The following is a 57,079-nucleotide window of genomic DNA, read 5'->3' as shown; positions in this document are numbered from 1 at the left end:
TAGGACGTCGCGATGAGCAAGAAAACGACAGCCGGGCAGGCCGCCGGCGCGACGACGAAGAAGCGGATCTCCCTGAAGGAGCCGGGCGAGCGCGGTCTCGTGCTGCGGCTCCTGAAGCGGATCATCCAGGAGAACGGCCGGCAGTTCCTGCGCCAGTACGTGATGGCGATCGTCTGCCTCGTGCTGGTCGCGGCCTCGACGGCGTTTCTCGCCTGGATCATGCGCAGCGTGATCGACGACATCTTCGTCAACCAGAACCGCGCCGCCATCGTCACGCTTCCGATCGTCGTCTTCCTGGCCTTCGCCACGCGCGGCCTTGCCACCTACGGCCAGGGCGTGATCCTCGCCCGCATCGGCAACCACATCGTCGCGCGCTACCAGCGACGGCTGTTCGCCCATCTGATGGCCCTGTCGGTGGACTTCTTCGGCGAGAACCGCTCGGCGCATCTGGCGGCCCGGATCAACCAGAATGTCGCCGGCATCCGCGACACGCTGAACCTGACGGTCACCTCGATCGCCCGCGATCTCCTGACGCTGATCTTCCTGGTCTTCGTGATGATCTACCAGGACCCGCTCCTGTCGATGATCGCGCTGATCGCCGGGCCGCCGATCGCGCTGATGATCGGCATCCTGGCCCGCAAGCTGCGGGTGGTCACCCGCCAGTCGATCGACCTCAATGCGCGGGTGCTCGGCTCGATCCAGGAGGCGGCGCAGGGCATTACCGTGGTGAAGGCCTTCACCATGGAAAAGCCGCTACGCGCACGCATCGAGACGCTGATCCTCGGTGCCGAGGAACGCTCCAACCGCATCGCCGTCATCACCGAGCGCACCACGCCGGTCACCGAGATCGTCGCCGGCCTCGCGATCGCCGGGGTGATCGCCTATTCGGGCTACCGCGCCATCGTCTACGGCTATTCGCCGGGCGCCATGTTCGCCTTCATCACGGCGCTGCTGCTCGCCTATGATCCGGCCCGCCGTCTCGCCAAGCTGCAGGTGCAACTCGAGCGGGCGCTCGTCAACGCCCAGATGATCTACGAGATCCTCGATCTTGAGCCGGGCCAGGCCGACAAGCCGGGCGCGCCGGCGCTGAAGGTCGACCGGGCCGAGATCGTCTTCGAGAATGTCGGCTTCGGCTATCATCCGGGCGAACCCGTCCTGAAGGGCATGAGCTTCACCGCCCGGCCCGGCCGCACCACCGCCCTGATCGGCGCGTCCGGCGGCGGCAAGTCCACCGTGATCTCGCTGCTGCAACGCTTCTACGACGTCTCCGAGGGTGCCATCCGCATCGACGGCCAGGACATCCGCGACGTGGCGACCGCCTCGCTGCGCGCCCAGATCGCCTACGTTCCGCAGACGCCGTATCTCTTCGAGGGCACGATCCGCGAGAACATCCGCCTCGGCCGGCCCGATGCGACCGATGAGGAGATCGCCGAGGCTGCGCGGCAGGCACAGGCCGAGGAGTTCATCCTCGCCCAGCCCCAGGGCTACGACACGCCGCTCGGCGAAAACGGCATCTCGCTGTCGGGCGGCCAGCGCCAGCGGCTGTCGATCGCCCGGGCGCTGGTGCGCAACGCGCCGATCCTGCTTCTCGACGAGGCCACATCGGCCCTCGACACGCGCTCCGAGACCCTGGTGCAGGCGGCGCTGGACGAGGCGATGAAGAACCGCACCGTCCTCGTCGTCGCGCATCGCCTGTCGACCATCGTCGGCGCCGACCAGATTCTCGTCGTCGATGGCGGCGAGATCGTCGAGCGCGGCAGCCACGAGGAACTTGTCGGACGCCGCGACGGCCTCTATGCCCGGTTCCACGGCCTGCAGTCGAGCGATCGCCGCAGCGGCACGGCAACGCGGCCCGAGGAAATCGCCGCATCCGTGCGGAGCTGACGCGCCAGGCCGCGCAACGAGGGAGAGACGCGATGGCACCGATGAAGCTGGTCGTCCTGGGCGCCGCCGGTCGCATGGGCCGAACGCTGGTCACCGTGATCGCCGAGACCGAAGGCGCCGTCCTGTCCGGCGCGGTCGAACGCGAGGGCTCGGAGGCGATCGGCCAGGATGCGGGCCTCCTCGCCGGCATCGGAACGTCGGGCGTCCTCATCACCGACGATATCGACGCGGCGCTCGCCGGCGCCGACGGCATCATCGACTTCACCGCGCCGGCGGCCTCCGTCGCCATGGCCGAGCGCGCCGCCAACGGCTCGCTGGTCCATGTCGTCGGCACCACCGGCTGCTCGCCCGATCAGGACGCGGCGATCGCAGCCAGCGCCGAGCGCACCCCGATCGTCAAGTCCGGCAATATGAGCCTGGGCGTCAATCTTCTCGCCGGCCTCGTCGAGAAGGCCGCCCGGGCGCTCGGCCCCGACGCCTTCGACATCGAGATCCTGGAAATGCACCACAAGCACAAGGTGGATGCGCCGTCCGGCACCGCCCTGCTTCTCGGCGAGGCCGCCGCGAAGGGTCGCGGCATTTCGCTTGCCGACAACAGCGTGCGGGTGCGCGACGGCCATACCGGACCGCGCCCCGAGGGCACGATCGGCTTCGCCACGCTGCGCGGCGGCTCGGTCACCGGCGAGCATTCGGTGATCCTGGCCGGCGAAGGCGAGCGCATCGAGATCTCGCATCTGGCGACCGACCGGGCGATCTTTGCCCGCGGCGCCGTCCGCGCCGCCCTCTGGGCGAAGGACCGGGCGCCCGGCCTCTACACCATGGCCGACGTCCTCGGCCTCTGACGGCTGGCGCCCCGCCCGCCCCGATGCTTCATCCGACCCACATGAAAGGTCCGCCGCGATGTCCAGAACCCTCGTCCTCGTCCGCCACGGCCAGAGCGACTGGAACCTCAAGAACCTCTTCACCGGCTGGAAGGACCCCGACCTCACCGAGAAGGGTGTCGAGGAAGCCAAGGATGCCGGGCGCCGCCTGAAGGCCGCCGGCCTGACCTTCCACATCGCCTTCACCAGCGAGCTCTCCCGCGCCCAGCGCACGCTGACGCTGGCGCTCGACGAACTCGGCCAGCCGGACCTTCAGACGATCCGCAACGTCGCCCTCAACGAGCGCGACTACGGCGACCTGTCCGGCCTCAACAAGGACGACGCCCGCGCCAAATGGGGCGAGGAGCAGGTGCATATCTGGCGCCGCTCCTACGACGTGCCGCCGCCGGGCGGCGAGAGCCTGAAGGACACCGGCGCCCGCGTCTGGCCCTATTACATCCACGACATCCTGCCGAAGGTGATGAACGACGGCACGGTGCTGGTCGCCGCCCACGGCAATTCGCTGCGCGCCATGGTGATGGCGCTGGACGGGCTGACCGGCGAGGAGATCGTCGGCCAGGAGATCGCCACCGGCGTGCCGATCGTCTACCGGCTCAACGCCGATACCAGCGTCGCCGAAAAGACCATCCTCGAAGGCTGACGGCGCTCCGGTTTCGCACAAACCCGCGCCGCCTTGGCGCGGGTTTGAGTGCGCCGGCGGAAGCTGCTAGGCCGCAGCGGGCGCCGGAAACCAGCGAGAGAATGCCATCATGACCGACCGTATCGTCCTGCGCAGCGGCGAAGCCCTTGTCGCCGGCGGCCCTCCGGGCACAGCCGCCGAACCGGAAGTCGTCATCGGCGAGCTCGACGGGCCGGTCGGCACCGCGCTCGCCACCCTCACCGGCGACCAGGTGAAGGGCCATAGCCGCGTCTTCGCCCTGCTCAACACCGACATCATGGTCCGCCCGGTCACGCTCTGCGTGTCGAAGGTCACCGTCGACGATCCCAAATACACCAACATCCTGATGGGCACGGTGCAGTTCGCCATCGCCAATGGCGTGCTCGACGCCGTGCGCGAGGGCATCCTGCCGAAGGACCGGGTCAACGACCTCGGCATCATCTGCTCGGTCTGGCTCGCCCCGACCATCGTCGACGTGCCGGATCTCGACCACAAGGTGCTGTTCGACATCCATCGCAAGGGCATGACCCAGGCGATCCGCAAGGCGATGGCGAACGAGCCCTCGATCGACTGGCTCCTGGAGAACCAGGACAAGATCGTCCACAAATACTACCAGATGGGCCTCGACGGTAAGATCTGAGGCCGTCACGGCGACCGCCGCTCAGGGGGCGGCGGCGTCCCGGTTGGCGGCGAACCAGAGGCAGAGATCGGTGAGCATGCAGGCCTCGCAGCGGGGCCTGCGCGCCACGCAGACCGCCTTGCCGAACTGGATCAGCCAGAAATGCCCGTCGCCCTGCGCCCAGTCCGGGGCGCGGGCGGCGAGCTGGTCGGCGGTGGCGTCGGCCCCACGCGCCGCTGTCAGGCCGATGCGGTTGGCAACCCGGTGGACATGAGTGTCGACGGCGATGACGTCCTCTCCGAAGGTGAAGCTGAGAACGATGTCGGCACATTTGCGCCCGACGCCCGGCAGCGCCATCAGCCCGGCCCGATCCTGCGGGACGACCCCGCCATGGGTCTCGAGCAGCGTCTGGCAGAGCCGCGTCAGATTGCGCGCCTTCATGTTGTAGAGGCCGCAGGGTTTGATCGCCCGGGCAATCGCCTCCTCACCCAGCATCAGCATCGCCGGCGGGGTCGTGGCCAGCGCAAATAGCGCCTCGGCCGCCGCGGCCGTGTTGCGGTCGAGGCTCTGGGCCGAGAGGACGCAGGAGACCAGCGAGCGGAACGGGTCGGGCTGATCCTTCGGCCCCTTGGCCGTCGCCGTGCGCCCCGGCATCTCGGCGGCAAGGCGTCGGAACACCGTCTCCACCGACGCCTCCGGCAAAACCGCCATGTCGCTCATCCGTCCGGGCACCGGCCTCGTCCTCCCCTGATCGGGAAGTTCAGATAGGGCCGTGTGCGATCCTGCGAATGCGACCGCTTGCCCCGGCACGGGTCATCGCCAGGACAGCGCACCTCATCCGTTGTCGCGGGCCAGAAGTCCGCTTTCCCAGCCGAGCATCGCCCGCTTGCGGGTGATGCCCCAGTGATAGCCGGTGAGCGCGCCGGACTTGCCGACCACTCGGTGGCAGGGCACCACGAAGGAGATCGGGTTGCGCCCGACCGCCGCGCCGACGGCCCGGGCCGCCTTCGGCGCGCCGATGCGCCCGGCGACGCTGGCATAGGTGGTCGCCTGTCCCACCGGGATCGTCAGCAAAGTCTCCCAGACCCGGATCTCGAAATCCGTGCCAATCAACACCACCCGCAACGGCCGCTCGCTCTGCCAGTGGCCGGGCTCGAAAATGCGCCGGGCGAGCGGGGCGGTCCGGTCGGGCGCCGGCCGGAAGCTCGCCTTCGGCCAGCGCCGGCGCATGTCGTCCAGCGCCGCCGCCTCGCCGCCATCGCCGGGTTCCGCAAAGCCGATGCCGGCGAGGCCCCGTTCGGTGGCCACGACCAGCGCCAGGCCGAAGGGCGTCGCGTGAAAGCCGTAGTCGAAGGCGATGCCCGCGCCCTTGGCCTTGTAAGCGCCCGGCGACTGGGCCTCGTGCTTGACGAAGAGATCGTGCAGCCGCGATGGCCCGGAGAGCCCAACCTCGAAGGCGGCATCCAGCAGCGACGCCCCGCCGTCGAGCAGGCGGCGGGCATGATCCATGGTGACGGCCTGCAGGAACGCCTTCGGCGTCAGCCCGGCCCAGCGGCGGAACACGGCGGTCAACGCCTCTTCCGAGCGGCCGAGCGCGGCGGCAATCTCGCCGAGGCTCGGCTGCTCGCTGTAATGGGTCGAGATGAACTCGATGGCGCGGCGGACCGTCTCGTAATCGCCGAGGCTCTCCTGGCTGGCGGATGGCGTGATCACGGCGGGGTCGGTTCGAACCGTGTCGGGTGCGATCGACAACATGGCAATTCTCCCTTGCTGGCCGATCATCGCCTCCGCGGGCGGCGTCCGCCACCCGTTTTCCGACAATCGGCCAGAGCGAGACGCCAGCCGGTCAGCGGCCCTTGGCGGTCAGCAGCGCGCGGTTGAATTCGCGGGCAAAGCTCTCACGGTCGTCGGGATTGAGAAACTCGCCGATCTCGGTGGAGGCGGCCTTGGAATCGACGCTCATCCGGGTGATGCCGATCTCGTCATGCCGGTCCACCTTGAACCGTGCCCAGAACGGGTTGTGATGGGTCTCGCGGACCTCGCCGCGCGGCGAGATCTTGCGGATGGCCAGGTCGGTCCGGGACACGGTGACCAGTTCGCGTGCCCTGGCCGAGCGGTAGCTGGCGCGAAAGGCCCACCAGATCAGCAGCACGTCGACGCCGAAGAAGCCGAAGACCGGCCAGGCGCCCTTGGCGACGAAGGCGATGCCGGTGACGAGGCTGACCCCGCCGACAAAGGCCATGAGGATGTTGAAGCCGCGCCGGCCAAGCGAGCGGTAGGGCGTCAGCAAGGCCTCGAAGATCGGCCGTTCCGACGCGGCGTCGGCCTGACCTGTGCCATCGCGATTGTCAGTCACGGCGTCGTCTCGCTATAGGGCAACGATGAGCGACAAGATTGGACCATCCGGCCAAGGGGTCAAGCGCAGCAAAAGCGACGCATCGCCTCGCGCGACCAGTGCCAAGCGTCCGGCCAAGGCGGCGACGCGGCGCCCGGCCCGGCCGCGCCGCGTGAAGATCCCCTATTCGGACGAGGAGATCACCGAGATCTTCCGGCGCTTCTCGGTGCAGCGGCCCGAGCCCGTGTCGGAACTCGCCTACACCAATCCGTTCACCCTGCTCGTCGCCGTCGTCCTGTCGGCGCAGGCGACCGATGCCGGCGTCAACAAGGCGACGCGCGAACTGTTTCGCGTCGCCGACGATGCTGCCGCCATGGCGGCGCTGGGCGAGGATGCGATCCGCGAGCATATCCGCACCATCGGGCTCTATCGCAACAAAGCCAAGAACGTCGCCGCCCTCGCCGAGACGCTGGTGGCGCAGCATGGCGGCGAAGTGCCCGGCGAGCGCGCCGCGCTGGAGGCCCTGCCCGGGGTCGGCCGCAAGACCGCCAGCGTCGTTCTCAACGTTGCCTTCGGCGAGGAGACGCTGGCCGTCGACACCCACATCTTCCGGATCGGCAACCGGCTGAAGCTGGCGCCCGGCGCAACGCCCGAGGCGGTGGAGCAGGGCCTCTTGCGGATCATTCCGCAGCCCTATCGCCGCCATGCCCATCACTGGCTGATCCTGCACGGCCGCTATGTCTGCAAGGCCCGCAAGCCGGACTGCGAGGCCTGCGTCATCGCCGATCTCTGCAAGGCCGAGATCAAGACGAACGACGTTCCGGCGCCGCTGCATCCGATCCCCTGACGCGGCGCGCGGTCCGGTCCGCCTGGACCGGCAGGCCGCCGGTCTTTGCCGCGATGCGCTGGTGCAGATGCACCATCAGCGCCGCCGCAAAGAGCGGCGTCAGCAGATTGACGATCGGGATCGCCAGGAAGCCAGCGATCAGGAGGCCCGCCATGAACACCGTGCCGCCATGGCGCGAGCGGATCGCCTTGGCCTCGTCCTCCGACCGGTAGCGCATGGCCGCGAACTCGAAATATTCGCGGCCGAGCAGATAGCCGTTGACCAGGAAGAAGGCGGCGATGTTGACGCCGGGCACGAGCAGCAGCACCAGCGCCAGCAGATTGCCCAAAATGACGACGCCGAAGAACTTCACCGACAGGACGAGCCCCGGCAGGAAGGCCATTGCCGTGCCGGTCGGGGCATCCGGGTAGCTCTCGCGCTCGACCACCACCGCCACGTCGTCGAGGAACAGGCTGGCGATGACCGCGCTGATCGGGCCGATCAGGAAGGCCAGGAGCACCGCCAGAAGCAGGCCGGCGGCCCAGCCGGCCAGCGTGCCGGCCTGATCGAGCCAGCTCAGATCGTCCGGGAAGAGGTTGGACAGGAACGGGACGGCGAATATCTCGGCGATGGCGCCGATGCCGAACCAGAGCGCCACGAGCACCACGGCCGTCAGCCCCAGGGTCTTCCAGAGGGCGGCCCGGAAGGGCGGCGAGAAGATGTCGGCGAGCGCAAGCCGGGCGGCGGTGAAGATCATCGGGCGTCCTTTCCGTCCAGCCGAGATAGGCATGCCGCCGCGCCCCCGCAACGCGGGCCGTGCTTGCCCCGCTGGCCATTTCGGCCGCCGCGGGTTAACCAGACGGCACGCTTCAACGACAGGATGGACCATGGCAGAATACGACGTTCTGACGATCGGCAATGCGATCGTCGACATCATCGCGCGGGCCGACGACGCCTTTCTGGAACGCGAAGGCGTGCAGAAGGCCGGCATGACGCTGATCGACGCCGAACGCGCCGAGCATCTCTACGACGCCATGGGTCCGGGCACCGAGACCTCGGGCGGCAGCGCCGGCAACACCATCGCCGGGCTGGTCAGCCTCGGCGGCACGGGTGCCTATATCGGCAAGGTCGCCAACGACCAGCTCGGCCGGATCTTCACCCACGACATCCGCGCGCTTGGCGTCAAGTTCGACACCACGCCGCTGGACACCACGCCGCCGACGGCGCGCTGCATGGTGCTGGTCACGCCGGACGGCGAGCGTTCGATGAGCACCTTCCTCGGCGCCTGCACCGAGCTCGGACCGCAGGACATCGACGCTTCGCTCGTGGCCGCTGCCAAGGTCACCTATTTCGAAGGCTATCTGTGGGATCCGCCCCGCGCCAAGGAAGCCATCGTCGCCGCCGCGAAGATCGCCCATGAGAACGGCCGCGAGGTCGCCATGACCCTGTCGGATTCCTTCTGCGTGCATCGCTACCGCGCCGAGTTCCTCGACCTGATCCGCTCGGGCACGGTCGACATCGTCTTTGCCAACGAGGCCGAGGCCAAGGCGCTCTACGAGACCGAGGACATGGACGCGGCGATCGACGCGCTGGCCAAGGACGTCAAGCGCTTCACCGCGGTTACCCGCAGCGAGAAGGGCTGCATCGTGGCCGAAGGCGAGCAGCGGATCACGGTGCCTGCGACGGCGGTCGACAAGGTGGTCGACGCGACCGGTGCGGGCGACCTCTTCGCCGCCGGTTTCCTGCGCGGCTATACGATGGGCCTCGACCACGAGAAATCGGCCCGGCTCGGTGTCGCGTCGGCCGGCCACATCATCGGCCAGATCGGCCCGCGCCCGCAGCTGCCGCTGACCGAGCTGGACACCGTGAAGGCCGTCCTGAACGGCTGACGGGATCTGCGACCGGCCGCCTGGCGAGGGGCGGCCGGTCGCGGCAAGGACAATGACGACGAACGACCACAAGGGGGGAACCGGCATGCTCAGATGGGGAATTCTGTCCACCGCCAAGATTGGGCGGGAACATGTGATGCCCGCGATCGCCAAGGCGACCAACGGCCGGCTGGCGGCGATCGCCAGCCGTGACGGGGAGCGGGCGCGCGAAGTCGCCGAGATGTTCAGCATCCCGCGCGCCTATGGCAGCTACAACGAGCTCCTGGCCTCCGACGAGGTCGACGTGATCTACGTCCCGCTGCCGACGTCCCAGCACGCCGAATGGACGCTGAAGGCGATCGAGGCCGGCAAGCACGTCCTGTGCGAAAAGCCGATGGGCATGACCGCCGCGGAGATCGCGACGATCGCCGATGCGGCGAAGGCGGCCGGCGTCACGGTGTCCGAGGCCTTCATGGTCACCTATCACCCGCAATGGGCCAAGGTGCAGCAGCTCATTGCCGACGGCGCCATCGGCCGGCTGATGCATATCGAGGCGGCCTTCAGCTACTACAATGTCGACGCCGCCAACATGCGCAACCGGCCCGAACTGGGCGGCGGCGCGCTGCGCGACATCGGCGTCTATCCCATGGTCACCAGCCGCTTCGCGACCGGCATGGAGCCGGTGCGGGTGCGCGCCAAGGTGGTCACCGATGCCGAATTCGGCACCGATTCCTTCGTCACCGGCACGGTGGATTTCGGCGACTTCGAGATGAGCCTGTATCTGGGCACCCGCATGGCCAACCGGCAGGGCATCGTCTTCCACGGCCAGGACGGCTTCATCGAGATCGCCGCGCCGTTCAACGCCAGCCTCTATGACGGCGACAAGGTGTTCCTGCACGACCGCACGCACCGCCACACCGAGACCTTCCGCTTCCCCGGCATCGACCAGTACCGGCTGCAGGTGGAGAGCTTCGCCGACGCGATCGCCGGCAAGGACACCGAACTGTTCTCGCTGGAATCCAGCCGCCGCAACCAGGCGGCGATCGACGCCCTGTTCGAGGCCGGCCGGACCGGCGACTGGGTCGAGGTTTCCGGCTGACGGCCACGAAAACGGCATAAGCCTGCGGCAGTCTTCGCATGACGATCCGGGCCGGCGTCTCGCCGCGCCCGGGCGCCTTCCCGCAAGCCTCGGCCCAACTGCGCCCGATAGGCTCGCGGACGCGACGACGGGGGACGACGAGGCTGATGACGGCAACGGGCAAGACGCGGACACGCACGGCGGCGGGCGCGCTTCTGGTCGCGGCGATGATGGCATGCACGGCCGTCGCGGCCGAGCCGACCGCCAAGCAGATCTTCGGCAGCCAGCATGCGGCGGCGGCCCTGCCCTCGGCCAGCCACGGCTTCTACTCCAAGGGCTGCCTTGCCGGCGCGGCGCAACTGCCCGCCGACGGCCCGGCATGGCAGGCGATGCGCCTGTCGCGCGATCGCCGCTACGGCCACCCCAACACCATTTCCTTCCTCGAGCGCCTCTCCCGTGAGGCGGCGGCGCGCGGCGTCTGGCCCGGCCTTCTCGTCGGCGACATCTCGCAGGCCCGCGGCGGCCCGATGCCGTCCGGCCATGCCTCGCACCAGATCGGCCTCGACGCCGACATCTGGCTGCAGCCGATGCCGGCCGCCCGGCTGACGCCGGAGGCCCGCGAGGATTTTCCGTTCCGCTCGGTGCTGAAGCCCGGCACCTTCCAGGTCGACGACCGGGTCTGGACCTCGAACTATCGCGACCTTATCCGCATGGCCGCCGAGGACCCCAAGGTGCAGCGCATCTTCGTCCATCCGGGCATCAAGAAGAAGCTGTGCGAGACCACAGGGCGCGAACGCGCCTGGCTGAACAAGGTCCGCCCTTACTACGGCCATCACGAACATTTTCACGTGCGGCTGTTCTGCCAGCCCGGCTCGCCCGGCTGCACGGCCCAGCGCTCCACCGGCAGCGGCGACGGCTGCGGCGATCTCGACTGGTGGTTCGACGTGGCGCTGCAGCCGCCCAAGCCCGGCGGCAAGCCGGCCAAGCCAAAGCCGCCGATGATGCTGGCCGACATGCCTGACGCCTGCCGTCAGGTCGCCAACGCGCCGGCCCGCTTCGACGGCGGCGGCGGCGTGGTGGCCGCCAGCATGGCCGCCCCGGCCGGGGCGCTGGGCTATGCGCCCGAAGTGCGGGTTCCGATCCCGACCAACCGCCCGATCCGCTGAACCGCATCGGTCCGTCCTGCGGGCCGCTGCCGGCCCCGCGGGTGGGGGCGGAGCCGGCGCGCGCGGCGGATCGGCGTTTTGCCTTCGTCACGGCAATGGCCTATGTGGCAGTCATACGAATCGATTGAAGCGGGCATTCCCATGGCAGGCAAGCGCGACGAAAACGACGCGTTGAAGTTTCCGGTCCTGATCGGCGATATCGGCGGCACCAATGCGCGCTTTTCCCTGCTGGTCGACGCCTTCGCCGATCCCAAGCCGTTCCCGGTGATCCAGACCGCGGATTTCGAGACGATCGACGATGCGATCCAGGCGACGGTTCTGGACAAGACTTCCATCCAGCCGAAATCGGCGGTCCTGGCGGTCGCCGGCCCGGTGGACGGCGACGAGATCGACCTGACCAACTGCCCCTGGGTGGTGCGGCCGCGCAAGATGCTGGCCGAGCTGGGGATCGAGGAGGTCATCGTCCTGAACGACTTCGAGGCGCAGGCGCTGGCGATCTCCGCGCTGGGCGACGCCTCGCGCTCGCAGATCGGCGGCGGCACCGTCCATGAAGGCGCCAGCCGCGCCGTGCTCGGCCCCGGCACCGGCCTCGGCGTCGCCGGGCTGGTGCGCGCCCGCAGCATGTGGATCCCGGTCGCCGGCGAAGGTGGTCATATCGATCTCGGCCCGCGTACGCCCCGCGACTACGCGATCTGGCCGCATCTGAAGACCATCGAGGGACGGGTGTCGGGCGAGCAGGTCCTGTGCGGCCGCGGCCTCGTCAATCTCTACGAGGCGATCTGCGCCGCCGACGGCGTCGACCCGGTCCACAGCTCGCCCGCCGAGATCACCGAGGCGGCCGTCAACCGCAAGGATGCGCCGTCGAGCGAAGCCGTCGACCTCTTCGCCACCTATCTCGGCCGTGTCGCCGGCGACATCGCGCTTCTCTTCATGGCCCGCGGCGGCGTCTACATCGCCGGCGGCATCTTCCAGCGCATCATCCCGATCCTGAAGGCCGACCAGGTCCGCGCCGCCTTCGAGGACAAGGCGCCGCACAGCGCGCTGATGCGCGAGATCCCGCTCTTCGTGGTGACCGAGCCGCTGGCCGCGCTGGCCGGCCTCGCCGCCTTTGCCCGCACGCCGCGCTTCTTCGGGCTGGAGACCACCGGACGCCGCTGGGTCGCCTGACCAGGGCCCCGCCCCGGGGCCTTGCCGGCGACGATCCGTCCATTGCCATTGCGCATGCCGCCGCTCGGCGCTACGTCGCAGCGCGGTCGTACCCGTTCCCAGGCGAAGGAAACCCCATGGCGCTCAAAGTCGCGGTCCAGATGGACCATGTCTCCTCGATCTCGATCAAGGGCGATTCCACCTTCGCCCTCTGCCTGGAAGCGCAGAACCGCGGCCACAGCCTGTTCCACTACACGCCCGACCGGCTGTCGCTGCGCGACGGCCGCGCCACGGCCCGCGGCGAGGTGCTGGAACTGCGCGAGGAAGAGGGCAACCATTTCAGCCTCGGGCCCCAGGAAAAGGTCGATCTGGCCGAGATGGACGTCGTCCTCCTGCGCCAGGACCCGCCCTTCGACATGGCCTACATCACCTCGACCCACATTCTCGACCGCATCCACCCGAAGACGCTGGTCGTCAACGACCCGACCTCGGTGCGCAACGCGCCGGAAAAGATCTTCGTCACCGAATTCGCCGATCTGATGCCGGAGACGCTGATCACCAAGGACCCGGAAGAGGTCATGGCCTTTCGCGCCGAATTCGGCGACATCGTCATGAAGCCGCTCTACGGCAATGGCGGCGCCGGCGTCTTCCACATCACCCCGGACGACCGCAACCTGACCTCCTTCCTGGAGACCTTCGGCCTGCTTTTCCGCGAGCCGTTCATCGTGCAGCGCTACCTGAAGGACGTGCGCAAGGGCGACAAGCGGATCATCCTGGTCGACGGCGAGTTCGCCGGTGCGATCAACCGCGTGCCCGCCGAGACCGACACCCGCTCCAACATGCATGTCGGCGGCCAGGCGACCCCGACCGAGCTGACACCCCGCGAACGCGAGATCTGCGAGCGCATCGGACCGGCGCTGCGCGAGCGCGGCCTGATCTTCGTCGGCATCGACGTGATCGGCGATCTCCTGACCGAAATCAACGTCACCTCCCCGACCGGCATCCGCGAGGTGAAGCGCTTCGGCGGCGCCGATATCGCCGCGGTCCTGTGGGACGCGATCGAGGCGAAGCGCTGACCCTCCTGCCGTTGCGGAAGATGAACGCCGGATAACAGGTGCGTTCGGGAACCGTTCGGACTGACTGTGGCTTACTGCAGCAAGAGAACCGGAGAGGTTCCGGCTCAGTCCGAGGGAACGCCATGAACAAGATGCTCTTTGCAGCGCTCGCGGTCGCGAGCGCCATCACGCTGCCGGCGAGCGCACAGGCGCAGTCGCGTGCGATCGCCACCACCGACGTCAATCTGCGCGCCGGCCCGTCGACCTCCTATCCTGCCGTCAACGTCGTCGGCGCCGGCGACCGGGTCCGCGTCTTCGGCTGCCTCGACACCCGCGCCTGGTGCGATGTCGGCTATGACGGCCAGCGCGGCTGGATGTCGTCCAACTATCTCGCCGACGCCCGCGAGCGCCGCTATACCGGCCCGCGCTATGTCGACCGGATGGACGCGCCGGTCATCTCCTTCTCCATCGGCCGCTACTGGGATGACCATTATCGCAGCCGCAATTTCTATCGCGACCGGGACCGCTACGACGATCGCCGGGGCCGCGACCGCCGCGACTTCGATCGCCGCGACGACCGGCGCGATGCCCGTCGCGATGCCCGCCGGGACTTCCGCGAAGACCGGCGTGACGACCGGCGCGAATTCCGCGAGGACCGGCGGGACGATCGTCGCAACTATCGCGAGGAGCGCCGCGACGAACGGCCGGTGCCCCTCTACCGGGTGGACTGAGGCCTCCCCACATTGAACGATGATCGAGGCGCGGGCGCCCCCCCGCGCCTCGATGCTTTTGCGGCCATTGAACCCTGGCCGCCGTGCCGCCGAGGACCGCCTTGCCACCGATCGATCCCGCCACCAGCGCCCCTGTCCTGCCGGAGAACGGCGTCGCCATCTGGCTGACCTTCCTGGCCGATATCGGCGACAGCGAGCGCGCGGCCTATCGCAAGCTCCTCGACCCGCACGAGGTCGAGCGCCACGACCGCTACAAGGTGGCGGGCGCCCGCGACGAGTTCCTGGTCGGGCGGGCGCTGGTCCGCACCACCCTGTCGCGCTACCGCGACACCGCGCCCGCCGACTGGCGCTTCGAGACCAACCGCCATGGCCGGCCCTCGATCGTCGGCGAGGCGGCGGGCGGCCTCGTGTTCAACCTTTCCCATACGCGCGGCCTCGTCGCCCTGGCCGTCTCCAGGGGCTGCGAGATCGGCGTCGACGTGGAGGCAGTCGGCCGGGAAAGCGCCACCTTCGATCTGGCAGGGCGCTATTTCTCGCCGTCTGAAGCCGAGTGGGTGCGCGCGGCGACCGGTCCGGCTCTGGCCGAGCGGTTCTTTGCGGTCTGGACCCTGAAGGAAGCCTATATCAAGGCCCGCGGCATGGGGCTGGCCCTGCCGCTGGACGGCTTCTCCTTCGCCCTCGACGACGCCACCGAGCGGCCGACCATCGCCTTCGATGAAGGCTGCCCCGACGATCCGGCCCGCTGGGCCTTCCTGCGCCGGCGCGTGTCGAACGACCATCGCCTGGCCTTCGCGGCCTCGCCGCCGGACCGGATTGACACCGTGCGATTCCTGCGCACCGTTCCGCTGTCGGGCTCCGTTACCGATATCGATGCCACGGACGTCGCGTCGTGAAGCTCTTCGCCGTCGCCGACCTGCATCTCGGCCACCCGGCCAATCGCGAGGCGATCCACGAGATTGCCGCGCATCCGGACGACTGGCTGATCCTCGCCGGCGACGTCGGCGAGACCGAGCGCCATCTGGATCTGGCCCTCGACGTCCTGCAGCCGAAATACCGGCAGGTGGTCTGGGTACCGGGCAATCACGAACTCTGGGCCGTGGCCAGCGAAGGCGTGCCGCTGCGCGGCGAGGCGCGCTACCGCCACTTCGTCGAGCGCTGCCGGGCCCGCGGCGTGCTGACGCCCGAGGACGCCTATCCGGTCGTCGCCATCGACGGGCAGGACGTGCGCATCGTGCCGATGTTCCTGCTCTACGACTATTCCTTCCGGCCCTCCGATGTCGCCCATGAGGACGCCGTCGCCTGGGCCCGCGAGGGCGGGCCGGTCTGCTCCGACGAGCAGTTCCTGCCGGCCGATCCCCATGCCAGTCGCAGCGCCTGGTGCGCGGCGCGCGTGTCGGCGACCGCGGCCCGCCTCGACGGGCTCGACGACGGCGTGCCCAACATCCTCGTCAATCACTGGCCGCTGCGCCGCGATCTGGCCCGCCTGCCGCGCATTCCGCGCTTCTCGATCTGGTGCGGCACCACCCGCACCGAGGACTGGCACACCCGCTACAACGCTCGGGCCGTGATCTCCGGCCATCTGCACATGCCCTCGTCCAGGACCATCGACGGCGTCGCCTTCGAGGAGGTCTCCTTCGGCTATCCCAAGCAATGGCGCGGTCGCCGCGAACCGGCCGACGCGCTGCGCCGCATCCGGATGTAGCCGGCTCACGAAAGCCTCGCGGCGCCCGAGATGATGCGCTTGGCGCGGATCGGCCTTTGCGGGGAACAATCTTCGCCTCCCGCTGCCGGGCGGAGCATGCTGTGCGTCGTCGGCCCCGCAGCCCGACCCTATCTGTCGTCGCAACAGCCTGCATTTCCACGGAGACATCCATGTCGCAGATCACCATGGCGGGCCGCGCCCCCGGCAGCGGCGCCGTGAGCCCGGCCGCCTGGGTCGCGCTCGGCCTCGCCCTCATCGGCGCGCTGGGTCTCGCCTTCGGCCAGAGCCCGCGCATCGCCGCGCTCTTCGTCGTCGGCGGCGCCTTCGGCCTCGTCCTCTACCATGCCGCCTTCGGCTTCACCTCGGCCTGGCGCAACTTCATCCGCGACGGTCGCGGCCGGGGCCTGCGCGCCCAGATGGTGATGCTCGCCATCGCCGTCGCGCTGTTCTTCCCGGCGCTGGCCGCAGGCAGCCTGTTCGGCCAGGAAGTCTCGGGATTCGTCTCGCCGGTCGGCACCTCGGTGCTGGTCGGGGCGTTCATCTTCGGCATCGGCATGCAGCTGGGAGGCGGCTGCGCCTCCGGCACGCTCTACACCGCCGGCGGCGGCAATGCCCGCATGCTGATCACGCTGGCCTTCTTCATCATCGGCTCGCTGCTGGCGACGATCCATTTCGACTGGTGGATGGCGCTGCCGGCCTTCGAGCCGGTCTCGGTCGTCGACAGTGTCGGCGCGCCGCTGGGCATCGTCCTGTCCTTCGCCCTCTTCGCGGCCATCGCGGCCGTGACGATCCTCGTTGAAAAGCGCCGCCATGGCGGGCTGGAGCAGGCCGACGCACCGAAGCGCCACGGTCTGGCACGCTTTGCCCGCGGGCCGTGGCCGCTGGTCGCCGGCGCCATCGCGCTGGCGCTGCTCAACTTCGTCACGCTGGCGCTGGCCGGGCGCCCCTGGGGCATCACCTCGGCCTTCGCCCTGTGGGGCGCCAAGCTGTCGGAACTCGGCGGCGTCGATCCCTCCGCCTGGTCCTACTGGCAGAAGCCGGGCAATGCGACGGCGCTGTCCTCCAGCATCTTCGCCGACATCACCTCGGTGATGAATTTCGGCATCATCCTCGGTGCCCTCCTCGCCGCGGCCCTCGCCGGCCGGCTGGCGCCGAACTTCGCCATTCCGCTGCGCTCCATCCTGGCCGCGGCGATCGGCGGACTGCTGCTGGGCTATGGCGCGCGAATCGCCTTCGGCTGCAATATCGGCGCCTATTTCGGCGGCATCGCCTCGGGCAGCCTGCATGGCTGGCTGTGGCTGGTCGCCGCCTATGCCGGCTCGGTTCTCGGCGTACGCCTGCGGCCGTTCTTCTTCGTCGGCGAACGGCCGCACGTCACCAAGGACACCTGACTGCACCCATCATCCACAGACCTTTCGAAAGGCCGTCGCGACACCCTCGCGACGGCCTTTTTGCGTGGTTGTCGCAAGACAGGGGATTAGGAATCCTGCCCTTTCCGGAAACGGCGCTCGGGCCCTGAGCAGACTCGGCTTGACTCTCCAGGGCCGCTCTGGAATCCATAGGAACATATCAGGAACAAACCTCTTGGTGAGGCGGAGCGATCGCGAATCCCTTGTGATCGAAGGAGAATCCTATGGCCTCAACCGATCCCGCCGCGCTGACCGCCTCCCGGCGCGCGGCCCCGCCCGCGCCCGTTCGCCTGTATGGCACGGACCGGGATTTTGCTAGGAATCGTGCCCTGTCGGAGCTACGCGAGCGCATCGCGCAGATCGAGGGCGAGCCGGTCTGCCGGATGGAAAACACCGCTGCGGACACCCGCCACCAGGGCGATGCGGCAGCCGTGCGGCGCGCGATGCCGAAGCTCCTGTCGCTCGGCGACGCAGCGGCCGATGCGGCGCTCGGCGGCGGCTTTCCGGCGGCGGGACTGGCCGAAATCCATCTCGACGAGACCCGCGACGGCGGCTCGCTCGCCGGCTTCGCGCTGGCGCTGGCGATCCGCTTCGGCGCCCGCCCGGACCGGCCGCTCCTGTGGATCGGCGACATGATGGCGTTTTCCGAGGCCGGGCTTCCCTATCTGCCGGGGCTTGCGAGCTTCGGCCTCGACCCCGCCGCGCTCTGCCTCGTCAAGACCCGCAAGCTCGACGAGGCGGCCTGGGCCGGCGAGGAGGCCGCCACCTCGCGGGCGCTGGCCATGGCGATCCTGGAAGTGCGCGGCAATCCCGCCCGGCTCGGCCTCGACGGCACCCGGAGGCTGCATCTGCGCGCCCGCGACGCCGGCCTGCCTCTGCTGTTGCTGCGCCAGAGCGCCTGTCCCGAGGCCACCGCCGCGCCGCTGCGACTGCGGATCCGGCCGGGGCCGGCGAGCCACGTCGCCGACCTGGCCGATCGCGACAAGCTCATCGGCCACCCGGTCTTCGACGTCACGGTGGAGAAATCCCGCGACGGTCGCCCGCAGCATGTAGTCCTGGAGTGGAATTCCCATGAGCGACGTTTCGGCCCCCCGGCCCGTTCCGAACCGCTATCTCGCCCTGTCGTTTCCACGGCTGTCGACGGACCGGATCCGGCGCGAGCGGATGGGACGGTCGTGGCGCTCCGACGCGCCTCGTAAGGGAGCGGCCGACGACGGCGATGGCGAAAGCGGCCGCCCGGCGCCGCTGGCGCTCTACGAGACCGTCGGCAACGCCAACCGCATCGTGGCGACCTGCGAGGCAGCCGAGGCCATGGGGCTTGCGGCGGGCAGCGGCCTGGCCGAGGCGAAGGCGCGGTTTCCGGACATGGAGGTCATGCTTGCCGACCCGGCGGCCGACCGGCGGCTTCTGGAGGCGGTCGCCGACTGGTGCGACCGCTACACGCCGCTCGTCGCCCTCGACGCGCCGCACGGTCTCGTCCTCGACATTTCCGGCTGCGCCCATCTCTTCGGCGGCGAGAAGGCGCTGATGGACGATCTCCTGGTGCGGCTGTTCCATCAGGGCCTCGCCGCGCTTGCAGCGATCGCCAGCCATGCCGGCACGGCCCTGGCGCTGGTCGGCGGCGGCAAGGGGCGCGGCGGCGCCATCGTCGCCGAGAATGACGAGCTGGCCGCCGTTTCGCCGCTGCCCGTCGCCGCGCTGCGGCTGGAGCCGCCGGTCGCGGCGATGTTTCGCCGTCTCGGCCTGAAGACCATCGACGCGCTGCTGGCGCTGCCCCGCGCCGGGCTGGCGCGGCGCTTCGGCGAAGATCTCCTCGCCCGCCTCGACACCGCGCTCGGCCGCGCCTCCCGGCCGATCAGCCCGCGCCGGCCGGTACCGGACCTGACCGCCGAGCGGCGATTGTTCGAGCCGATCAGCCTGACCGACGACGTCGAGCGCATCCTCCTGTTGCTGGCGGCGCGGATGAAGGGCGATCTGGAGCGGCGCGGCGTCGGGGCGCGGCAGCTCGAACTGTCGCTGTTTCGCGTCGACGGCGCGGTCAACCGGCTGGTGGTCGGCGCCTCGCGGCCGGTGCGCGAGCCCGCCGCCATCCAGCGCCTGTTCCGCGAGCGCATGAAGGGGCTCGGCGAGGAGTTCGACGCCGGCTTCGGCTACGATCTCGTCAAGCTCGCCATCTACGCCACCGAGCCGATGCCAGACCTGCAGACCGACCTGTCCGGCGAGACCGTCGGCAGCGACGCCTTCGGCAGCCTCGTCGACAGGCTCGGGGCGCGGCTCGGCGAGGCCAGCGTCCTGCGGCTCGACGCCGTCGCCAGCCACTGGCCCGAGCGGGCCGAGCGCTGGCGGCCGATGGTGGCGGGCTCGGCCGCGCTGGCAAGGCCGGCACCGGTCGCCGCGCCGCAGACGGCGCCGCGGCCGCTGCGGCTGCTCGCCATGCCGGAAGCGATCGAGGCGAGCTTCGAGGTGCCGGACGGCGCGCCGCTGAAATTTCGCTGGCGCCGGGCGCTGCACGTGGTGCGCCGCGCCGAGGGGCCGGAGCGCATCGCCGGCGAATGGTGGCGCCAGCCCGACGCGGCGGCCCGCGACTATTACCGCGTCGAGGACGAGGCCGGCCGCCGCTTCTGGCTGTTTCGTGAGGGCTGCGCCGATCCGGCCGTCGACCCCGAACTGCAGGTGCCGGACGGGCGCCCGGCCTGGTTCCTGCACGGCATCTTCGCATGAGGATCGAGCCTTATCGCGAGCCCCGGGCCTTTCCCGAGATCGGCGTCGCCAGCTGCTTTTCCTTCCTTGCCGGCGCGTCGCAGCCGGAGGAGCTGGTGGTCACCGCCCATCGGCTGGGGCTCGCCGGCCTCGGCATTGCCGACCGCAACACCGTGGCCGGCGTCGTGCGCGCCCATCAGGCCGCCCGCGAGGCGGAACTGCCCTATGCACCCGGCGCCCGGCTGGTGTTTTCCGACGCGACGCCCGACATCTTCGCCTATCCGCGCGACCGCGCCGGCTGGGGCAGGCTCTGCCGGCTTCTGAGCCGCGGCAATCTGCGGGCGACCAAGGGCAGCTGCATCCTAACCCTTGCCGACCTTCTGGAATGGGGCGAGGGGCTGAACCTCGCGATGATCGCGCCGCAGGCGCTCGGCTGCGGCCAGGACGGCGACGCCGCGGCAATGGAGGCCGGCCTCGCCGACCCGCTGCACCGGCTGCGCGAGGCCTTCGGCGGCGCCGTCCGCCTGGCCGTCGCGCCGGCCCATGACGGGCTCGACCAACGCCGCATGGCGCGGGCGGCGCACCTGGCCGCGCGGTGCCGCACGCCGATGCTGGCCACCAACGACGCCTTCCACCACGCGCCCGGCCGGCGGCGGCTGCAGGACGTGATGACCGCGATCCGCGAGCATGTACCGCTGGCCGAGGCCGGCTTCCTTCTGGCGCGCAATGCCGAGCGGCATCTGAAGGCGCCGCACGAGATGGAGCGGCTGTTCCGCCATTATCCCGAGGCGATCGCCGAGACCGGCCGGTTCTTCGCCGAGCTGCAATTCGACCTGAAGAGCCTCGCCTACGAATATCCCGACGAGGCGCTGAAGCTGTCGCGCTCGCCGGCCGAGGAGTTGCGCCATCTCGCCCATGAGGGCGCCCGCTGGCGCTATCCGGAGGGTGTGCCGGCCAGCGTGACGACGCGGATCGACTACGAGCTGAAGATCATCGGCGAGTTGCAGTACGAGCCGTATTTTCTCACCGTCCACCACATCGTCAAGGGCGCCCGCGAGAAGGGCATCCTGTGCCAGGGCCGCGGCTCGGCGGCCAATTCCGTCGTCTGCTTCTGCATCGGCGTCACCGAGGTCTCGCCGGAGCGGGCCGGCCTGCTGTTCGAGCGCTTCATCTCCTCGGACCGGCGCGAGCCGCCGGACATCGACATCGACTTCGAGCACGAGCGCCGCGAGGAGGTGATCCAATACATCTACGAGCATTACGGCCGCGACAACGCCGCCATCGCCGCCACCGTCATCACCTACCGGGCGCGTTCGGCCGCCCGCGAGGTCGGCAAGGCGTTCGGCCTGTCGGAAGATGCGGTCTCGGCCCTGTCCGGCTCGGTCTGGGGCTATTCCTCCGCCGATCTCGGCGAGCGCGAAGCCGCGGCCGCGGGCCTGTCGGCCAAGGACGCCACCACCGCCAACGTCCTGTCCTTCTCCGCCGAGCTCGCCGGCTTTCCGCGGCATCTGTCCCAGCATGTCGGCGGCTTCGTCATCACCAAGGGCCGCATCGACGAGGTGGTCCCGATCCTCAACACCGGCATGGAGGGGCGCACCATCGTCGAGTGGGACAAGGACGATCTCGACGAGCTCGGCATCCTGAAGATCGACATCCTGGCGCTGGGCATGCTGTCCTGCCTGCGCCGGGCCTTCGATCTCCTGCAGCAGCATTACGACCTGCCGCTGACGCTGGCCGATCTGTCGAAGGCCCAGGACGACCAGCCCACCTATGCGATGATCCAGCGCGCCGACACGCTCGGCGTCTTCCAGATCGAGAGCCGGGCGCAGATGACCATGCTGCCCAAGCTGCGGCCCGACTGTTTCTACGATCTGGTCATCGAGGTGGCGATCGTGCGGCCCGGGCCGATCCAGGGCGACATGGTCCACCCCTATCTGCGCCGCAAGATGGGGCTGGAGCCGGTCACCTTCCCCAAGGAGGAACTGCGCGAGGTGCTCGGCCGCACCCTCGGCGTGCCGCTGTTCCAGGAACAGGCGATGAAGATCGCCATCGTCGCGGCCGGCTTCACGCCCAACGAGGCCGACCGGCTGCGCCGCGCCATGGCGACCTTCCGGCGGGTCGGCACCATCCACACCTTCCAGAAGAAGATGGTCGAGGGCATGGTGGCGCGCGGCTACGAACGCGACTTCGCCGAGCGCTGCTTCAAGCAGATCGAGGGCTTCGGCGAATACGGCTTTCCCGAAAGCCACGCCGCCTCCTTCGCGCTGCTGGTCTATGCCTCCTGCTGGCTGAAATGCCATTATCCGGACGTCTTCGCCGCCGCCCTCCTGAACGCCCAGCCGATGGGCTTCTACGCCCCGGCGCAGATCGTGCGCGACGCCCGCGAGCACGGCGTCGAGATGCGGCCGGTCGACATCAATCGCTCCGACTGGGACCAGACGCTGGAGGCGGCCGACTTCGACCCCGGGCGGATGAAGGCGCGCAATGCCGGCATGCGCGACCATATCCGCACGCGCCACGCGGTCCGTCTCGGCTTCCGGCAGGTGAAGGGCCTCGGCGAGGCCGACATGCGCACGCTGGTGGCGGCGCGGGGCGCGGGCTACGATTCCGTGCGCGACCTGTGGCTGCGCTCGGGGCTGAAGCGCGCGACCATCGAGCGGCTGGCCGATGCCGACGCCTTCGCCTCGCTGGGCTACAGCCGCCGCGACGCGCTGTGGGCCTGCCGGGCGCTCGACGCCAAGGGCTCGTCGGAGCGGCTGCCGCTGTTCGAGCAGGCGGCGACCCGCGACCTGCAGGCCGAGCCCGATGCGACGCTGCCGCCGATGCCGGTCGGCGAGGAGGTGATCAACGATTATCGCTTCCTGTCGCTGTCCTTGAAGGCGCATCCGGTGAGCTTCGTGCGCCGCGACCTCGAGGCCCTGCGGGTCATCCCCGACGAACGGCTGGAGCGCCTGCGCTCGGGTAGCTGGGTCACGGTCGCCGGCCTCGTCCTGATCCGCCAGCGGCCCGGCTCGGCCAAGGGCGTCATCTTCATGACCATCGAGGACGAGACCGGCACCGCCAATATCATCGTCTGGCCGAAGGTTTTCGAAAGCCACCGCGCCCTCGTCCTGGGGGCCCGTTTCGTCAAGGTGACCGGCCGGATGCAGTCCGACCACGGCGTCATCCATGTCGTCGCCCAGACCATCGAGGACCTGACGCCGCTCCTGATGTGCGTTGCCGATGGCGGCGCGACGACGGACTACGCCCTGGCCCCTGCCGACCACGTGAAGAGCCCGCTGCGGCGCCCCTCCAGCCGTCCGCCCGGCCTTTCGCACGACGCGGCGAAGGCCGGCGACGTGGACGCGGCGGAGCTCGCCGTCTCGCTCGGCGCCGCCCTTGCCCGCGCCGACGAGGTGCGCCGACCGATCGACGAGAAGCGGCTGGCCCACCGGCACCTGCGCATGGTGGCGGCGAGCGACGGCCCGATCCAGCGCAGCATGGCCGAACGCCAGAGCCGGGAGGTGCTGCCCAAGGGCCGCAATTTCCAATGATCCGGCTCGCTGAGAGCGATGTGGGCGCGGTCGTCACTTTCGTTCTGGCCGAAGCCTGGACGGCGCCTATCTGCCGATAAGGGCGCCACGAGGGGCGTCCGGAAATCCGGCGACCGCGCCATATCGAAAGGATGACGATGCCGGCATCGCGGCCGCTCACGACCGGGACCTCCAGCCGTCGCAGATTGCCCGCCGCCTTGCGGCCGGGCCGGGTCGCGCGTCTCGCCGCCCCGGCCGGACTGGCACTCCTGGCCGGCTGCGCCGGACCGCAATCGGTCTTCGAGGGCGCCGGCGCCGAGGCCACCGACGTCGCCTTCCTGTTCTGGGTCATGCTGGTCGGATCGGTCGCGATCTGGCTGTTCGTCATCGGGCTCGGCATCTACGCCACCAAGACCCGGCCCCGTGCCCACAGCGAACGCACCGGCCTCTACCTGATCATCTGGGGCGGCGGTGTCTTTCCGGTCGTCGTCCTCGCCGGCCTCCTGATCTGGGGGCTCGCCATGATGCCGGAGCTGCGCCGCCCCGCAAACGGGCCGACCATCGCGGTTTCGGGCGAGCGCTTCTGGTGGCGCATCTCCTATGATGTCGAGGGCGAGCCGGGCGCGGTGCGCAGCCTGCCCGCCGGCGGCGTCGAAAGCGCCAACGAGCTCTGGCTGCCGCTTGGCCGACGCACGGAGATCCTGCTCGGCAGTCCCGACGTGATCCATTCCTTCTGGGTTCCCGCCATTGCCGGCAAGACCGACGCCATTCCCGGCCGGGTCAACCGGCTGGTGCTCGAGCCGACCCGCGAAGGCATCTATAACGGCGTCTGCGCCGAATTCTGCGGCGACGCCCATACCCAGATGGGGCTGCGCGTCGTGGTGGTGCCGCAGGCCGAGTACGACGCGCGCGTCGCGGCCCTGGCCCAGCCGGCAGCCGTCACCGACGATCCCGGCGCGGCGCTGTTCCTCAAGAATGGCTGCGGCGCCTGCCATACGGTCCGCGGCACCGAGGCCGACGGCCGCGTCGGCCCGGACCTGACCCACATCGCCTCGCGCCAGACCATCGCCGCCGGCCTGCTGCCGACGAATGTCGCCAATATCGCCCGCTTCATCCACTCCACCGATCACGTCAAGCCGGGCGTCGAGATGCCGTCCTTCGGCGTCCTGCCGGACGCCGAGATCGACGCGATCGCCCAATGGCTCGGACGCCTCGAATGAGCGAGATACCCTTCGACAACCCGGCGATCACCGGCGCGAGCGATCGCGACCAGGAGGACCCGGCCGTCCGCCGCGAGCAGGAGGACCGGCTGCGCACGGTCTGGGCCGCCCCCAAGGGCTGGCGCTACTGGTCGGCGGTCAACAACACCGAAGTCGGCATCTGGTACACCGCGACCTCCTTCGCCTTCATGCTGTTTGCCGGCGTTCTCGGCCTGATGATCCGCAGCCAGCTGGCGGTGCCAGACAACGACTTTTTGACCGCGTCCTTCTACAACCAGGTCTACACGCTGCACGGCACCGTGATGATGTTCCTGTTCGCGGTACCGATCTTCGAGGCCGTGGCGATCATCCTGTTGCCGCAGATGCTGGGGGCGCGCGACCTGCCGTTCCCGCGCCTGTCGGCCTTCGGCTACTGGTGCTTCCTGATCGGCGGCGTCTTCGTCTGCGGCTCGATCTTCTTCGATTCGGCCCCCGAGGGCGGCTGGTTCATGTATCCGCCGATGACGACGCAGGAGCGGTTCTCGCCCGGCTACGGCCCGGACATCTGGCTCTTGGGCCTGTCCTTCATCGAGGTCGCCTCGATCGCCGCGGCGGTGGAGCTGATCGTCGGCACGCTCAAATGCCGGCCGCCCGGCATGCGGCTCAACCTGATGCCGCTCTATGGCTGGTACGTGCTGGTCGTCGCCGGGATGATCCTCTTCGCCTTCCCGCCGCTGATTGCCGGCGACATCCTGTTCGAGCTGGAACGGCTGTTCAACTGGCCGTTCTTCGACCCGACGCGGGGCGGCGACCCGATGCTGTGGCAGCATCTGTTCTGGATCTTCGGCCATCCGGAGGTCTACATCGTCTTCCTGCCGGCCATCGCGCTGCTGGCGATGATCGTGCCGACCTTCGCCCAGCGCCCGATCCTCGGCTATTCCTGGATCGTGCTGGCGGCCGTCGGCACCGGCTTCTTGTCCTTCGGCCTGTGGGTCCACCACATGTACGCCACGGGCTTGCCGTCGATCTCGCTCGGCTTCTTCTCGGCGGCCTCGGAAGCCGTGGCGATCCCCACCGGCGTGCAGATCTTCGTCTTCCTGGCGACGCTTCTGACCGGCCGGGTGATCTATTCGGTGCCGATGCTGTTCGTTTCCGGCTTCCTGGCGATCTTCGTCATCGGCGGGCTGACCGGCGTGATGATCGCGCTGGCGCCCTTCGACTGGCAGGCCCACGACACCTATTTCATCGTCGCCCACCTCCATTACGTCTTGATCGGCGGCATGCTGTTTCCGCTGATGGCCGGCGTCTATTATTACTGGCCGCTGATCGGTGGGCGGAAAATGTCCGACCGCTTCGGCAAGATCGCCTTCTGGCTGATGTTCGTCGGCTTCAACGTCGCCTTCATGCCGATGCACTGGTCCGGCCTGATGGGCATGCCGCGGCGGGTCTGGACCTATCCGGAAGCGCTGGGGCTCGGGATCCCCAACCTGATCTCGACCATCGGCGCCTTCGTCTTCGCCGCCGGTTTCCTGGTGGTCGTGGCCGACGTCCTGCGGCCGCGCGGCAAGGAGCCCTATGCCAAGCGCAATCCCTGGAACGCCGGCACGCTGGAATGGCTCGGCGAGATGCCCGGCGAAGCCTGGGGCGTGCGCTCGATCCCGCTGGTGCGCACCCGCTATCCGATCTGGGACCAGCCGAACTTCATCGACGACGTCGATAAGGGCCGGTTCTATCTGCCCGACGCCGTCGAGATGAAGCGCGAGACCATCGTCACCAGCGTCCTCGACGGCCGGCCGATCCAGTGCCTGCGGGTGCCGGGGCCGACCTTCATGACCTTCTGGGCGGCGGTCTTCCTCGGCGCGGTCTTCATCCTCGCCACCTTCCACTACTGGTACGCCACCATCGCCGCGATGGTGCTGGCGACGGCGGCGATCATCCTCTGGCTGTGGCGCGGCACCGCCGTCGTCCCGGAGAAGATGGAGAAGGACGTCGGACGCGGCCTGTCGCTGCCGCTCTATACGTCGGGCCCGCATTCGGTCGGCTGGTGGGCGATGTTCATCACCATGATCGGCGACGGCACCGCCTTTGCCGGGCTCGCCTTCGGCTATTACTTCTTCTTCACCATCCATGCCGACTTCCCGCCGCCGGTCTCGGAAGGGCCGGGATTGCTCTGGCCGCTGGTGTCGCTGGGGCTGTTCGCGGCGGCCTGGATCGGCGCGCAAGCGGCGCTCGTCGCCAACAGCCGCGCGCATGTCGGCCTGTCGCGGCTCCTGATGGGCGGTGCGGCGGCGATCAGCCTGGCGGCCGCGGCGGCCCTGGTCTGGGCGCCCTACGCCACCAACATGGACCCGACAGTCCATGTCCATCCGGCGATCGTCTGGACCCTGGTCATCTGGACCGCCGCCCATGGTGCGGTCGGCGCGCTGATGCTGGCCTACTGCCTTGCCCGTTCGCTGGCCGGCAGGCTGACGCCGGTCTTCGACATCGATATCCACAATGTCGCGCTCTACTGGCATTTCATGGCCGCAACCGCGTTGGCAACCGTGGTGACGATCTCGCTCTTCCCGCTCTTGGTCTAGGAGGCGAACATGTCGGTCGACAAACGCACCTATGACGATCTGTGGACGCTGATCGCGGCACCGCTGGTCTGGGCGCTGCACTTCCTGTTCAGCTACACGGTGGCGGCCTATGCCTGCGCGCCCCAGAGCTGGCTGTTCAAGGATCTGGCGACGGCGCGGATCGCCATCGGCGTCGTCACCCTCCTGTCGCTGCTGGCCATCGCTTATGGTTTTCGCCGCGCCTGGCGGGACTGGTCGGCCGGGGGCGGCGGCCATCGCCACGATCGCGACACGCCGGAGGATCGCGAGCGGTTTCTGGAATTCTCGACGCTGCTGCTCGCCGCCCTGTCCTTCGTCGGCGTCATCTTCGACGTCCTGCCCGTCATCATGATCGCGGACTGCCGGTAATGCGCAAGCGGATCGATTTCATCCTGACCTGGAAGCGGATCGGCGCCGCCGCGGCCGCCGTCGTCGTTGCCGCCTTCGCCCTCGGCTGGTCCGGCATGGTGCCGATCTCCGCCTCCTCCGGGCATTTCCCGCCCTTCGGCTGGTTCCTCCACTGGGTCATGGGCAACGCCGCCGAGAAGCAGTCGCTGGCGGTCAGCATTCCCGACGATCTCGACCTGTCCGACCCGGCGCTGGTCAAGCGCGGCGCCGGGCATTTCGCCACCGGCTGCGCCGTCTGCCATGGCAGCCCGACCGAGGCCCAGTCGCCGGTCGTCCTGTCGATGACGCCGCACCCGCCACGCCTCGAGGGACGTGTGCCGGAATGGTCGGACCGCGAGCTGTTCTGGATCGTCCAGCACGGCATCAAATATACCGGCATGCCGGCCTGGCCGACGCAGGCCCGCGCCGACGAGGTCTGGGCGCAGGTGGCCTTCCTGCGCGCCCTGCCCGGCATGTCGCCGGCCGCCTATGACGATCTGGCGCTGGCGAGCGGCGCCGATGGCCGGCTCGACGGCGGCAATGGCGCGCAGAACGCCGTCCTGTCCAACGGCGCCGAACTCGCCTTCGAGGACGCGCTGGCCGATTGCGCCCGCTGCCACGGCCGCGACGGCTATGGCCGCGGACCTGACGGTGCCTTTCCGGTTCTGGCCGGACAGCCGGCCGATTATCTTCTGGCCAGCCTGCAAGCCTATTCCAACGGCGACCGCGCCAGCGGGTTCATGCAGCCGCCGGCCCGGCGCTACGATGCCGAGATGCTGGCGCGGCTCGCCGAGCATTTCGCCGCCGTCGAAGGACCCGGCAGCCCGGCGGCGACCGGTGGGGTCGGAACAGACGCAGCCGCCGCGACGCCACCTGCCGAAGCGCCGAAGACCGAGACCGAACGCGCCGTGCCGGAGGAAGCGGCATCGGGCCCGCCGAATACGCGAGAGGGGCTCCTGGGGCTGGGCCGACGGCTTGCCGAAGACGGCCTGCCGGAGCGCAAGCTGCCGGCCTGCGAAAGCTGCCACGGCGCCGATGGCGCCAATCGCGAGCCGGCTCGCAACGCCGTCTATCCGCGGCTGGCCGGCCAGCCCGAATGGTATCTGAAGACCCAGTTGCATCTGTGGAAGGAGGGGGAGCGCGGCGGCACCGCCTATGCCCATGTCATGACCAACATCGCCAAGCACCTCACCGAGGAGCAGATCGAGGCCGCCGCGGCCTGGTACGGCCAGACCGCGCCCGGCGACGGCCAGCATCAGGAAATCCGCCCATGAACGGCGCGACGCCCGCGGATTGGGAGGGGCGGATGGCGCCGGGCCTCGACGTGATCGAGGCCATCGCCATCAAGGCCTATGACGAGCTGCCGGCCGAGTTCCGGGCCCTGTCGGGCGAGATCCGCTTCCTCATCGCCGAGTTTCCCGACGACGACGTCGTCAAGGAGATGGCGCTCGACAGCCCCTTCGACATTCTCGGCCTGTTCGAGGGCCGCGGCATCGGCGATCTTGGCAGCCCGGTCACCGGCGAACTGCCGAACCGGATCCTGCTCTATCGCCGGCCGATCCTCGATTACTGGGCCGAGCACGAGGGGACGCTCGGCAGCCTCGTCTCACATGTCCTGATCCACGAGATCGGCCATCATTTCGGCCTGTCGGACGAGGACATGGAGGCACTGGAGGATTCGGTCGCCTGACGCCGGCGCCGCTTGCGCCAGCCCAGAAACGCCAGCACGCCCAGCGCGCCGGTGACGATCGAGACGGTCATCGGCATGGCCAGCGCCAGCAGCGCGAAGACCGTCAGGCAGGCGGCGCCGAACAGGCCGAGGACGGCACAGCCGATGCCGTAGCCGACAGCCGATTCCAGATGGCGTTTCGTTGCGTCCGGCATGGCGGTCCCGCGATCCGGGCGTACACGCCGAACCGCTTCCTTGCAGAATGTCGGTTATTGCTCGCCGAGCTTCATCGCCGGGTCGTAGTCGCGGCCCTCGACGATCTTGGTCACCGCCTGGCCGCAGCGCATCGCGCCAGCCGCCGCGTCGAAGGCGTAGGTCGGCGAGCCGTGCAATTCCCAGCCCTTGGAAAGGGCCAGCGAGACCTTGTGGCAGAAGCTGGAATCGTCCGGCCCGGAGAGGAAGCGGTAGAGTTTCATGCCGTCGTCCCGCGTTCGGCGATCTTGTCGCGCATCTGGAGAAGTGCCTGCGCTTGGGTCAGATGCAGCCGCTCGACCATGCGGCCATCGATCTGCAGGACGCCCTTGTCCCGGTTTTCCGGCTCTGCGAAGGCGGCGACGATCCGCTCGGCCCAGGCGACCGCCTCCGGATCGGGCGAGAAGGCCTGATTGGCCGCCGCGATCTGGCTCGGATGGATCAGCGTCTTGCCGTCGAAGCCCATGCGCCGGCCGGCCGCGCATTCGGCGGCAAAGCCCTCCGCATTGCGGAAATCGGCATAGACGCCGTCGAGAACGGCAAGGTCGTAGGCTTTCGCCGCGACGACGATCTGCATCATCCAGGGCATCAGTTCGGCCCGGTCCGGTCCCGGTTCGATACCCGTCGACAGGGCGATGTCGTTGGGTCCGACGATGAGCGCGCCGAGCCGGTTCCGGCTGCCCTCGCGGGCGATCGTGCCGACATCGAGAATGCCGAGCGGCGTCTCGATCATCGCCCAGAGCTTCAGCCTGTCCGGCGCGTCGGTTTCGGCCAGCGCGACGGCGGCCTCCTCCAGCATCGCAATGCTCTCGACCTTGGGCAGCAGGATCGCATCGACCCCGGCGCCGCGCGCCATCAGCAGGTCTTCGGTGCCCCATTGCGTGTCGAGCGTGTTGATCCGCACGATCCGCTCGCCCTTGAAGGAGGTGTCCTGCAGATGCGTGCGCAGGCGCTCGCGCGCCGCGTCCTTCTCGTGCGGGGCGGCGGAATCCTCAAGGTCGTAGATCAGGCCGTCGGCGGCGAGACCGTCGGATTTCTCCAGCGCGCGGGCATTGGCGCCGGGAACGAAGAGCAACGAGCGGCGGGGGCGAAATGGCGTGGTCATGGCCGATGTCATGGCCGATTCAGCCGCGCGAGGCAATCGCCCGGCCGGCAGCGCACGACGCCTCGGTTTGCGCCTCGGCGGTGCCATGCTATCTCCCCGGGCGAGGAACATCCGCCGACACCATCGGCGAGCCAAGGGGATGGAGCCATGCAGAAATTCGACCGCCTGACCGGGATCGCGGCGCCACTGCCGATCATCAACATCGACACCGACATGATCATCCCCAAGGACTATCTGAAGACGATCAAGCGCACCGGCCTCGGCGCCGGCCTGTTCGCCGAGTCGCGCTTCAACCGGGACGGCTCGGAGAACCCGGACTTCGTCCTCAACAAGCCGGCTTACCGCAATGCAGAGATCCTCGTGGCGGGCGACAATTTCGGCTGCGGTTCGTCGCGCGAGCATGCGCCCTGGGCGCTGCTCGACTTCGGCATCCGCTGCGTGATCTCCACGTCCTTCGCCGACATCTTCTACAACAACTGCTTCAAGAACGGCATTCTGCCCATCAAGGTGACGCCCGAGCAGCTCGAACTCTTGATGGACGACGCCGAGCGCGGCGCCAATGCCCGCCTGACCATCGATCTGGAAGCCCAGACCATCTCCGGCCCCGACGGCGGCGAGATCACCTTCGAGATCGACCCGTTCCGCAAGCACTGCCTGCTCAACGGTCTCGACGACATCGGCCTGACCATGGAGAAGGCCGAGACCATCGGCTCCTACGAACAGGATCTGGCCGAGCGCCGTCCCTGGGCCTGAGCCTGAGCCTGATCCCCAGCCGTCGATGAGGCGCTCGACGGCCAGCGGTCGATAGACGGCGGATCAATCGGCCAGTTGCCGCGCGCTCCGGCCGCTTCAGTTAGGCGGAGCATCGCCGCTGCGACCGCCGTTTGGGTCGCCCCTCGGGGGTCGCAGCGCAGAACCGGAAGGATCGGTCGGCATGCTCACCTGGATGTCCGAGAACAGCGGCGCGCTCAACGTCGTCCTGAACGCCGCCATGCTCGGCGTCTGGGGTGTCTATCTGCAGATCATGGTGACCAGCTACCGGCGCCAGCGCCGGTCTTCCATCCTGATCACCCGCGGCGCCGGCCACGGCATCCGCTCGCGCTGCCTGATCACAAACATGGGCGCCGAACAGGTCTATGTGACGAGCCTGCTGGCCACGGTCACCGCGGGCGACGAGACGCGCGAATACACCCTCACCGATCTGCGAGACCTGCCGGAAGACCTGGGCGAGGATCCGCACTCCGCCATGCGCCAGGGCAGCCTCGGCACCGGGCGCTACATGGATCTGGGGCATTTCGACGAGTTGCTGAAGGAGATCACCAGCACCGATCCGGATTTCACCCGCAACGCCACGATCGACACCTTCGTGCTGACCGTGGTGGCGCTCTACGGCACCGAGCGGATGCCGGTCGGTGCGACGCGCAGTTTCGCCATCAAGAAGGACGGCGACGGCAACCGGCAGATCGTGCCGCATTCGGTGGAGACGCGGCAGATGCGCGGCCGCCGCGATCGCAAGACGCTGCGCAACAAGCTGATGAAGCACATGTAGGCTTCGCCGCCACGGCGCTTTTCAACATCCTGAACGAGAAACGGCCGCCCTCTCGCGAGGCCGGCCGTCTTCATGTCGTCGCCCATCTGTTCGACCGACGGGGTCAGGTCAGGCCCGGCGCGGTGCCCGGCGGGGCTCTTCGCCGCGGCCGAGGAACTTCTTGGCCACCCAGCCGACGATGACTGCCTTGAGAATGCTCTTGATCATCCTGCGCTCCTGTCGAAGTTATCTTGCGCAAACAACGCAGATGTCCCCGAGCGGTTGCGTCCCAGTCACGCGAGGATGATCGTTCTTGCCGTTGCTGGCCCCGTTCAGGCGGCCTTGGCGAGCGTCTCGCGGAAGCGCGCGGCCACCGCGTCGCCCATCTCCTCGGTGCCGACCTGGCGGCAGCCCTCGCCCATGATGTCGCTGGTGCGCACGCCCGATTCCAGGACGTCGGCGACCGCGCCCTCCAGTGCATCGGCCTCGGCGACCATCTGGAAGGAATAGCGCAGGCACATGGCGAAGGAGGCGATCATCGCCAGAGGGTTGGCGACGCCCTTGCCGGCGATGTCCGGCGCCGAGCCGTGCACCGGCTCGTAGAGCGCCCGGCGCGTGCCGGTCTTCTCGTCGGCCGCACCCAGCGAGGCCGAGGGCAGCATGCCGAGCGAGCCGGTCAGCATCGCCGCGATGTCGGATAGCATGTCGCCGAACAGATTGTCGGTGACGATAACGTCGAACTGCTTGGGCGCGCGCACCAGCTGCATGCCGCCGGCATCGGCCAGCATGTGCTCCAGCTCCAGATCGGCATATTCGTCGCGATGGATGCGCGTGACGACCTCGTTCCAGTAGAGGCCCGACTTCATGACGTTGCGCTTTTCCATCGACGTCACCTTGCCGCGACGGGTGCGGGCGAGGTCGAAGGCGGCCCGGGCGATGCGCTCGATCTCGTAGGTATCGTAGACCTGCGTGTCGATGGCGCGCTTCTGGCCGTTGCCCAGATCGATGATCTCCTTGGGCTCGCCGAAATAGACGCCGCCGGTCAGCTCGCGCAGGATCAGGATGTCGAGACCTTCGATCACCTCGCGCTTCAGCGAGGACGAGCCGGCCAGCGCCGGGTAGCAGATCGCCGGGCGCAGATTGGCGAAGAGCTCCATGTCCTTGCGCAGTCGCAGAAGCCCGGCCTCGGGGCGCTTGTCGTAATCGACGCCATCCCATTTCGGCCCACCGACGGCCCCGAACAGCACCGCGTCGCTGGCCATGGCAAGCTCCATGGTCGCGTCGGAAATCGGCGCGCCTTCCGCGTCATAGGCGCAGCCGCCGACAAGCGCGGTCTCGGTCTCGAAGCCGGCGCCGACCATCTCGTTCATCAGGGCGGTGAGCTTCTCCACCTGTGCCGTCGTCTCGGGGCCGATCCCGTCGCCGGGCAAAAGCAGGAGCTTGCGGGTCGTCATCTTGGCGTATCCTCCATGGTGCCAGTCATCGTGCCGGCTTTACACCAAAGGACGCCGCTGGACACCCTGCCGATCCGGCGCCCGGTCCTCAGATTGTGGCCGAGCCGGCAGGGGCGCCCCGACAAATGCCGCCAAATGGCCTTGTTCCGTCAAGGCGCCGTTAACCGCGCGGGACCATAAGCGGGCGATACGAAGGAAGCGTCGGCGCATGTCTGGCAGCCGGCCCGCAAGGGTCCGGCCCGGCAACGCCATGGAGAGTTGCGTGCCGTTCTTCATCCCGACCCCGATCGCCGACAATCTGATGTGGAGCCTCGCGATCCTCGTGGCGACATTCGGCCTGCGCTGGGCCGGGGAATGGTTCGCCACCCGCAACACGGATCCGATCGAGGCCCGCCAGCGCCGCTTCACCATCCGCGCCATCACCAATGCCGTCGTTGCCGTGGCGCTGCTCGGTATCTGGCTGAGCGAGATCCAGAACCTCCTGTTCTCGCTGGCCGCCGTCATGGTGGCGCTGGTCGTAGCGACCAAGGAGCTGATCATGTGCATCGCCGGTTCGGTGCTGCGCTTCGGCGGTCATCTCTTCAAGGTCGGCGACCGCATCGACATCAACGGCATCCATGGCGAGGTAATCGATCACGGCCTGTTCTCCACGACGATCATGGAGCTGCCGCCCCATCATCTCGGCCATTCGGGTACCGGCCGCGTGGTGATGCTGCCGAACGCGATCCTTTTGACCGGGCCGGTGCGCGTCGGCGCCCAGCCCCGGCACTTCTTCCCGCACCGCTTCACCCTGACGCTGGAAGGCCCGGTGCCGGTGCGCGAGACCAAGGCGCGGATCGAGGCCGCCGCCGAAGCTGCGCTCGCCGACGATCTCGACCGGGCAACGCGCTTCCACCGGCTGGCGGCCGGCAAGGCTGGCGCCGAGATCGCCGGGCCGGGCTACGAGGTGACGGTCGGCACCTCCGACATCGGCAAGTTGCAGTTCCACGTCATGCTCTATTGCCTCGTCCAGGATGCGGGCGCCCTGCAGCAGGCGATCACGCTGGAGGCGCTCGAGGGCCTCGGCGCCGCCCGCACGGTCAAGCCCGGCGAGCAGCGGGCCTGGGACGAGATCGCCCGGCAGCTCAGGGAAGCGGCGCGACCGCGCGAGGCCGCCGCCTGAGCGGCGACGAAGCCCTGCCACGCAGGGGCCGGAGCGGGATCCGCGGGCTTGATATCGGGGCGCGTCGGGTGGGCCGAACCCGGCCCGCGCAATTGACAAGCCCCGTGCATCCGCGCATATCGCGCCTCATGTCCGTACGCTGCACCGTCAAACCGTCGACTCTGTGACGCCGCCTGCCCCGCTGGTCTCCCCCGGGGCAGAGACGCGAGCGTGCGAAGAGTGAGCGGGGAGAGCGAAGGATTGCATCCCATGGGTTACAAGGTCGCCGTCGTCGGCGCTACCGGCAATGTCGGGCGCGAAATGCTGGAAATCCTGGCCGAGCGCGGATTTCCCGCCGACGAGGTCGTGGCGCTGGCCTCGCGCCGCAGCCAGGGAACCGAGGTCTCGTTCGGCGACAAGACGCTGAAGATCGTCGCGCTGGACCAGTATGATTTCAACGGCACCGACATCTGCCTGATGTCGGCGGGCGGCGACATCTCCAAGGAATGGTCGCCGAAGATCGCCGCCACCGGCTGCGTCGTCATCGATAATTCCTCGGCCTATCGCTACGATCCGGACGTGCCGCTGGTCGTGCCGGAAGTGAACGCCGATGCCGTCGAGGGCTTCCGCAAGAAGAACATCATCGCCAATCCGAATTGCTCGACGGCGCAGCTCGTCGTGGCGCTGAAGCCCCTGCACGACGTCGCGACGATCAAGCGGATCGTGGTGTCGACCTACCAGTCGGTGTCCGGCGCCGGCAAGGAGGGCATGGACGAGCTGTTCAAGCAGAGCCGCGCGGTCTTCGTCGCCGACGAGATCGAGCGCAAGAAGTTCACCAAGCGCATAGCCTTCAACGTCATCCCCCATATCGACGTCTTCATGGAAGACGGTTCCACCAAGGAAGAGTGGAAGGTGATGGCCGAGACCAAGAAGATGCTCGACCCGAAGATCAAGGTCACCTGCACCGCCGTTCGCGTGCCGGTCTTCATCGGCCATGCCGAAGCGGTGAACATCGAGTTCGAGAAGCCGATCACCGCCGACGAGGCGCGCGACATCCTGCGCGAGGCACCGGGTTGCCTCGTCATCGACAAGCATGAGGACGGTGGCTACATCACCCCCTACGAGTCGGCCGGCGAGGACGCGACCTACATCTCGCGCATCCGCGAGGACCAGACACTCGACAACGGCCTGAACATCTGGGTCGTCGCCGACAATCTGCGCAAGGGTGCGGCCCTGAACACGGTTCAGATCGCCGAATTGCTGGTCAATCGCGGTCTCCTGAAGCAGCGCGACGCCGCCTGAGGCCCCGTTCCGCGATCGCCCGGTCCACCGGGCGATCGCTGACGCGCGGCCCTCGTGCCGCGCCCGTTTCGCCCCCCTTCTCTACCGGTCTGCGGCCGGCCCCGGCACCCGTGTCGGCAACGCCGCCGCATCTGTGGCCGTGCCGCAACGTTCCAGCCACACTCCAGACATCTGTGCTGTCTAACGGCCATCGGACCGGGACATTTCGTGCGGGCTTCGCCCCGCCTCACACATCTGGACTTTCGCTGATGAAGAAGCTCGCTTTCGTTCTCGCCCTCACCGTGGCCTTCGCCGGCTGCACGACCGACCCCTATACCGGCGAGCAGAAGCTCTCCAACACCGTGGGCGGTGCCGGCATCGGCGCCGGCGTCGGCGCGCTCGGCGGCTATCTGGTCGGCCGCGCCGCCGGCGTAGATTCCGGCCGCGCCGCACTGATCGGTGCCGGCATCGGCACGCTCGGCGGCGGCGCCGTCGGCGCCTATATGGACAACCAGGAAGCCAAGCTGCGCGACCAACTGCGCGGCACCGGCGTTTCGGTCACCCGCGTCGGCGACCGCATCATCCTGAACATGCCGTCCAACATCACCTTCCCGACCGACCAGTCGTCGATCCTGCCGGCCTTCTACCCGACCCTGAACTCGGTCGCGCTGGTCCTGAAGGAATACGACAAGTCGATCGTCAACGTGTACGGCCACACCGACAGCCAGGGCTCCGACGGCTACAATTTCACCCTGTCGCAGCAGCGCGCCTCCTCGGTCAGCCAGCTTCTGGCGTCGCAGGGCGTCGATCCGCGCCGCCTGAACACCCAGGGCTTCGGCGAGAGCCAGCCGGTCGCCTCCAACGACACCGAGTCCGGCCGCGCCCAGAACCGCCGCGTCGAGATCGCGATCTCGCCGCTCACCGCGGGCTGAATGCCGCGCGCCCATCCGGCGCGACCCATCATCGACGAACATGCAAGGCCGTCCGGGATATCCCGGGCGGCCTTTCCGTCTCTTCGGCGCCTGCGGTGGACCGATGTCAGGCCGCCCGGAATTGCCGCGAACATGGCGTACAAAGCGTTGCGGGAGATCAATCTCCGGTCGCCTTAACCCCATGCGGGATCAGGCTTTCTCGCTCCGGTTGCGGCCGCTGTTCAGCATAAATTAAGAGCCGGCCCCTAACACTTCGCCGGTGTGCCTGAAACCAGCCCGCTGCGGGCGGTAGGATGGATCGATTTGTTCAGGGCCCTGGCCTCCTATCTGATCGACATGGATCGCAAGCCCCGCCGGCTGGAGCTGCAACTTCAGGAGCGGGTCCGCGTCGAGCAGCTGGACTTTGCCCTCCGCCTCGCACCCTTCACCGTCATCACCAGTATCAGCGTCGTCCAGGTCGTCTCCTACCTGTTCTGGCGGTCCGAGCTGGCCGGCTATCTTGTGCTCCTGCAGTGCCTTGCGATCCCCGCGACGGTCATCGCACTGGAGCGCTGCTGGCGCTGGCGCAGCTCGGCCAAGCCGCAGCGGGTCGACAGCAGCTATGTCGAATGGTTCGCCCGGCTGGCGCTGTTCGCCGGCACGCTTCTGGGATCCATTCCGCTGGTGCTGTTCGCGCAGGCCGGCGCCGACGGGCGGCTGCTCATCGCATCGACCTGCGCCGGCCTGATCGCCACCGGCATCGGCCTCGCCGTCGTGCCGCGTGCGGCGATCAGCTTCACCGGTCCGATCGTGGCGGGGAGCTTCGTGGCGCTGGCGACCACCGGTGAAGCCTTCTACATCTTCGTGGCCGTGCTCCTGGCCATTTATTCGGGCTTCATCTTCGCCACGATCGTGCATCTCAGTCGGCTCGTGACCATGCGGGCCGCCTCGCAGGTCGAGCTCGAACGCCAGCAGGAACTGACCAATCTCCTCCTCAACGATTTCGAGGAGAATGCCAGCGACTGGCTGTGGGAGACCGACGGCGATCTGCGGCTGCGCCATGTCTCGGCCCGCTTCGGCGAGGTCGCCAATACCCGCATCGAGGATCTGCAGGACCGCCCGCTCGGCGAATTGCTGCCGCCGCCGGTCCGCACCGGCGAGGCCCATGCGGCGGCCATGCTGTGGTCGTCGATCGGCGCGCGCCTGCCCTTCCACAAGATCGTCCTGCCGGTGGATGTCTCGGGCAGCGACCGCTGGTGGGCGCTGAGCGGCAAGCCGATCATCGACACCGCCGGCCGGTTCTCGGGCTATCGCGGCGTCGGCTCCGACGTGACGCAGAAGAAGACCACCGACGACCGCCTCGCCTATCTGGCCAGCCACGATGCCCTGACGGAGCTGCCCAACCGCTCGCTCTTCCAGGAAAAGCTCGCCGAGGCGCGCAACGGCGATCCGGACCAAGTCCGCTTTGCCGTGCTGCGGCTCGACCTCGATGCGTTCAAGAGCGTCAACGACACCTTCGGCCACGGCATCGGCGACGCGCTGCTGCGCAATGTCGCCGGACGCCTCCTGAGCTTCGCCGACCCGGCCCGGACCATCGCGCGGCTGGCCGGCGACGAATTCGCCATCGTCGCCAACGGCCACGACCGCGAGGCGGCGGCCGAGCTTGCCGGTCACCTCGTGGACCGGATCAGCGCGCCCTACCGGATCGGCGACCTGAGGATCTCCGTCGGCGTCAGCATCGGCATCGCCACCGCCCCGGAGAACGGCTCGGAAGAGGTGATGCGCCGCGCCGACGTCGCGCTCTACCGCATGAAGCAGGAGGGCGGTCGCAGCTTCCGCTTCTACGAAGCGCAGATGGACGAGCAGATCGAGGAATGCCGCGCCCTGACCGGGGAGCTGCGCGGCGCCCTTGAGCGGCGCGAATTCATCCTCCACTTCCAGCCGCTGGTCTCGGCGCGGGCCGCGACCATCGAGGGCTTCGAAGTGCTTCTTCGCTGGCAGCACCCGACCCGCGGGCTGGTGCCGCCGGACGAATTCATTCCGCTGGCCGAGCAGAGCGGCGCGATCATCCCGCTGGGCCAGTGGGTGATCCGCGAAGCCTGCCGCATCGCCGCCGCCTGGCCGTCGAAGCTGACGGTCGCCGTCAACCTGTCGCCCATCCAGTTCCGCCACAGCGATGTCGTCGCCATCGTCCGCGACGCGCTGCAGGAGAGCGGGCTCGCCGCCGAACGGCTGGAGCTGGAGATCACCGAATCGGTGTTCCTGGAGGCCACGCAGGAAATCCTCGACATCCTGCGGACCCTGCGCGGCATGGGCGTCAGCCTGTCGCTCGACGATTTCGGCACCGGCTATTCGAGCCTCAGCTATCTGCGCCGCGCGCCCTTCACCAAGATCAAGATCGACCGCAATTTCGTCCGTGACCTGCCCGACGCCAAGACCGACGTCGCCATCGTCCGGGCGGTGGTGCAACTGGGCACCAGCCTCGGCATGACGGTGACGGCCGAAGGGGTCGAGACCCTCGCCCAGCAGACCTGCCTCGCCGAACAGGGCTGCCACCAGTTCCAGGGCTATCTCTACAGCCGCCCGGTCCCGGCCGAAGAGGCCGAGGCCCTGATCCGCAAGCCGCGGCTGAACCTCGTAAACCCGCACGCGGCATGAGCGCCGCGCGCCTGCGCCTCTCGGTCGCCGTTCAGATGCTGTTCTGGGCCGCCCGCGTCGGCAGGCCGGCGACATCCGGCGTCTCGCCCAGATGCGGCGATTCCTTCGGCCAATAGGGCAGGAAGCCGCTGATGATGTCGCGCGGAATGTCCAGCGGCCGGTATTGCTCGGTATCGACGAACATCAGCGATTGCTCGCCGCGTCCGAGCAGACCCTGGCTTTCGCTGTGGATCTCATGGGCGAGCGTGACGAACTTGCGGTTGTGGCGGGCGATCCTGATGCGCACCGTCACCGGATCGAACTCGCTCGCCTCGCGGCGGAAGTCGTGGTTGAACGACTTGGTCAGCACGTAATAGCTCGTCGTCTTCAGGTCGAAATCCGGCATGCAGATGTTGAAGAACAGCTCGCGCGCCTTGCCGACCCAGCGCACGTAATTGGCGAAATAGACGTTGCCGACCGAATTGGTGTCGTCATAGGTCGGCATCAGCTTCATCACGAAGGTCTGGCCGTCGAAGCCGTGGGACAGGCTCGTATTTGTCGACGGGCTCGGCACGTTCTCGTTGCGCGGGACGAGCTCGACCCGCGTCGGGATCGGCCCGGACGGCATCGGCGCGAGCCCGGTGGCCACTTCCGGCGGCGCGCCGAAGAGCAATTGCCCCAGCATCGGGAAGGCGCCGATCAGCGCCAGCAGCGGCGCCCCGGCGACGAAGGCCGGGATCGGGGCCACATGGCCGATCAGGAAGATCAGCATGGCGGCCAGCCCGATCAGATAGCACAGCACCGGATCGTAACGCCGTGTCGCGCCCAGCACCTCGCCGACGAGGCAGGCCGCGCCGCCCACCAGCAGCGTGGCGAAGGGCAGCATCAGGGCGATCTGGGAGAGCTGCGCCGACAGGGCAAGACCGGCGACGCCGGCAGCGGCCGCCAGAAGCCACAGCGGCGACGACACCAGCCCGGCCGGAACGAAGGCAAGCAGCGGGCTGAGGCTGCGCTCCGTCAGCGCTCCCAGATGCCAGCGCGTTGCCACATAGAAACTGTCGATGGTGGTCAAGGCCGCGACCACCGACCAGACCAGATAGGCGAGGATCGCCAGACCCGAGCCGCTACCGGCCAGCGCCAGCGCCACGGCGGGCTGCGCCTGGGCGACGCCATCGGCCGAGGTGAAGGTGATCAGCCCCGCGGCCCCGGCGAGAACCGCGTTGAGGCACAACAGCCCGAGGAACAGGAGCGATCCCGCACCATAGGCGACGCGGACCGAGCCGCCCTCACGGTGGATTTCCAGAACCCGCTGCCATTGCTGCACGTCCATCCAGGGCCCGAGCAGGAAGCCGACAAGGGTCGGGATGACGAGGCCGTAGAAGGTGGCATCGAGCGAGGCCAGCGGCACGTCGGGCAGGTTGGCGTTCACCGGCAGGCCGGTCAGGGCGACGCCGGCCGCGGTTATGCCGACCAGGAGCATCGCCACATGCAGGAGCTTCAGCCGGACGAGCGGCAGGGCGTGGCCGATGGCGCAGCCCATCAGGACGAGCAGCCCCACCATGATCGCCGCATCGCCGCCGAAGAGCGGCTGCCACACATAGGCGACGAAGCCGAAGATGGTCAGCGCCACGGCGCCGAGCTGGCACAGGAGGAAAATACCGCCATAGGCGCTCTGGACCTGCCGGAAGATGGCGGCGGGGTCCCTGTTCGGAGCGCCGAGGACCCAGCCGAACAGGAACAGTCCGGTGATGTTGGCGGTGGCGAAGGCGGCAAAGGCCAGCCAGCCATGGGTCAGGGTGACGTGGATCGCGTAGAAGAAGCCGAGGCCCCACAGCCAGGACATCGCGATGGTCGGCGCCCAGAGAACGGATCTGAGAATCGAAAACTGGGTCATTGCGCACCATGTTCCTGAGAATCGCGGCTGGCGCGACGGCGCCCGGATGTTAACCTTCGATTAACAAAACCCACACTGCAATCAAAGACTACGGACACAAGTCCACGAGGGGCGACGGCGCTACGGCATGTCGCATCCCCAAGCGAAGACGACGCCGTCACAGTCGGCGAAACGACAGATCCATGGCATTTTGTCGCGGGATCGCAGGAAGAAGGATGATGGAGCCGAATGCCAGACGCACATCCCGGCGCCGTCCGCTGGAGCTATTCCGTCAGTGAGCTGCGCGCCGACGCGGCCGTTCACGCCGTCGGCGTCCTCGCGGCGCTGAGCGGCAGCCTCGTCTTCCTGATCGCCATGGTCGGCGAGGTGTCGGCGGGGGTCTTTGCAGCGGTGACGATCTATCTCGCCACGCTGCTGTTCTCGATCGGCATTTCGGCCGCCTACAATGTCTGGCCGGTGTCGCGGATCAAGTGGATGCTGCGCCGGCTCGACCATTCGGCGATCTACCTGCTGATCGCCGGCACCTACACGCCCTTCCTGGTGCGCAGCCAGACCTGGTGGCTGCTCACCGGCGTGTGGAGCATCGCGGCGGTGGGCATCACGCTGAAGATCGCCCGGCCGGGACAGTTCGACCGGCTGTCGATCCTCCTCTATCTCGCCATGGGCTGGAGCGGGATCGTCGCCTACGACCACCTGTCGACGCAGCTGCCGCCTCAGGTGCTCTGGCTGATCGTCGCCGGCGGGCTGGTCTATTCGATCGGCGTCATCTTCCATCTGATGGAACGGCTGCGATTCCAGAACGCCATCTGGCACGCCTTTGTCGTGGCCGCCGCGGCGATCCATTTCGTCGCCGTGTGGGATTCCACCCTGATCACCGTCTAGCCGGCCCCGGTCCGCACAGTCGTCCCGGTCGCGCCCTGCTAGCGCCCCGGCAGGGCCGCGATCTCGGCGGGCAGTTGCAGGGCGCCGTTGGCCGCCGCGACGATCGCCTCGGCATCGAGCCCGAAATGGCGGTAGAGATCGCCGATCGTGCCGGTCTGGCCGAAGCGTTCGACGCCGAGGGGGATCGTGCGGTGGCCACCGACGCCGCCGAGCCACGACAGGGTGGTCGGATGGCCGTCGATGACGGTCACGATCCGGCAATGCGGCGGCAGGCGTGCGAACAGCCGCTCGGCATGGCTGGTCGCCCGGCGATCTCCCTGCCGGCGGGCCCGCTGCGCGGCGCTCCAGCCGGCATGCAGCCGGTCGGCCGAGGTGACCGCCAGAACACCGATGTCGCGATGGCGCTGGCCGAGCCTTCCGGTGGCGGCGATGGCCTCGTTCGCCACGGCGCCCTGATAGGCAATGACCAGTTCGCAGTTCGGCCCCGGCTCGCGCATCCAGTAGGCGCCGTCGACGACGCCCTGCTCGAAATCGGCGTTGGAACGGCGGCCCGGCTGTTCCAGCGGGTTGGTCGTCAGCCGCAGATAGACCGATCCGCCCGCCGCATCGGCGAGGCTCGTGCGAGGATCGGGCGTCGGGTCCCCGTCCCGCTGCATATGGGCGAAGCCCCAGCCCATGATGATCGCCAGCTCGTCGACGAAACCCGGCTCGAAGGCGGCGAGACCATCCTGCGTCATGCCGATCAGCGGCGAACCGATCGACTGGTGGGCGCCGCCCTCGGGCGCCAGGGTCACGCCGGAGGGCGTGCCGACCACCATGAAGCGGGCATCCTGGTAGCAGGCGTAGTTCAGGGCATCGAGGCCGCGCGCCACGAAGGGATCGTAGACGGTGCCGATCGGCAGCAGGCGCCGGCCGTTCAGCGAATGGGACAGGCCCGCCGCGCCGAGCAGCAGGAAGAGGTTCATCTCGGCAATGCCGAGCTCGATATGCTGGCCCTCCGGCGTGAACTCCCATTTCGCCGTGGACGGGATCTTCTCGGAGATGAAGGTGTCGGTCTGGACCTTGCGGGCGAACAGCTTGCGGCGGTTCACCCAGGGGCCGAGGCTGGTCGTGCCGGTCACGTCCGGCGACATGGTGACGATGCGCGCGGCGAGCTCGGTGTCGGTTCTGGAGATGTCGTCGAGGATGCGGCCGAAGCCGGCCTGGGTGGAGGTCTCGCGCTCGGCCCGCGTGGCGATCGCCGGAACGGCAATCGGCCGATCGGCATGCCGGCGGGTGCCCTCGGCGAAGAACGGCACGTCGGCGAGAAAGGCGCGCAGGGCGTCCGGGTCCTCGACAGTGGCCCAGGGGTCCCATTCGGCGCCCTCCGCGACGCCCATATGGGCCTGCCATTCGACCATCTGGGCCTTGTTCATCAGGCCGCCGTGATTGTCCTTGTGGCCGGCGATCGGCGTGCCCCAGCCCTTGATCGTATAGGCGAGGAAGCAGACCGGCCGGTCGTGATCGACCGCACGGAACGTCTCGGCCATGGTGTGCACGCAATTGCCGCCGAGATTTTCCATCAGCTCGGCCAGTTCGTCGTCGCTGCGCCGGTCGATCAGCGCGGTGACGTCGCCCTGGTCGCCGAGCGCGTCCATCAGGCGGGCCCGCCAGACCGCGCCGCCCATGAAGGTCAGCGCCGCATAGAGCTGGTTCGGGCAGGCATCGATCCACGCCTTGAGCGTCTGGCCGCCCGGCTCCTCGAAGGCGGCGCGCTGCAGCCGGCCATACTTGATCCGCACCACGTCCCAGCCAAAGGCGTCGAAGATCTTCTCGACCCGCTGGAACAGCCCCTCGCGCACGATGCCGTCGAGGGACTGGCGGTTGTAGTCGATGACCCACCAGGTGTTGCGCAGGTCGTTCTTCCAGCCTTCCTGCAGGCATTCATAGACATTGCCCTCGTCGAGCTCGGCGTCGCCGACGAGGGCGATCATCCGGCCGAGCGGGATGTCGGCGCCCCAGGACTTGGCCTGGACATAGTCCTGGACGAGCGAGGCAAAGGAGGTGATGGCGACGCCAAGACCGACCGAACCGGTGGAGAAGTCGACGTCGTCCACGTCCTTGGTCCGCGACGGATAGGACTGGACGCCGCCATAGCCGCGGAAATTCTCCATTCGCTCGCGGGTCTGGTGGCCCATCAAATATTGCATCGCGTGGAAGACCGGCGAGGCATGGGGCTTGACCGCCACCCGGTCCTGCGGCCGCAGGGCCGAGAAATAGAGCGCCGTCATGATCGAGACGAGCGAGGCCGAAGAGGCCTGGTGGCCGCCGACCTTGATGCCATCGACCTTCGGCCGGATGTGGTTGGCATGGTGGATCATCCAGTGCGACAGCCACAAGAGGCGCTGCTCGACGGTTTTCAGATGGTCCATTTCGCTCGACATCGGCAGCTCTCCCGGCAGTCTCTCCCTCCCCGGCGGGGCGCAGCGGCGCAGGCCGCGACTGCCGGAGACCCTGCGAACGCTATCACCGGGCGCGAAGCGCTTTCTTGCGAAGAGCAGCGCATGAGGGTAGCGATACAGCAGCTTTCCACTTCTCGAGAGGCTGATCGTGGTGAATACCCCCAAGATCGACGAGATCGACCTGCGCATCCTGCGCGCCTTGCGAGTAGACGGGCGGATGTCGGCGGCCGATCTCAGCCAGCGGGTCGGCCTCAGCGCGACGCCGGTCATCCGCCGGCTGCGCCAGCTCGAGGAGAGCGGGGTGATCACCGGCTATGCGGCGCTGATCGACGAGGTGGCGCTGGGCTTTGCCCTGTCGATCTTCGTCTCGGTCAAGCTCGACCGCCAGGTCGACGTGGCGCTGCGCAGCTTCGAGGCCGCAATCCTGCGCTTTCCCGAGGTCGTCGATTGCTGGCTGATGACCGGCAATCGCGATTATCTGCTGCGCATCGCCGTGACCGGGCTGAAGGAGTTCGAGACGCTGATGATCGAGCGTCTCGTCAAGATCGACGGCGTTGCGTCGATCGAATCCTCGATCCCGCTGCGGCGCATCAAGTCGGGCATCTCGCGCACGCCCTGACGCTCCGGCTTCTCAGCAGGACGGTCAGAAACCGACGGCCTGCCCGTCCTTGCGCGGATCGGAGCCGGCGACATAGCCGCCCTCGACCCGGTGGACGAGCTGCGCCCCGCCGAAGCCATAGGAGGTGTCGGGCATCTCGCGGCTGATGCGGTGGCCCATCGCCTCGAGCTGCGCGATCACGCCGTCGCCGGCCGCCGCCTCCACCGCGACGTCCAGTCCCTCGACGATGCGCCAGCGCGGCGCGTCGACGGCGGTCTGCGGATCCTGGCCCCAGAGCTGGGTCCGCAGCACCATCTGCACATGGCCCTGCGCCTGGATCGGGCCGCCCATGACGCCGAAGCTCATCAACGGCTGGCCGTCCTTCATCAGGAAGCCGGGAATGATGGTGTGGAAGGGCCGCTTGCCGCCGGCAACCTCGTTGGGATGGCCCTTTTCCAGCGAGAAGCCGGCGCCGCGATTCTGCAGGCTGATGCCGGTGCCCGGCACGACGACGCCCGAGCCGAAGCCGGCATAGTTCGACTGGATGAAGGAGATCATCATGCCGTCGGCATCGGCGGCCGACAGATACACGGTGCCGCCCTGCTTCGGCGCGCCGGCCTTGAAGTCCTGCGCCTTTTGCGGATCGACCAGCCTGGCGCGGCGTTCCAGATAGGCCGGATCGAGCAGATGCGTCTCCTCGACCTCGCGCATGTGCTCGCGATCGGCGACGAAGGTCCACATGTCGCGAAAGGCGAGCTTCATCGCCTCGATCTGCAGATGCAGCGCCTCGGCACTGTCCGGCGCGTAGCGTTCGAGGCCGAGATGCTTGAGGATGCCCAGCGCCATCAGCGCCGCGATGCCCTGCCCGTTCGGCGGGATCTCGTGCAGATCGACCCCGCCGAAATCCTGGCTGATGGTGCCGCACCATTCGTTCTCGTGGGCGGCAAGGTCCGCCTCGGTCATGGCGCCGCCGGTCTCGCTGGCGAAGGCGGCGATGCGCGCGGCCAGTTCGCCGCGATAGAAGGCCTCGCCCCGGGTCTCGGCGATCAGGCGGAGCGAGCGGGCGAGATCGGCACTGCGATAGAGCGTGCCGGCGGCGGGCGTCGCGCCACCCGGCATGAAATGCTCGGCGAAACCGGGCTGCGCCGAGAGGATGTCGGCCCCCCGCGCCCACAATTCGGCGATGATCGGCGACACCAGAAAGCCGTCCTCGGCATAGGCGATGGCGGGCGCCAGCAGGTCGGCGAAGGGCAGCTTGCCGAAGCGCTCCGACAGGTCGCGCCAGGCGGAGACGGCGCCGGGCACTGTCGCACTGTCCCAGCCGCGCTGGGGCATGGCGGCCTTGCCGGCAAAGCGCTCCGGGCTCCAGGCCATCGGCGCGCGGCCCGAGGCGTTGAGGCCATGCAGCTCGCTGCCGTCCCAGACGATGGCGAAGGCGTCGCTGCCGAGGCCGTTGCCGGTGGGTTCGACCAGCACCAGGACGGCCGCCGCCGCGATCGCCGCGTCGACGGCATTGCCGCCCTTGGCGATCATCGACAGGCCGGCCTGCGAGGCCAGCGGCTGCGAGGTGGAGACGATATTGCGGGCAAAGACGGGCGAGCGACGGGACGCGTAGAGCGTGTCGTGACGAAAGCGCATGCGGGACTATTCCTCCTGAGAACCGGCGAGCCGGACCCCTCCCGAGTCCTGCGCGGCGAGAATGCGCCGCGTCCGGCACCGATGGCAACCGGCATGCCAGCGCCACGGGATGGACAGCCGCCCAACGATCTTACCGGCCCGCCTCCCGGGCACCGGAGAGACGTTGTCGCAGGTTGCATACAATCATGCAGGGGGCTACGCCGTGTCGGGGGAAATCGCGCGCCGGCCGGTTTCGAGGTCTCGACTGCCGGCCGCAGACAGCATTCAGGGAGAATCATCGCCGTGCCAGCCACAATGATCGACCGCGACAGTCGCGGCGTCTTCATCATCGCCGCAACGCCCTTCACCGACGACGGCGCGCTCGATCTCGCCAGCACCGACACGCTGGTCGACTTCTATCTCGACAGCGGCGTCAACGGCATGACGATCCTCGGGATCATGGGTGAGTCGAACAAGCTCACCCCCGAGGAATCCCGGACCTTCGCCAAGCGCGTGCTCGACCGGATCGACGGCCGCATCCCGGTGATCGTCGGCGCCTCGGGTGCCGGCATCGACAACATGAAGCGCTCGGTCGATTCCGTCATGGAAGCGGGCGCGGCCGGCGTGATGATCGCCCCGACGCCGGGACCGGCGGTCGAGGACCGGATCATCAATTATTTCGGACAGGTCTGCGAGGCGCTCGGCCCCGACGTGCCGATCTGCTTCCAGGACTTCCCGCAGACCACCGGCGTGCCGGTCTCCTCGGCGACGATCCTGACCCTGACCCGCAACCACAAGCAGATCGTCATGCTCAAGCATGAGGATTCGCCGGGTCTGGCCAAGATCACCGCGGTGCGCACCAAGTCCGGCACCGCCGACACGCCGCGCATGTCGATCCTGTGCGGCAATGGCGGGCTCTATTTGCCGCAGGAGCTGCAGCGCGGCGCCGACGGCGCGATGACCGGCTTTGCCTATCCGGAAATGCTGGTCGAGGTGGTGCGTCGCCACCATGCCGGCGACGTGGACGGCGCCGAGGATCTGTTCGACGCCTATCTGCCGATCCTGCGCTACGAGCAGCAGCTGGTCTTCGGCCTCGCCGCCCGCAAGGAAGTGCTGCGTCGCCGCGGCGCCATCGCCTCGGCCCGCGTGCGCGCGCCGGGACCGAAACTCTCACCTGCCGATCACACCGATATCGACCGGCTGATGAAACGCACCGAAATCAAACTGGAAAGGCTCGGCCATGGATCTTGATCTCAACGGCAAGCGCGCCCTCGTCCTCGCCTCCTCGCGCGGCCTCGGCCTCGGCATCGCCGAGGCGCTGGCCGCCGAAGGCGCCAACGTCCTCCTGTGCGGGCGCAGCGCCGACAAGCTGGCGGCCAATTGCGAGGCGATCAACGCCCGCGGCGCCGGCAAGGCCGACTACATCGCCGCCGACCTCGCCGATGCGAGCTTCGTCGAGACGCTGCATCAGGCGGCGCTCGACAAGCTCGGCGGCATCGACATCCTGGTCAACAACACCGGTGGCCCGCCTCCGGGCGGCGCCGTCGGCATGGATGTCGCCGTGCTCGAGAAGCAGTTCCAGATGATGGTACAGCGGGTCATCGACCTGACCAACCGCGTGCTGCCGGGCATGCGCGAGGCAGGCTGGGGCCGGATCCTGACCATCGCCTCCTCGGGCGTCATCCAGCCGATCCCGAACCTCGCCCTGTCCAACACCCTACGCTCGGCGCTGGTGGGCTGGTCGAAGTCGCTGTCGAACGAGGTTGCCGGCGACGGCGTCTGCGTGAACATGCTGCTGCCTGGCCGCATCCACACCGAGCGCGTCGATGAACTCGACAACGCCAATGCCTCCAAGTCCGGCAAGGCCGTGGAGGACGTGCGTGAGGCCTCGCGGCTGGCCATTCCGGCCAAGCGCTATGGCGACGTGTCGGAATTCGCCGCGGTGGCGGCGTTCCTCGTTTCCGGCAAGGCCAGCTACGTCACCGGCTCGGTGATCCGCTGCGACGGCGGCGCCACCAAGTCCGTCTGACGCCGATCGGGTGTATTGCGGGCGGGGCCGACAGGTCCCGCCCGCCGCGCACCGCCGTCGCATCCCTGCCCGACAGCTCGAAAACTCCTGCCTGCCACCTGTCCGCCGACGGCCCAAAGGGTTGTTGCGGCTGCATTTCCGGCTGCCGCGTTGCATGCGGCGTCGCGACGGGCCATAGACGGTCAGGGACATATCAGGACAGGCAAGGCACGAAATGGCGAGCGAAACGACGACGACGGCGTCTCTTCTGCAGGACGAATTCGAGAAGATCCTCTCGGCCTGGATGAAGGCCCAGGCCAAGGAAGGCGTCAAGCGGACCGATCTGGTCTCGGCGAAAGAGACCGAGCGTCAGAGCCGGGACCTCCTGACCGCGCTGGCCCGGTCCAGCCAGACGGCGGCCACCGACGCCAGCTTCGACTTCGCCAATCCGGGCTGGGACCCGGTGCGCGACGCGATCGAGGAGATCACCGAGAGCCGCACCCAGCGCGGCGTGACGCCCTCGGAGATGGGCTGGTTCATTGCCTCCCTGAAGCAGCCGCTGTTCGACCATCTGGCCGCCGATCTGGCCGAGAAGCCGAAGCAGATGAGCGCGGAGCTGTGGAACACCACCCGCATGGTCGACCAGATCGTGCTGCAGGCGATCGAGTCGCTGGTGTCGAAGCGCGAAGCCGTCATCGAGCGCCAGCGGGAGGAAATGACCGAGGTTTCGGCGCCGGTGGTCAAGATCTGGGACCGCATCGTCACGGTGCCACTGATCGGTACGCTGGATTCCTTCCGCGCCCAGACGGTGATGGAAAACCTCCTCGACGCCATCGTCCAGTGGGAAGCCGAGGTCGCGATCATCGACATCACGGGCGTGTCCACCGTCGACACGCTGGTCGCCCAGCATCTGCTGAAGACCGCCGCGGCCGTCCGCCTGATGGGCGCCCATTGCGTGATCTGCGGCATCCGCCCGAAGATCGCCCAGACGGTCGTCAATCTCGGCGTCGAACTGCCGAACATCACCACCCGGGTCGATCTGCAGAGCGGACTCGCCTACGCCTTCGAGCGGATCGGCGTCTCCCCCAAGGAGCAGTGACGGGTGGAAGCCTCGGTTGGAACCACCCCGATCGTCACGATCACCGGCTGCGTCATCGTGGCGATCCGCGATGACCTGGACGATCACGACATCCTGGCCCTGCAGGACCAGCTGGTCGAGGAGGTGTCCCGCAAGAACGCCGTCGGCGTGATCATCGACATCGGCAGCCTGGAGATCGTCGACACCTTTGCCGGCCGGATGCTGGGCGCCATGGCGCAGATGGCGCGGATGATGAACGCCCGCACCGTCGTCGTCGGCATGCGCCCGGCGGTCGCCATGACGCTGGTCGAGCTCGGCATGACGCTCGAGGGCGTCGAGACGGCGCTGAACGCCGATCGGGCGATCAACCTGATCCTGGGCGAGCGGAACTAGGCGCCGTTTCTTGGCTGAGAGCGATCTGACCGTCACGCTGTCGCGCCCGAGCGACGTCGCCTACGCGCGCCAGGCCGCGATGCAGGCGATGACGTCGATCGGCGCGAGCGCGATCAAGAGGACGAAATTCGTGACCGCGGTGTCGGAGATCGCGCGCAATGCGATCGTCTACGGCCATGGCGGCAGAATCTCTTTCGAGATCGTGGGGAACGGCTCGCAGCGCCGCGTCGTTGCGGAGTGCACGGACAGGGGGCCCGGCATCGCCGACGTCAATCAAGCTTTGAAAGACGGCTTCAGCACCGGCAAGGGCCTCGGCCTGGGCCTCAGCGGAGCGCGGCGCCTGGTCGACCGGTTCAAGATCACGTCGTCGCCCGATACGGGCACGACCGTCATATTGGAGTGCGCGTGTCGATGATCTCACTGCCGATCCTGGAAACCAGTCAGATCGGCGCCGCGCGCAGACGAGCCCTGCAGGAAGCCGAGACGATCGGCCTGGCCGAGGACGATCGCGACCGGCTGGCGCTGGTGGTCACCGAAGCGGGCACCAATCTCCTGCGCCATGCCACCGGCGGCGAGATCCTCCTGTGCCCGCACCAGGGCAAGACCACGGCCGGCATGGATGTCATCGCCCTCGACGACGGCCCGGGCCTGCCGAATGTCGAGGCGGCCATGGCCGACGGCTTCACCACGGCCGAGGAAGGCGAGCGCAGCCTCGGCAGCGGGCTGGGCGCCATCGCCCGCATGTCGGACGGCCTCGACATCTACAGCGACAGCCGCGGCACCACCCTGACGGTCAGCATCGGCAAGACCGGCCGCCCGGCCAGGGGGCCGATGGAAACTGCCGGGCTGATCGTGCCCAAGCCCGGCTTCGATGCCGGCGGCGACATCTACGGCATCCGCAAGGATGGCGGCGCCACGATGATCATGCTGATGGACGTGCTCGGCCATGGGCCGACCGCCGCCAAGGACGCCGAGACCGGCCTGGCCGCGTTCCTCGCCGCCAAGGGCAAGTCGCTGGAAGACACCGAGATCTTCGTCGCCGACGCCATGGCCGGCAGCCGCGGGGCGGCGTCGCTGATCGTCGAACTGCCCCATGGCGGCGACAGGCTGCGGGCCCTCGGCCTCGGCAACGTCAAGGGCGAGATCATCTCGGCCGATGGCAGCCGCCACGGTATCCCCTCCTCGCCCGGGATCGTCGGCGCCTCGACCCGCCGGCCCCGGGTCACCGAACATGCATGGGGAAAGGGCGCCATGCTGCTCCTCACCACCGACGGCCTGAAGGGCGGCGAGCGCTTCCCCGAACCGTCCGCCCTGTTCTTCCGCGACGTCCTGACCATCGCGGCAACGCTCTACAAGCGGCGCCGGCGCGGGAGCGACGACAGCGGTGTCGTCATCGCGCGGGCCCGCCAATGAAAGCCGTCGTCACCTCGATCAATCTCGAGCAGGATGCGGATGTCTCGCATACCCGCCGCACCGCCCGGCTGATCGCCAAGGTCGCCGGGGCGCCGGCCCGCGACCAGATCCGCTTCGCCACGGCCGTGTCCGAGATTTCCCGCAACGCCCTGCAATATGCCAAGGGCGGCGTGACGGAATTCGCCTTCGACCGCAGCGCCAAGATCACGCGGCTGATGGCGCGGGTGCAGGACAAGGGCGGCGGCATCGCCGCGGTCGAGACCATGCTGCGCGGCCGCCACCAGTCCCATACGGGCCTCGGCCTCGGCCTCAGCGGCTCGCAGAAGCTCGTCGACGATTTCGACCTAAAGACAGGGTCGGGCGGCACCGTCATCACGCTGGGCCTGCAGCTGGCAACGACCAAGCGGCCCGAGGAACTGGCGGTGGCCACCGCCTCGGCGCTGGTGGAGGCGAGCCACGGTTCGCCGATGGAGGAACTGGCCGAGCAGAACCGTGCGCTGCGCGATTCGCTCGCCGAGCAGCAGTTCCTGCTGCGCGAACTGCATCACCGCACCAAGAACAACCTCGCCATCATCCAGTCACTGGCGATCATGCAGGCGCGACAGGCCACCACCGAGGAGACGCAGGACGCGCTGTCGGTGCTGACCAACCGCATCCAGGCCTTCGCCAACGCCCACAATTTCCTGCACCGGGCCGAAGACGTCACCCAGGTCGATCTGCAGCAGCATCTGGAAAGCCTGACCGACCGGCTGGCGTCGGCGATGGGCGATCACCAGCTCACCATCACCTGCAAGGTCGATGCCGTGCCGGTCGCCTTCGACACGGCCACCGAGCTCGCCCTCATCGTCAACGAGCTTGTCACCAACGTCACCAAGCACGCCATGCAGGCGGGCCAGACCAAGGGGCGCGTCACCATCGAGGCGCATCAGTCGGACGGCACGCTGCATCTGCGCATCGCCGACGACGGCGAGGGTCTGGCCGATGCCGAGACGGTGCTGCGCAATTCCAAGTCGCTCGGCTGGCGGATCGTCGAGGGCTGCGTGCGCAAGCTCAACGGCACGATCGACGTAGATGGCAGCGACGGGCTCGCCATCTCCCTGACCTTCCCGATCTGACCCCGCGCCAGGGAACGGGCGGCACGCCGAGTGCCGCCCTGCCCGTCGGTCAGTGCTTGCCGGAATCCGGCAGGTCGATGCCCGGGAACACCTTGATGACCGCGCTGTCGTCCCACTGGCCGTAACCGGCGTTGCTAGCCGTGGCGAACATCGAATAGGCGGTGGTGGCCAGCGGCAGCGGGAACTTCATCGCCAGGCCGGTCTCGGTGACGAGGCCGAGATCCTTGACGAAGATGTCGACCATCGAGGTCGGCGTGTAGTCGCCATCGACCACGTGGCGCATCCGGTTCTCGAACATCCAGGAATTGCCGGCGGCGTTGGTGACGACGTCGTACATCGTCTCGAGCGGGATGTTCGCCTTGGCGGCCAGGGCCATCGCCTCGGCGCCGGCGGCGATGTGCACGCCGGCCAGAAGCTGGTGGATGATCTTCACCGTGGCGCCGTCGCCGATCTTCTCGGAGATCCGGTAAACCTTGCCGGCCACCGCATCGAGCACCGGCTGGAGCTGGTCGAAGACGGCAGCCGGACCGGCGGCCATGACCGTCATTTCGCCCGACGCCGCCTTGGCGGCGCCGCCCGAGACCGGCGCGTCGAGCATGGTCAGGCCGGCGGCCTCCAGTTCGGCGGCGATGGCCTTGGCGTCGGCGACCGAGATCGTGGCGGAGACCATGACCGGCGTTCCCGCCTTCAGATGCGCGGCAAGGCCCTTCTCGCCGAACAGCGCATCACGGCACTGGGCGGCGTTGACGGTGAGCAGGATAACGGCATCGAGGTCGCCCGCGAAGTCGCGCCCGTCGCTGGCCGCACCGGCTCCGCCAGCCTTGACGAAGGCCTCGCAGGCGGTGTCGCGCGGGTCGATGCCGTAGGTGGTCAGGCCCGCCGCGACGCAGGAGGTCGCCGCGCCCATGCCCATCGATCCCAGGCCGACCACGGCGACGCGCATCGACCCGCCTGTTGCGCCTGCGGCGGTGTTGTCCTCGTTACCCATCGTCGTCTTCCCCTTTTGGTCGATTCCCGCACGGCGGCGCGTGACATCATCATCGGTCATGCTGACATAGTCGTGCGAGCCCCCGGCAGTCTACCGCCCCGCCCGATCGCGCGCCGCCGGACCACAGGATTGGCCGCGCGCTGGCGTGTTCGTGATCGTCGCGGGATTGCCCTGCGGCCAAGGGGATGCTTGGCGACAGATCAGGACCGGGCGGCGCTGCCGCCCTTGCGAACGGAGCCAAGCCCCTGCCCGAGACCCACAGCGGCCGACGCAAGCATCTGGTGCTTCTGGGCGCCGGCCATTCCCATGTCGCGGTCCTGAAGGCCTTCGGCGAGCGGCCGCATCCCGATGTCGACCTGATGCTGGTGACGCGAGACGTCGCCACGCCCTATTCCGGCATGCTGCCGGGCTTCGTGTCCGGGCAATACACCCATGCCGACCTGCATATCGACGCCGGCGGGCTCGCCCGCTTTGCCGGCGCGACGCTGGTGACCGGCGACGCGACGGGCCTCGACACCGCCGCCCGGACGCTGAGCATCGCCGGCCGGCCGCCGCTCGCCTACGATCTCCTGTCGATCGACATCGGTTCCGCGCCCAGCCGGCCCACCGGAATGCCGGGCATTCCGGTCAAGCCGATCGGCGGGTTCGTCGAACGGCTGGAAAATCTGTCGGCGGAGCTGGCCGCAAGCCCGGACCCCGTCCGCATCGCCGTGATCGGCACCGGACCGGCCGGGGTCGAACTGGCCCTGGCGCTGCATCGGCGCCTGTCGGGCGCCGGCCTGCAGAACGGGGAACGCAACGCGGCGAAGGTCGCGATCCGATTGCTCGGTCGCGCCGACACAATTCTTCCCGAACGCAGCCGGCGCACCCAGCGCCGCATCGCCGCCACGCTCGCGCGCCGGGGGATCGACCTGCGGACCGGCTTCGACGTCACGGACTTCGAGAACGGCACGGTGCGGGCGGCCGACGGCCGTACGGTCGGGGCAGACATGCTGCTCTGGGCCACCAACAGCGCCGCCGCGCCCTGGCTTCGGGAGACGGGCCTTGCCTTGGACGAACAGGGCTTCGTGCGGGTGGATGCCTGCTTGCGATCGCTCTCGCATCCCGAGATCTTCGCGGCCGGCGACATCGCCGCGCTGCCCGATCCGCGGCCCAAGGCCGGCGTCTTCGCAGTCAGGCAAGGCCCGGTACTGGCAGAGAATTTGCGCCGCGCGATCGACGGCGAAGCGCTGCAACCCTACCGGCCCCAGAAACACTGGCTGACGCTGCTCTCCACTGCCGACGGCCGGGCGGTCGCCGACAAATGGGGCCTGTCGCTGGAAGGACGCTGGGTCTGGCGCTGGAAGAACTGGAACGACCGCCGCTTCGTCGACGGCTACAACGCCCTCGCCGCATCCGCCGGCCAAAAGCCCGTCGACGCCGTTCGCAACAGTGCCGGACGCCGCTAGCGGGTCAGGGAGAGACCCGGCAGCCCGGCCATGGTGCCGGATGCAGGGCCGAGATACTGGTCGATCAGCGCCTCGACCTTGGCATTGCGCTCACGCCCGGTGCGGCCGCCCATTACGACGACGATGATCCGCCGGCCGCGGCGGGTGGCGGTGGCGGCCAGGTGGAAACCGGCATCGCGGATATAGCCGGTCTTCAGGCCATCGACGCCCTCGACGCTGCCGAGCAGCTTGTTGGTGGCGTTGTAGCGGCGGCCATTATAGTCGAAGCCGGTCCGGGTGAAGAGCGAGGCATAGGCCGGAAAGCGGTTCAGCAGGGCCCGGCCGAGGGTCGCCATGTCGCGGGCCGTCGAGATCTGCCCCTCGTCCGGCAGGCCGGAGGCATTGACGAAGCGCGTCCGGCTCATGCCGAGCGCGCGGGCCTTGGCGGTCATGGCATTGGCGAAATTGGCCTCGCTGCCACCGAGATTCTCCGCGATCACCGTGGCGACGTCATTGGCCGATTTCACCGCGATCGCCTGGGCGGCGTCGGCGACCCGGATCGTCTCGCCGGCCTTGAGGCCCAGCTTGGAGGGCGGCTGCGACGCGGCGTTCTCGCTGACCCGCAACTCGCTGCTCATCGACAGCCGGCCGGCCTCGATCGTCTCGAACAGGAGATACAGCGTCATCATCTTGGTGAGCGAGGCGGGATAACGCAGGCCGTCGGCCGCATCCTCGTAGAGCGTGCGCCCGCTGGCAAAGTCGAGCACCAGCGTCGATTCCCCGCGCACTTCCGCAACGCCAGGCGACGCCGTGGCCGCGCCGACCCGGGCATAGGGCAAGAGCCCGGCGGTCGTCAGCTCGGTCGACTGGCAGGCGACGAGCGTCAGCGCCAGGAGCGCGGCAAGCGCGGCCTTGAGGGATGCGAGCGGGCGAAGCCGGAACGACAGGCGCTGGGTCAAGATCATCTCGTCTGGATCGGATGGCCGAAAGCTAAGTCGTCCCGGCACGGCCCTGTCAAATAACAGTCCCGCCTTCATGATCGCTTAACGCTGGTTGTGCTTTCGCGACCACACCTTCCCGGGGTGGCAGAAGACACGCCTCCGTGTCGCGGCGCCGCGCCGGGGGTGGAAGGCGACGGTGGCGTTCCCATGTTGCGGCGGTCTAGAGCGTCCGGTAATAAGTGTGAATCGGATGGTTCCGCTTGGCCGCGTATTCTGATTCCTTGCGTGCGGGAGGATACGCACCATGGGAAGATCGGTTTCATCGGACTTGCGGCTTCGGATAGTTCGTGGTGTTGCGGCTGGCGAGACGCGGCGTGCGGCGGCGGCGCGGCTTCAGGTTGCGCCATCGACCGCGGTGAGAGTTCAGGCCCGTTACGCCCGCACGGGTTCCGTGGAGCCGGCCAAACAGGGTCGTCCTGCTGGATCTGGCAAGCTCGGGCCGCATCGGCTCGCCATCGTCGAGAAGGTGAAGGCCAGACCCGACATCACCATG

The 57,079-nt window shown here is 68.5% G+C and carries 52 protein-coding genes; 39 read left to right on the top strand and 13 right to left on the bottom strand.

Translation table 11 applies throughout. From position 1 onward, the window contains the following. Nucleotides 1-12: 12 nt before the first annotated feature. The 4 genes from H536_RS0104835 to H536_RS0104820 all read left to right on the top strand — a co-directional run bounded on the left by H536_RS0104835 (nt 13) and on the right by H536_RS0104820 (nt 4,063). A complete protein-coding gene (locus H536_RS0104835; RefSeq protein ID WP_155898395.1) occupies nt 13-1,884 on the top strand; it encodes an ABC transporter ATP-binding protein in 1,872 nt (623 codons plus the stop codon). Nucleotides 1,885-1,916: 32 nt separating this feature from the next. Then, nucleotides 1,917-2,726: a 4-hydroxy-tetrahydrodipicolinate reductase gene (dapB, locus tag H536_RS0104830; RefSeq protein WP_024349391.1), complete on the top strand. Its 810-nt coding sequence runs from the start codon at nt 1,917-1,919 to the stop codon at nt 2,724-2,726. A 58-nt stretch (nt 2,727-2,784) separates the two neighbouring features. Further along, nucleotides 2,785-3,405 (top strand): 2,3-bisphosphoglycerate-dependent phosphoglycerate mutase, encoded by a 621-nt coding sequence (locus H536_RS0104825; RefSeq protein WP_024349390.1) that lies wholly within the window; start codon nt 2,785-2,787, stop codon nt 3,403-3,405. A gap of 109 nt (nt 3,406-3,514) precedes the next feature. Beyond that, on the top strand, nt 3,515-4,063 hold the full coding sequence (locus tag H536_RS0104820) for a formaldehyde-activating enzyme (RefSeq protein WP_024349389.1): 549 nt from the start codon (nt 3,515-3,517) through the stop codon (nt 4,061-4,063). Between the two features lie 21 nt (nt 4,064-4,084). Here H536_RS0104820 and H536_RS0104815 read toward each other — a convergent pair whose 3' ends face one another. From H536_RS0104815 to H536_RS0104805, 3 genes are all read right to left on the bottom strand, one after another. Continuing rightward, nucleotides 4,085-4,753 (bottom strand): endonuclease III domain-containing protein, encoded by a 669-nt coding sequence (locus tag H536_RS0104815; protein WP_029702759.1) that lies wholly within the window; start codon nt 4,751-4,753, stop codon nt 4,085-4,087. Nucleotides 4,754-4,876: 123 nt separating this feature from the next. After that, nucleotides 4,877-5,797 carry a bifunctional helix-turn-helix domain-containing protein/methylated-DNA--[protein]-cysteine S-methyltransferase gene (locus tag H536_RS0104810; protein ID WP_024349387.1) on the bottom strand — a complete coding sequence of 307 codons (921 nt, stop codon included), beginning with the start codon at nt 5,795-5,797 and terminating at the stop codon, nt 4,877-4,879. A gap of 91 nt (nt 5,798-5,888) precedes the next feature. After that, entirely contained in the window at nt 5,889-6,398 is a 510-nt protein-coding gene (locus H536_RS0104805; RefSeq protein ID WP_024349386.1) for a DUF2244 domain-containing protein, read from the bottom strand. 25 nt (nt 6,399-6,423) lie between these two features. Between H536_RS0104805 and nth the strand changes: the two genes are divergently transcribed. Beyond that, nucleotides 6,424-7,224: an endonuclease III gene (gene nth, locus H536_RS0104800; protein ID WP_024349385.1), complete on the top strand. Its 801-nt coding sequence runs from the start codon at nt 6,424-6,426 to the stop codon at nt 7,222-7,224. On the opposite strand, the gene H536_RS0104795 is transcribed toward nth, so the two are convergent. Further along, the gene (locus H536_RS0104795; RefSeq protein ID WP_024349384.1) at nt 7,181-7,960 is read right to left on the bottom strand and encodes a sulfate transporter family protein; all 780 of its coding nucleotides are present in this window, start codon (nt 7,958-7,960) and stop codon (nt 7,181-7,183) included. The genes nth and H536_RS0104795 overlap by 44 nt on opposite strands. Nucleotides 7,961-8,090: 130 nt before the next feature. On the opposite strand from H536_RS0104795, the gene H536_RS0104790 reads away from it, so the two are divergent. From H536_RS0104790 to H536_RS0104710, 17 genes are all read left to right on the top strand, one after another. Beyond that, on the top strand, nt 8,091-9,092 hold the full coding sequence (locus H536_RS0104790) for an adenosine kinase (protein ID WP_024349383.1): 1,002 nt from the start codon (nt 8,091-8,093) through the stop codon (nt 9,090-9,092). An 85-nt stretch (nt 9,093-9,177) separates the two neighbouring features. Then, a complete protein-coding gene (locus H536_RS0104785) occupies nt 9,178-10,170 on the top strand; it encodes a Gfo/Idh/MocA family protein (RefSeq protein WP_024349382.1) in 993 nt (330 codons plus the stop codon). 146 nt (nt 10,171-10,316) lie between these two features. Beyond that, nucleotides 10,317-11,315, top strand: coding sequence for a penicillin-insensitive murein endopeptidase (gene mepA / locus H536_RS0104780; RefSeq protein WP_024349381.1), 999 nt, complete (start codon nt 10,317-10,319; stop codon nt 11,313-11,315). Nucleotides 11,316-11,456: 141 nt separating this feature from the next. Next, complete coding sequence (locus H536_RS0104775; protein WP_024349380.1) at nt 11,457-12,482, top strand: glucokinase; 1,026 nt, start codon at nt 11,457-11,459, stop codon at nt 12,480-12,482. Between the two features lie 116 nt (nt 12,483-12,598). After that, nucleotides 12,599-13,537, top strand: a complete 939-nt coding sequence (gshB, locus tag H536_RS0104770; RefSeq protein WP_024349379.1) for a glutathione synthase — start codon at nt 12,599-12,601, stop codon at nt 13,535-13,537. A 122-nt stretch (nt 13,538-13,659) separates the two neighbouring features. Beyond that, the gene (locus tag H536_RS0104765) at nt 13,660-14,247 is read left to right on the top strand and encodes an SH3 domain-containing protein (RefSeq protein ID WP_024349378.1); all 588 of its coding nucleotides are present in this window, start codon (nt 13,660-13,662) and stop codon (nt 14,245-14,247) included. Between the two features lie 101 nt (nt 14,248-14,348). Next, complete coding sequence (locus H536_RS0104760) at nt 14,349-15,140, top strand: 4'-phosphopantetheinyl transferase family protein (protein WP_051141512.1); 792 nt, start codon at nt 14,349-14,351, stop codon at nt 15,138-15,140. Next, nucleotides 15,137-15,949, top strand: coding sequence for a metallophosphoesterase family protein (locus H536_RS0104755; protein WP_024349376.1), 813 nt, complete (start codon nt 15,137-15,139; stop codon nt 15,947-15,949). The genes H536_RS0104760 and H536_RS0104755 overlap by 4 nt, the downstream gene beginning before the upstream one ends. Nucleotides 15,950-16,119: 170 nt before the next feature. Further along, complete coding sequence (locus H536_RS0104750) at nt 16,120-17,340, top strand: YeeE/YedE family protein (RefSeq protein WP_024349375.1); 1,221 nt, start codon at nt 16,120-16,122, stop codon at nt 17,338-17,340. Between the two features lie 242 nt (nt 17,341-17,582). Continuing rightward, nucleotides 17,583-18,557 (top strand): ImuA family protein, encoded by a 975-nt coding sequence (locus tag H536_RS0104745; protein WP_024349374.1) that lies wholly within the window; start codon nt 17,583-17,585, stop codon nt 18,555-18,557. After that, nucleotides 18,523-20,079: a Y-family DNA polymerase gene (locus H536_RS0104740; RefSeq protein ID WP_024349373.1), complete on the top strand. Its 1,557-nt coding sequence runs from the start codon at nt 18,523-18,525 to the stop codon at nt 20,077-20,079. Before H536_RS0104745 ends, H536_RS0104740 begins: the two co-directional genes overlap by 35 nt. Beyond that, nucleotides 20,076-23,591, top strand: coding sequence for an error-prone DNA polymerase (locus H536_RS0104735; RefSeq protein ID WP_024349372.1), 3,516 nt, complete (start codon nt 20,076-20,078; stop codon nt 23,589-23,591). The genes H536_RS0104740 and H536_RS0104735 overlap by 4 nt, the downstream gene beginning before the upstream one ends. Nucleotides 23,592-23,728: 137 nt before the next feature. Continuing rightward, a complete protein-coding gene (coxB, locus tag H536_RS0104730) occupies nt 23,729-24,790 on the top strand; it encodes a cytochrome c oxidase subunit II (protein ID WP_342341759.1) in 1,062 nt (353 codons plus the stop codon). Continuing rightward, nucleotides 24,787-27,348 carry a cytochrome c oxidase subunit I gene (gene ctaD / locus H536_RS0104725; protein WP_024349370.1) on the top strand — a complete coding sequence of 854 codons (2,562 nt, stop codon included), beginning with the start codon at nt 24,787-24,789 and terminating at the stop codon, nt 27,346-27,348. The genes coxB and ctaD overlap by 4 nt, the downstream gene beginning before the upstream one ends. A gap of 9 nt (nt 27,349-27,357) precedes the next feature. Further along, a complete protein-coding gene (locus H536_RS0104720; RefSeq protein WP_009211180.1) occupies nt 27,358-27,735 on the top strand; it encodes a hypothetical protein in 378 nt (125 codons plus the stop codon). Beyond that, nucleotides 27,735-29,027 (top strand): c-type cytochrome, encoded by a 1,293-nt coding sequence (locus H536_RS0104715; RefSeq protein ID WP_024349369.1) that lies wholly within the window; start codon nt 27,735-27,737, stop codon nt 29,025-29,027. Before H536_RS0104720 ends, H536_RS0104715 begins: the two co-directional genes overlap by 1 nt. Continuing rightward, a complete protein-coding gene (locus H536_RS0104710; RefSeq protein ID WP_024349368.1) occupies nt 29,024-29,443 on the top strand; it encodes a metallopeptidase family protein in 420 nt (139 codons plus the stop codon). Before H536_RS0104715 ends, H536_RS0104710 begins: the two co-directional genes overlap by 4 nt. On the opposite strand, the gene H536_RS0104705 is transcribed toward H536_RS0104710, so the two are convergent. Genes H536_RS0104705 through H536_RS0104695 form a run of 3 tightly spaced genes read right to left on the bottom strand, consistent with a single transcriptional unit; the run spans nt 29,389 to nt 30,779 of the window. Further along, nucleotides 29,389-29,637, bottom strand: a complete 249-nt coding sequence (locus H536_RS0104705; protein ID WP_024349367.1) for a phage holin family protein — start codon at nt 29,635-29,637, stop codon at nt 29,389-29,391. The genes H536_RS0104710 and H536_RS0104705 overlap by 55 nt on opposite strands. A gap of 54 nt (nt 29,638-29,691) precedes the next feature. After that, a complete protein-coding gene (locus H536_RS0104700) occupies nt 29,692-29,898 on the bottom strand; it encodes a DUF1737 domain-containing protein (RefSeq protein ID WP_009211183.1) in 207 nt (68 codons plus the stop codon). Further along, nucleotides 29,895-30,779 (bottom strand): HpcH/HpaI aldolase/citrate lyase family protein, encoded by an 885-nt coding sequence (locus tag H536_RS0104695; protein WP_035694673.1) that lies wholly within the window; start codon nt 30,777-30,779, stop codon nt 29,895-29,897. The genes H536_RS0104700 and H536_RS0104695 overlap by 4 nt, the downstream gene beginning before the upstream one ends. Before the next feature lie 147 nt (nt 30,780-30,926). Here H536_RS0104695 and leuD point away from each other — a divergent pair, with 147 nt between their 5' ends. After that, a complete protein-coding gene (gene leuD / locus H536_RS0104690) occupies nt 30,927-31,532 on the top strand; it encodes a 3-isopropylmalate dehydratase small subunit (RefSeq protein ID WP_024349365.1) in 606 nt (201 codons plus the stop codon). A 181-nt stretch (nt 31,533-31,713) separates the two neighbouring features. Beyond that, entirely contained in the window at nt 31,714-32,328 is a 615-nt protein-coding gene (locus H536_RS0104685) for a hypothetical protein (RefSeq protein WP_024349364.1), read from the top strand. Between the two features lie 311 nt (nt 32,329-32,639). Here H536_RS0104685 and leuB read toward each other — a convergent pair whose 3' ends face one another. Next, nucleotides 32,640-33,761, bottom strand: a complete 1,122-nt coding sequence (gene leuB / locus H536_RS0104675; RefSeq protein WP_024349363.1) for a 3-isopropylmalate dehydrogenase — start codon at nt 33,759-33,761, stop codon at nt 32,640-32,642. 208 nt (nt 33,762-33,969) lie between these two features. Here leuB and H536_RS0104670 point away from each other — a divergent pair, with 208 nt between their 5' ends. From H536_RS0104670 to H536_RS0104655, 4 genes are all read left to right on the top strand, one after another. Continuing rightward, complete coding sequence (locus H536_RS0104670; protein ID WP_029702753.1) at nt 33,970-34,923, top strand: mechanosensitive ion channel family protein; 954 nt, start codon at nt 33,970-33,972, stop codon at nt 34,921-34,923. A 249-nt stretch (nt 34,924-35,172) separates the two neighbouring features. Beyond that, nucleotides 35,173-36,204: an aspartate-semialdehyde dehydrogenase gene (locus H536_RS0104665; RefSeq protein WP_024349361.1), complete on the top strand. Its 1,032-nt coding sequence runs from the start codon at nt 35,173-35,175 to the stop codon at nt 36,202-36,204. Between the two features lie 245 nt (nt 36,205-36,449). Further along, on the top strand, nt 36,450-37,115 hold the full coding sequence (locus H536_RS0104660) for a YiaD family glycine zipper/OmpA-like lipoprotein (RefSeq protein WP_024349360.1): 666 nt from the start codon (nt 36,450-36,452) through the stop codon (nt 37,113-37,115). A gap of 303 nt (nt 37,116-37,418) precedes the next feature. Next, nucleotides 37,419-39,752 carry a putative bifunctional diguanylate cyclase/phosphodiesterase gene (locus H536_RS0104655; RefSeq protein ID WP_024349359.1) on the top strand — a complete coding sequence of 778 codons (2,334 nt, stop codon included), beginning with the start codon at nt 37,419-37,421 and terminating at the stop codon, nt 39,750-39,752. A 31-nt stretch (nt 39,753-39,783) separates the two neighbouring features. Here H536_RS0104655 and H536_RS0104650 read toward each other — a convergent pair whose 3' ends face one another. Beyond that, nucleotides 39,784-41,625 (bottom strand): acyl-CoA thioesterase, encoded by a 1,842-nt coding sequence (locus H536_RS0104650; protein WP_024349358.1) that lies wholly within the window; start codon nt 41,623-41,625, stop codon nt 39,784-39,786. A 228-nt stretch (nt 41,626-41,853) separates the two neighbouring features. On the opposite strand from H536_RS0104650, the gene trhA reads away from it, so the two are divergent. Then, complete coding sequence (gene trhA / locus H536_RS0104645) at nt 41,854-42,507, top strand: PAQR family membrane homeostasis protein TrhA (RefSeq protein WP_024349357.1); 654 nt, start codon at nt 41,854-41,856, stop codon at nt 42,505-42,507. 38 nt (nt 42,508-42,545) lie between these two features. On the opposite strand, the gene H536_RS0104640 is transcribed toward trhA, so the two are convergent. Continuing rightward, nucleotides 42,546-44,930: a transketolase gene (locus H536_RS0104640; RefSeq protein WP_024349356.1), complete on the bottom strand. Its 2,385-nt coding sequence runs from the start codon at nt 44,928-44,930 to the stop codon at nt 42,546-42,548. Nucleotides 44,931-45,096: 166 nt separating this feature from the next. Here H536_RS0104640 and H536_RS0104635 point away from each other — a divergent pair, with 166 nt between their 5' ends. After that, complete coding sequence (locus H536_RS0104635; protein WP_009211195.1) at nt 45,097-45,567, top strand: Lrp/AsnC family transcriptional regulator; 471 nt, start codon at nt 45,097-45,099, stop codon at nt 45,565-45,567. A 24-nt stretch (nt 45,568-45,591) separates the two neighbouring features. Here the strand turns inward: H536_RS0104635 and H536_RS0104630 are convergent, their stop codons facing one another. Then, on the bottom strand, nt 45,592-47,184 hold the full coding sequence (locus tag H536_RS0104630; protein WP_024349355.1) for a gamma-glutamyltransferase family protein: 1,593 nt from the start codon (nt 47,182-47,184) through the stop codon (nt 45,592-45,594). Nucleotides 47,185-47,478: 294 nt separating this feature from the next. Between H536_RS0104630 and H536_RS0104625 the strand changes: the two genes are divergently transcribed. From H536_RS0104625 to H536_RS0104595, 7 genes are all read left to right on the top strand, one after another. Continuing rightward, nucleotides 47,479-48,414: a dihydrodipicolinate synthase family protein gene (locus H536_RS0104625; protein WP_024349354.1), complete on the top strand. Its 936-nt coding sequence runs from the start codon at nt 47,479-47,481 to the stop codon at nt 48,412-48,414. Next, entirely contained in the window at nt 48,404-49,192 is a 789-nt protein-coding gene (locus tag H536_RS0104620; RefSeq protein WP_024349353.1) for an SDR family oxidoreductase, read from the top strand. The genes H536_RS0104625 and H536_RS0104620 overlap by 11 nt, the downstream gene beginning before the upstream one ends. A gap of 214 nt (nt 49,193-49,406) precedes the next feature. Continuing rightward, nucleotides 49,407-50,270: an STAS domain-containing protein gene (locus H536_RS0104615; protein ID WP_029702750.1), complete on the top strand. Its 864-nt coding sequence runs from the start codon at nt 49,407-49,409 to the stop codon at nt 50,268-50,270. A 3-nt stretch (nt 50,271-50,273) separates the two neighbouring features. Continuing rightward, nucleotides 50,274-50,642, top strand: coding sequence for an STAS domain-containing protein (locus H536_RS0104610; protein WP_029702749.1), 369 nt, complete (start codon nt 50,274-50,276; stop codon nt 50,640-50,642). A gap of 10 nt (nt 50,643-50,652) precedes the next feature. After that, on the top strand, nt 50,653-51,057 hold the full coding sequence (locus tag H536_RS0104605) for an ATP-binding protein (protein ID WP_024349352.1): 405 nt from the start codon (nt 50,653-50,655) through the stop codon (nt 51,055-51,057). Beyond that, nucleotides 51,054-52,055, top strand: coding sequence for an ATP-binding protein (locus tag H536_RS0104600; RefSeq protein ID WP_244495368.1), 1,002 nt, complete (start codon nt 51,054-51,056; stop codon nt 52,053-52,055). Before H536_RS0104605 ends, H536_RS0104600 begins: the two co-directional genes overlap by 4 nt. Further along, nucleotides 52,052-53,170 carry an ATP-binding protein gene (locus H536_RS0104595; protein ID WP_024349350.1) on the top strand — a complete coding sequence of 373 codons (1,119 nt, stop codon included), beginning with the start codon at nt 52,052-52,054 and terminating at the stop codon, nt 53,168-53,170. The genes H536_RS0104600 and H536_RS0104595 overlap by 4 nt, the downstream gene beginning before the upstream one ends. A 49-nt stretch (nt 53,171-53,219) precedes the next feature. On the opposite strand, the gene ltnD is transcribed toward H536_RS0104595, so the two are convergent. After that, entirely contained in the window at nt 53,220-54,158 is a 939-nt protein-coding gene (ltnD, locus tag H536_RS0104590) for an L-threonate dehydrogenase (protein ID WP_051141535.1), read from the bottom strand. Between the two features lie 185 nt (nt 54,159-54,343). Here ltnD and H536_RS0104585 point away from each other — a divergent pair, with 185 nt between their 5' ends. After that, entirely contained in the window at nt 54,344-55,606 is a 1,263-nt protein-coding gene (locus tag H536_RS0104585; RefSeq protein WP_024349348.1) for an FAD-dependent oxidoreductase, read from the top strand. On the opposite strand, the gene H536_RS0104580 is transcribed toward H536_RS0104585, so the two are convergent. Next, entirely contained in the window at nt 55,603-56,550 is a 948-nt protein-coding gene (locus tag H536_RS0104580; protein WP_035694612.1) for a D-alanyl-D-alanine carboxypeptidase family protein, read from the bottom strand. The genes H536_RS0104585 and H536_RS0104580 overlap by 4 nt on opposite strands. 280 nt (nt 56,551-56,830) lie before the next feature. Between H536_RS0104580 and H536_RS24265 the strand changes: the two genes are divergently transcribed. Then, nucleotides 56,831-57,079 (top strand): helix-turn-helix domain-containing protein (locus H536_RS24265; RefSeq protein ID WP_155898391.1); only part of this gene is annotated, 249 nt, incomplete at its 3' end.

The sequence above is a fragment of the Aurantimonas coralicida DSM 14790 genome (assembly GCF_000421645.1).
Lineage (GTDB): Bacteria > Pseudomonadota > Alphaproteobacteria > Rhizobiales > Rhizobiaceae > Aurantimonas > Aurantimonas coralicida.
Note: the sequence above shows the minus strand (reverse complement) of the source record. Positions and strands in the feature narration are given on the sequence as shown.

Coding starts and splice junctions, on each gene's coding strand:
- H536_RS0104700 (WP_009211183.1), bottom strand. CDS start 29,898: ATGAAACTCTACCGCTTCCTCTCCGGGCCGGACGATTCCAGCTTCTGC.
- gshB (WP_024349379.1), top strand. CDS start 12,599: ATGGCGCTCAAAGTCGCGGTCCAGATGGACCATGTCTCCTCGATCTCG.
- H536_RS0104630 (WP_024349355.1), bottom strand. CDS start 47,184: ATGCGCTTTCGTCACGACACGCTCTACGCGTCCCGTCGCTCGCCCGTC.
- H536_RS0104685 (WP_024349364.1), top strand. CDS start 31,714: ATGCTCACCTGGATGTCCGAGAACAGCGGCGCGCTCAACGTCGTCCTG.
- H536_RS0104670 (WP_029702753.1), top strand. CDS start 33,970: ATGTCTGGCAGCCGGCCCGCAAGGGTCCGGCCCGGCAACGCCATGGAG.
- mepA (WP_024349381.1), top strand. CDS start 10,317: ATGACGGCAACGGGCAAGACGCGGACACGCACGGCGGCGGGCGCGCTT.
- H536_RS0104580 (WP_035694612.1), bottom strand. CDS start 56,550: ATGATCTTGACCCAGCGCCTGTCGTTCCGGCTTCGCCCGCTCGCATCC.
- H536_RS0104600 (WP_244495368.1), top strand. CDS start 51,054: ATGATCTCACTGCCGATCCTGGAAACCAGTCAGATCGGCGCCGCGCGC.
- nth (WP_024349385.1), top strand. CDS start 6,424: ATGAGCGACAAGATTGGACCATCCGGCCAAGGGGTCAAGCGCAGCAAA.
- H536_RS0104775 (WP_024349380.1), top strand. CDS start 11,457: ATGGCAGGCAAGCGCGACGAAAACGACGCGTTGAAGTTTCCGGTCCTG.
- ltnD (WP_051141535.1), bottom strand. CDS start 54,158: ATGGGTAACGAGGACAACACCGCCGCAGGCGCAACAGGCGGGTCGATG.
- H536_RS0104825 (WP_024349390.1), top strand. CDS start 2,785: ATGTCCAGAACCCTCGTCCTCGTCCGCCACGGCCAGAGCGACTGGAAC.
- H536_RS0104720 (WP_009211180.1), top strand. CDS start 27,358: ATGTCGGTCGACAAACGCACCTATGACGATCTGTGGACGCTGATCGCG.
- H536_RS0104615 (WP_029702750.1), top strand. CDS start 49,407: ATGGCGAGCGAAACGACGACGACGGCGTCTCTTCTGCAGGACGAATTC.
- dapB (WP_024349391.1), top strand. CDS start 1,917: ATGGCACCGATGAAGCTGGTCGTCCTGGGCGCCGCCGGTCGCATGGGC.
- H536_RS0104620 (WP_024349353.1), top strand. CDS start 48,404: ATGGATCTTGATCTCAACGGCAAGCGCGCCCTCGTCCTCGCCTCCTCG.
- H536_RS0104815 (WP_029702759.1), bottom strand. CDS start 4,753: ATGGCGGTTTTGCCGGAGGCGTCGGTGGAGACGGTGTTCCGACGCCTT.
- H536_RS0104750 (WP_024349375.1), top strand. CDS start 16,120: ATGTCGCAGATCACCATGGCGGGCCGCGCCCCCGGCAGCGGCGCCGTG.
- H536_RS0104650 (WP_024349358.1), bottom strand. CDS start 41,625: ATGACCCAGTTTTCGATTCTCAGATCCGTTCTCTGGGCGCCGACCATC.
- H536_RS0104695 (WP_035694673.1), bottom strand. CDS start 30,779: ATGACCACGCCATTTCGCCCCCGCCGCTCGTTGCTCTTCGTTCCCGGC.
- H536_RS0104740 (WP_024349373.1), top strand. CDS start 18,523: ATGGGACGGTCGTGGCGCTCCGACGCGCCTCGTAAGGGAGCGGCCGAC.
- H536_RS0104665 (WP_024349361.1), top strand. CDS start 35,173: ATGGGTTACAAGGTCGCCGTCGTCGGCGCTACCGGCAATGTCGGGCGC.
- H536_RS0104785 (WP_024349382.1), top strand. CDS start 9,178: ATGCTCAGATGGGGAATTCTGTCCACCGCCAAGATTGGGCGGGAACAT.
- H536_RS0104735 (WP_024349372.1), top strand. CDS start 20,076: ATGAGGATCGAGCCTTATCGCGAGCCCCGGGCCTTTCCCGAGATCGGC.
- ctaD (WP_024349370.1), top strand. CDS start 24,787: ATGAGCGAGATACCCTTCGACAACCCGGCGATCACCGGCGCGAGCGAT.
- H536_RS0104625 (WP_024349354.1), top strand. CDS start 47,479: ATGATCGACCGCGACAGTCGCGGCGTCTTCATCATCGCCGCAACGCCC.
- trhA (WP_024349357.1), top strand. CDS start 41,854: ATGCCAGACGCACATCCCGGCGCCGTCCGCTGGAGCTATTCCGTCAGT.
- H536_RS0104705 (WP_024349367.1), bottom strand. CDS start 29,637: ATGCCGGACGCAACGAAACGCCATCTGGAATCGGCTGTCGGCTACGGC.
- H536_RS0104710 (WP_024349368.1), top strand. CDS start 29,024: ATGAACGGCGCGACGCCCGCGGATTGGGAGGGGCGGATGGCGCCGGGC.
- H536_RS0104810 (WP_024349387.1), bottom strand. CDS start 5,797: ATGTTGTCGATCGCACCCGACACGGTTCGAACCGACCCCGCCGTGATC.
- H536_RS0104595 (WP_024349350.1), top strand. CDS start 52,052: ATGAAAGCCGTCGTCACCTCGATCAATCTCGAGCAGGATGCGGATGTC.
- coxB (WP_342341759.1), top strand. CDS start 23,729: ATGCCGGCATCGCGGCCGCTCACGACCGGGACCTCCAGCCGTCGCAGA.
- H536_RS0104640 (WP_024349356.1), bottom strand. CDS start 44,930: ATGTCGAGCGAAATGGACCATCTGAAAACCGTCGAGCAGCGCCTCTTG.
- H536_RS0104715 (WP_024349369.1), top strand. CDS start 27,735: ATGCGCAAGCGGATCGATTTCATCCTGACCTGGAAGCGGATCGGCGCC.
- H536_RS0104585 (WP_024349348.1), top strand. CDS start 54,344: ATGCTTGGCGACAGATCAGGACCGGGCGGCGCTGCCGCCCTTGCGAAC.
- H536_RS0104835 (WP_155898395.1), top strand. CDS start 13: ATGAGCAAGAAAACGACAGCCGGGCAGGCCGCCGGCGCGACGACGAAG.
- H536_RS0104745 (WP_024349374.1), top strand. CDS start 17,583: ATGGCCTCAACCGATCCCGCCGCGCTGACCGCCTCCCGGCGCGCGGCC.
- H536_RS0104765 (WP_024349378.1), top strand. CDS start 13,660: ATGAACAAGATGCTCTTTGCAGCGCTCGCGGTCGCGAGCGCCATCACG.
- leuB (WP_024349363.1), bottom strand. CDS start 33,761: ATGACGACCCGCAAGCTCCTGCTTTTGCCCGGCGACGGGATCGGCCCC.
- leuD (WP_024349365.1), top strand. CDS start 30,927: ATGCAGAAATTCGACCGCCTGACCGGGATCGCGGCGCCACTGCCGATC.
- H536_RS0104790 (WP_024349383.1), top strand. CDS start 8,091: ATGGCAGAATACGACGTTCTGACGATCGGCAATGCGATCGTCGACATC.
- H536_RS0104820 (WP_024349389.1), top strand. CDS start 3,515: ATGACCGACCGTATCGTCCTGCGCAGCGGCGAAGCCCTTGTCGCCGGC.
- H536_RS0104795 (WP_024349384.1), bottom strand. CDS start 7,960: ATGATCTTCACCGCCGCCCGGCTTGCGCTCGCCGACATCTTCTCGCCG.